Genomic DNA, 54,454 nt, shown 5'->3' on the forward strand with positions numbered 1-54,454 from the left:
CTGGCGGCTGCGCAGCGTCTGCATAGGCTCAACCTGTCCTGGGAGCGCGGCCGGGCGGCAACGCAGGAAGGCGACTTTATCGTCATCCCTTTGGAGCTGGTCCTGCTCCAGGACGAGGCGTTCCGGGAGACGGTCGTGCTTTTTGCGCTCGGCAAGGAGCGGCTCATCAGCGTGGAGCAGGGCCCGCGCCTGCATGCCCTGGACCAGGCTGGCGAGCAACTGCTCGCGTCCATGGGCGATGGCTGCGCCCTCGACCCCTGCACAGCGATGTTCTGCATGCTCGACGCACTCAACGACGCGGCCCATGCCAGCTTGCGCGATATCGCCGCGCGCCTGGACGAGCGCAGCGATGCCGTGGCCGCGGCCAGCGGCGGGTTTGACACCGCCAAGCGCCAGGCAGGGGTGGCGGATATCGCCAGCACCGCCATGGCACTGGGTGAGGCCGAGGAGCTGGTGGCCAAGGCGGTTGAGGGGCAGTTGATGCTGGCGCGTGCAGGCCGTTGGCTGCGGCGCGCGGCAGGCGATGCACACTGGGGGCAGCGCTTGCCGGTGCTGCTGTCGGACATCCACAGCCTGCGGCGCTATGCCCGGTTTCAGCATGACAAGATCCGCAACCTGCAGCAGTCACTGATGACGACCCTCGATATCAAGCAGAACCAGGTGATCAAGGTGTTCACCGTGGTCACCGCTGTTTTCACACCTCCCACCCTGGTCGCTGCGTTTTACGGGCAGAACTTTGCCTACATGCCCGAGCTGGCGCTGCCTTGGGGGGAGTGGATGGTCATGGGGCTGACAGGCCTGTTCGCGCTGGTGCCGCTGGCCTACATCAAACGCAAGGGGTGGATGCGATGACGTGGGATCAAACCTTGCCTCTATGGACGCGCCTGCATGCCGCCAGCCCCCAGGCGCTCGATGACCTGGGCAGGCGCCATGGCATCGACCTGCTGCCAACAACCGCGCAGCGCCAATGGGGTGCGGGTGCTGCGATGCGCATCCGATGCGCGCGCGTGCAAGACGGGAGGGTGCTGGTGGCCGATCTGCTGTGGCACCAGGCTGCGGATGCGCAGGCGCTCTACACGGTCGAGACAGGCTACCGCATGCTGCGCCCGGGTCAGGCGCTCGAGCGCTTCAAGGCGCAGGGCTTGCCTGCGGGCAGCGCGCATGCCGTCGCGCTGGTGCTGCTGCACCAGTTGCTGGGCCAGACCGGTCTGGTGCTGGACGGCATCGACAAGGGGCTGGCGACCTCGATGCGCTCGCTGCGGAGCTTCCAGTTGACGGTGGGCACGCCCGGCACCCGGGGTGCCCAAGACCTGACCGATGTAGACAGCCATCTGTCCATGCTCCACCGGCCGCTGTCGGTGGTTGTGCAGGCGCTCGATGACCTGGCCCAGGCAGCCATGCAGCTGCGCCGCGGTGCTTGGCAGGGATCACAGCTGCAGAGCATTCATGTGGATGCGCTGCTGGCCGAGATCGAGGGCGTACAGCGGCGGGCTCGCTGCATGCTCGATCGCCAGCGCTTCCACCGCCGTGCGGCCGAGGAAACGGTGGCAATGAGCGACCTGAATGTGACCAAGGTATTCAGTGTGCTCTGGGCGGCCTTTATTCCGGGTACGGCCCTGATCAACTGGTATGGCCAGAATTTTCGGGTGATGCCCGAGCTGTCCTGGCAGGGCTCGCTCTGGATGCAGTTGCTCGCCGTATTGGTGCTCACCGCCATCCCTGTCTGGATGGTCAAGCACTCGGGCACATTGCGATGACAGCACCAAGTCCATTGCATCGGTTGTTTTTGCGCCATTGCCTCACCCGCCGTTTGCCCTTTATCTTTCACCTGCCCCTTTTTCAGCAGCCAGGCCGCTGCGCCCGTCGCAGGATGCGACAGCGCCCTGGCCGCGCCATGACCGAGCCCGCTATGTCGCCATTGTTTTTTCCCAGGGTCGCCTTGCGCTCGGCCCCGCCCCGGCAGCCATCCGTCCGCCGGGCTTGGGCCCGTACGCTGTCCAGCGGTGCAGCCGCACTGGCCGCCGCAGCCGCAATGCCAGCCCTGGCGCAGACCAGCCTGCGCCTGTATGGCACGGTCGATGCCGCCATCGGCTGGACCCGGGTGAGCGGGGCGCCAACGCAAAAGAGCCTGCTGAGTGGCGGCCAGTCCGATTCGCTCTGGGGCCTGCAGGGCCGCGAGGCACTGGGTGGCAGCAGCTACGCCGCCTTTGCGCTGGAAGGCGGCCTGGATGCCACCCACGGCGCGCCCGATGACCCGGCAAGGCCGTTCAACTACCAGTCCTGGGTGGGGGTGGGCAATGCGAGCCTGGGCGAGCTGCGCCTGGGGCGCCAGTACACCGTGGGCCAGGCCTTTGTCAGTGCGATCGAGGTCGGGTCCTGGAAGAGCTTTGGTGTGGGCGCCTTGTTGCGGGCCTCGGACAACTACCAGGTGTCCCAGCAGATCAGCTGGCGCAGCCCGCAGTGGGGCGGTGTACAGCTGGGCGCCAGTTACAGCTTTGATGCGGGTGACGCGCCAGCCGCAGGCACGACGGGCAGCGCCACCCACAAGCTCTACAGTTTGGCACTGCGCTATGAGGACGGCCCCTGGCTGCTGGCTGCGAGCTGGGAGCAGGCCAATGCCGTCCTTTTGCACGCTGGCTTGGCGGGCCGGCACCCCAGTGCCGCGCAACTGGGTGCCAGCTACAACTTTGGCGTGGCACGCCTGGCGGCGGGCTGGAGCCGCCAGCGCAATGGCTTTGTCGGGCGCAATGGCGGCGATGGTTCGGCGGATTTGCAGGCGGCCGGGCTCAAGGGGCTGGGGCCGATCGAGTTCATCGATGGCGGCCGCCTGGACGCGCTCTATCTGGGTGTGTCCATCCCTCTGAACCACGGCGAGCTGCAAGCACAGTGGTCCCAGGCGCGGCCCAACTGGGATTGGCAGGACAGCGGTGCGCGCGCGAAAACCAGCCAGGTGATGTCGTTGGGCTATATCCACCCGCTGTCGCTGAGCACCAGTGTCTATGCCTTTGTTGCCCATGGGCGTGCCTATGCACTGGATGCGGCCGTGGATGCCAGCCAGACCACCGTGAGCCGGGTGGCTTTTGGACTGAACACCCGTTTTTGATGTGGGGGGCCTTTGGTCCCACGTTGCCGTTGACGTGGTAGCCTTTTGCGATCCCTGCAACCCAGCGCCGCTTTGTGTGCGTGTTTCTGATGACGACCCCGTTCCTGCCACCCCAACTCTGGCGCCGCCCAGGCCTGCACGTCATGGCGATGGTGCTCGCGCTGGTGCTGCTGTTTCTGATCGACACGGCGACCCGTTACGAAGTGGCGGTGTCGGTGTTCTACACCGTGGTCATTGTGGCGATGGCCCATGTGCTGGCCTTGCGGGGGCTCATGGTGCTCACCGGCAGCTGCATTGCGCTGACTTGGCTGAGCTTTTTCATCACCCGCTATGGCGACCTGCGCGCAGGCCAGATCAATATGCTGATCAGCACGGTGGCCATTCTGATCACGGGCTACCTGGCCTGCAGGGCGGAATTGGCGCGCGCGGCCGCCCATGAGGCCCAGGCCAGGCTCTTGCGCATCTCGCGCATCCACAGCCTGGAGGGCTTGACCACCTCGATTGCGCATGAGCTCAACCAGCCGTTGGCAGCGATCGTGACCAGCGGCCATGCCTGCCAGCGCTGGATGGAGCAAGACCCGCCCAACCTGGACAAGGCCCGGCAGGCGCTCTTGCGCATTCTGGGCGATGCCGACCGGGCCAGCGCCATCATTGGCCGGGTGCGCAAGCTCAGCAAGGGCGAACCCGCCAGCCCCAGGCCCTTTGTCTTCAACGCCGCCGTGCGCGAAGTGCTGGCGCTGTCCCAGGCGGAGATACAGCGACTGGACATCGCGATGCGTGCCGATCTGGCCGCTGGCCTTCCCCTGGCGCTGGCCGATCCGGTGCAGGTCCAGCAGGTCATCGCCAATCTGGTGCTCAATGCTATGGAGGCCACGGCCTTGGTGGATATAGCGCGCCGCACCATCCTGGTGGAATCGCTGCAGCTGCAGGACAAGCTGGTGTTTCGGGTATCGGATGGCGGCCCGGGCCTGCCCGCTGGTGCGCAGGAGCAGGTGTTTGAACCTTTCTGGACCACCAAGCATGAGGGCATTGGCGTGGGGCTGAGCATCAGCCGCAGCATTGTCGAGAGCAATGGTGGCCATATCTGGGCGGAGCCCCATCTACAGGGTGGGGCGGTGTTTGCATTCAGCGTGCCGGTGGCGCCGCAGGAGGGCCTGGCATGACGGAAGCTGCGATGGTCTATGTGGTCGATGACGACCACTCGGTGCGCGCCGCGCTGGAGGATCTGCTCGCCTCTGTCGGCTTGCCTGTGCGCTCCTTCGCCTCTGCGGCCGAATTTCTGGCGCATCCGCCCGCTGATGCGCCCGCCTGCCTGGTGCTCGATGTGCGCATGCCCGGGCAAAGCGGCATGGAGTTCCAGCGCCAGATGCAGAGCCTGGGCCTGCTGCTGCCCGTGGTCTTCATCACCGGACACGGCGATATTGCGATGGGCGTCAAGGCCATCAAGCAGGGCGCCATCGACTTTCTGGCCAAACCTTTTCGGGACCAGGATCTGCTCGATGCCATCCACCACGGCATTGCGCAAGACCGCGCCCGGCGCCTGCAGGATGCGGACCGGGCCGAGAGCCATGGCCGCTGGCAGGCGCTCTCCGAGGGCGAGCGCGAGGTGGTGCGGCTGGTGGTGCAGGGCCTGCTCAACAAGCAGATTGCGCACCAGCTGCAGCTGAGTGAGGTGACGGTGAAAGTGCGGCGTAGCAATGCGATGCGCAAGCTGCAGCTGAGCTCAGTGGCCGATCTGGTGCGCCTGACTGAAAAGCTGGGCGTCTAGCTGCTGGCCAGGACCCCAGTGCGGTGCGGGAGAGGAGCCGAGGCTGAAGCCAGCCTTACGCCATGATGGCGGCATGGGTGTTTCTTGGATGGCCGGTGCTATCTAATTGATAGCTTCAAAGCCATGTGCGCGATGATAAGATATGCGTTTTTGCTTGTAAATGCTGTGCCCGCGTGTAGGCGGCCTTCGGTTGCGCTGACTGCGACGGCGATTTGGTCTTAACATGCTGCACCTGCCTTTGCTGCATCGCCGCATTGTCTGCCTGCGGCTGGCCGTGGGCCGTTCGGCGCGGTTGGGCATTTATCGACAGAACTGAGAAAGATCAGCAGGCGGCGCGGCCCTTGGCATGCGCCCCCGGCTTGAGCAACACATTACATGCTGGTTCCTTTTTTGATTATGTTGCGCGAGGGCATTGAGGCCGCGCTGATCGTTGGCATCATTGCCAGTTTCCTGCGCCACACGGGCCGCGCCCGCCTGATGCCCGCCGTTTGGGCCGGGGTGTTTCTCGCGCTGGGCCTGTCGCTGTTTGTCGGCGCTGGCCTGCAGTGGATGGCGGCCGAGTTTCCGCAAAAGCAGCAGGAGCTGTTTGAAGGCCTGGTCGGTTTTATCGCCGTGGGCATGCTGACGGGCATGGTTTTCTGGATGCGCAAGGCCTCGCGCTCGATCAAGGGCGAGTTGCAGGCCTCGGTCGACAAGGCGCTCAGCACCTCGGGCAGTGCCAGCTGGGCGCTGATCGGCATGGTCTTTCTGGCCGTCGCCCGCGAAGGGGTGGAATCGGTCTTCTTCTTGCTCGCCATCTTTCAGCAAAGCTCGGGCTGGGGCGCAGCGGCTGGCGCCTTCCTCGGCGTGGCGCTGTCGGTGCTGCTGGGCATTGGACTCTACAAAGGCGGTGTGCGCATCAATCTGCGCCAGTTCTTCCGCTACACCGGCGTCTTTATCTTGGTGGTCGCGGCTGGCCTGCTGGCTGGTGCGGTGCGCCGCCTGCATGAGGCTGGTGTCTGGAACCAGCTGCAGCAAGTCGTGTTCGATAGCAGCGGTGTTTTGCCCGAGGACAGCCCGCTGGGCGTGATTCTGGGCGGCCTGCTGGGCTATATGCATGCGCCAGTCGTCGGCGAAGTGCTGGCCTGGGCGCTGTACCTGGCCGTGACCTTGGTGATGTTTTTCTGGCCGGTCAAGGTGGCGCCTGCTGTGGCCGGCGTGCCTGCCGCGCCCACCCGCGCCGCTGCACCGACCCCCGTGCCCGCTGCAGAATCTGCGCCGCGTCTGGGCCCGGTGGTGCTGGGCAGTGTGGTCGTGTTCCTGCTGGGCGCTGCTGCCTTCTGGCAGGCATCGACCGCGCCGCATGCCAGCGGCGCTGCTGCGGGTAGCGCCACCTCAGCCGATGGCGTGCCAGTGGTGACCATTGAGATCAACCAGGGCACCTGCACCCCCAATGCGGTGACGGTGCCGGCAGGCAAGGTGATCTTCCGCATCGTCAACCAATCGCAGCGCGCGCTGGAGTGGGAGATTCTGGACGGCGTGATGGTGCTCGAAGAGCGCGAGAACATTCTGCCAGGCATGACGCAGCAGCTGAGCGCTCGCCTGGTGCCAGGCAATTACGAGATGACCTGCGGCCTGCTCAACGCCGCGCGTGGCAGCCTGACGGTGACGACCTCGGACGCCTTCAAGGCCGAGGCGGCCAAGCCGCCGGTGACCGCCTTCCTGGGCGCACTGGCCGAGTACCAGGTCTATATGCTGACCGAGACGGCCAGCCTGCAAGAGATGGTCGATGCGCTGCAGCAGCGCCTGGCCCACCCGCTGGAAGCCGGCGCGATGCCGCAAGACGGCTACCCCGCCGATGCGCAGCAGCTGGCAGCGCTGGCGCGTGGCCAGTACCAAAAGCTGGCACCGCTGGCGGTGCAGTATGGTGATTTGAATGGCCGCATCGATGCGCGTGCCGCAGACTTTGCGCTGCGCGACAAGGACCCGGCCTTTGTGGGGCTGCAGCGCATTGCTGCTGGCCTGCAAGCGGGTGAGGCGGCAGACCAGCTGCTGCCGCTGGCCACCAGCTTGCAGCAGGATGTGCAACAACTGGCCCAGCGCCTGGGTGACGCGGCCTTGCAGCCCCAGTCGATTGCTGCCGCTGCGGCCAAGGCGCTGGAGCGCGCCTCGACGCTGATCCCTGGCGAGGCGACCACGCCCGAGCAGGGCCTGGCCGTGCTGCAGTTTTTCTACGGCAGCTGGGCTGCGGCCAACAAGGCCCAGCAAGTGCTGGGCCCCGTGCTGGCCAATGCCAACCCGGGCCTGAACCAGCAGCTGCAAGACAGCCTGGCCAAGCTGCGCCAGCGCATGCAAGAGCTGGGCGTGCCCGCCGATGACAGCCAGGTGGGCGACACAGCCGGCACCGCGCTGAACCCGGTGCAGTGCCAGAACCTGGCCCAGGCGCTCTACCAGGCATCGCAAAGCATGGCCAAGGTCAATGCAGCGCTGGGCTTGCAGCCCTGAACTTTCCGCCTTCTATTTCTACAAATAACACACAGAAAGCACCACATGTCTTTGTTCAAGAACAGGAACGCGTCTCAATCCGCAGCTCCGGGCAGTACCGACCCCGCCAGGCGGCGCTGGCTGGGGGAAGCCGCTGGCGTCATGGGCGCCGGCGTGCTGGCGGGCATGCCTGCACGCCAGGCGCTGGCTGCGGAAGACGCCTCGCCCGGCAATACCCAGGTGGCCGATGCGCCGCACACCAGCGTGTCGCAGCAGCGCGTGCCGTTCTACGGCAAGCACCAGGCCGGTATCGTCACGCCCCGGCCGCTGGCCGGCATGTTGGTCAGCTTTGATGTGCTGGCCAGCAACCAGGCGGAGCTCGAGCGCCTGTTCAAAACCCTGACCGAGCGCATCCACTTTCTGACCCAGGGCGGCGCGCAACCAGTGCTCGATCCCAAGCTGCCGCCGGCTGGCTCGGGCATTTTGGGCCCGGTGGTGCAGCCCGATGCACTGACGGTGACCGTCGGCGTGGGCCACAGCCTGTTTGATAGCCGCTTTGGTCTGAAGAACCAGTGCCCCAAGCGCCTGACCCCCATGCAGCAGCACCCCAATGACGCGCTGCAGGCCGCGCTCTGCCATGGCGATCTGTCGATCCAGTTCTGCGCCAACACGCCCGATACCAATATCCATGCGCTGCGCGACATCATCAAGAACCTGCCCGATCTGCTGATGGTGCGCTGGAAGCAGGAGGGCTCGGTGCCGCCGATTCCCGCCGCCGTGGGCCAGCCCGCAGAGAGCGCGCGCAACTTTCTGGGCTTCCGTGATGGCTCGGCCAACCCCCAGTCCGATGACGACGCGATGATGCGCCGCATTGTCTGGGTGCAGCCCGAGTCGGACGAACCCGCCTGGGCCGCTGGTGGCAGCTACCAGGCCGTGCGCATCATCCGCAATTTTGTCGAGCGCTGGGACCGCACGCCGCTGGGCGAGCAAGAGGCCATCATGGGCCGCGACAAGGACAGCGGTGCGCCGCTCGATGCGCGCAAGAAGACCGAGCACGACACGCCCGACTATGCGGCCGATCCCGAAGGCAAGAAGACGCCGATGGATGCGCATATCCGCCTGGCCAACCCACGCAACCATGGCAGCGAGGCCAACCTGATCCTGCGCCGCCCCTTCAACTACTCCAATGGCGTGACCAAGTCGGGCCAGCTGGAGATGGGCCTGCTGTTCATCTGCTACCAGGCCGATCTGGAAAAGGGCTTTGTCACGGTGCAAAAGCGGCTCGATGGCGAGCCGCTCGAAGAATACATCAAGCCCATTGGCGGCGGCTTTTTCTATGTGCTGCCGGGCGTGGCCGACGCCCATGACTGGCTGGGACGCGGCCTGCTGGCCGCTGCCGCCAAGGCCTGATCTCGTTTCCTAACCAGCCACTGGTGTCTGTACTGCAAGGCCTGGGCGCGTCCATCTTCATGAAGGACGCCAGCCTGGGTTGGGCATTGGGATGCTGGAAGCCAAAAATTATCAATCTAACAGTATCTAGGAGTTCTCGTATGTCCATGCGTCGCCAATTCTTGCAAGGCCTGCTGCTGGCCGGCAGTGCCAGCGTCATTCCCCTGTCCAGCTGGGCAGCAGACGGCGTGTCTGCGCTGGAGCTGGTCAAGCCGCTGGCCGAGTACAAGCTGTACGTCAACACCAACCTGCGCGAGCTGGTCAAGGGTGTGCAGGCCTTTACCGATGCGGTCAAGGCCGGCAAGGTCGAAGAAGCCAAGAAGATGTACGCCACCGTGCGTCGCCCTTATGAGCGCATCGAGCCTATCGCCGAGCTGTTTGCCGATCTGGACAAGAGCATGGACTCGCGCGCCGATGACCATGAAAAAGCCGAGAAGGACCCGGGCTTCACCGGCTTCCACCGCATCGAGTACGGCCTGTGGGTCGAGAAGAGCACCAAGGGCCTGACCCCCTTTGCCGACAAGCTGCTGGCCGACGCCAAGGAGCTGCAAAAGCGCGTGAGCGGCCTGACCTTCCCGCCTGAAAAGGTCGTGGGCGGCGCTGCGGTGCTGATGGAAGAGGTGGCTGCCACCAAGATCTCGGGTGAAGAAGAGCGCTACAGCCACACCGACCTGGACGACTTCCAGGCCAACTTCGAAGGTGCGGACAAGATTTTTGAACTGTTGCGCCCCTTGGTCGAGAAAAAGGACAAGGCCTTTGTCGAGAAGACCGCATCGAACTTCAAGACCGTGTTCGACATCCTGGCCAAGTACCGCAAGCCCGATGGCAGCTTTGAGCTGTACACCAAGCTGAATGAGGCCGACCGCAAGATCCTGGCCGGCCGCGTGAACACGCTGGCCGAAGACCTGTCCAAGCTGCGCGGCATGCTTGGCCTGAACTGATAGCGCCCTCAGCTTGCTGAACGATGGACCGCACCTGTGCAAGGGGCGGTTTTTTTAGGGCCGACGCGGTTGCTGACCAGCAGGCCCGGATTGGCCGACAATGGCGGCTGCATTTTGAACCGCTAGCGCTATGAACGACACCACCACCAGCCCCAAAGGGGGCGAGACCGACTGGGCCGCCTGGAGCCGCGAAGCCGTCGAGACCATGATGGCCCGCAATACCGAGTGGCCCCGCCAGTTTGGCCTGCACAGCGCGCCGCACTACCACTGGGATCTGCAAAGCGCCAGCCTGGTGCTGCAGGCGCCCTTGCATGAGGTGCAGGGCACCGTCTGCCTGGTGGGTACCAGCAGCGAGAGCGAAGGCAGCTTTGTGTGGAGCTGGGCCAATGCCAATATCCCCGCCCAGCATGGCCAGGCCTTGGAGGTCGTCCACGACTTTGGCCGCGAGCACCAGCTGGCCTTGCTGACCACCGCAAGCATCCCTGGCGGCCGGCCCGAGGCAACCGAGTGCCTCTGCATTGCCGCCCGGCTGCAGCGCGCCATTGGCACCTTTATCGACCAGCAAGGCGATATCACGCTGTACTTCAGCATCCTGCATCTGCAGGTGGTGCAGAACCCGGACCAGGCGCTGCAGTAAAGGTTTGCCGCCCGCAGCTTGCCGCCGGCAGCTAGCTGCCTGCCGGGCAATGCAAGCCCAGGCTGCAACCAAAGGGGTCCAGCAGCATGGCCGCTGTGGCCCCCAGGCTGGTCGTCATCGGCCCCCGGTAGAGCCGCGCGCCATGGGCCTGCAGGCGCTCGATAGCAGCGCCCAGATCAGCCACCTCCCAGTACACCGTCGTGCCGCCCACCCCGCCCGGGCATTTGCCATCGGCGGGATGAAAGCCGATCAACAGGCCCGGGCCCTGCACAAAGGCATAGTGCGCGTTCTCGTGCTGCACCTCCGTGCCCAAGAGCTGGGCATACCAGGCGGCTGCGGCATCGATATCGGCGACAAACAGCACGACGGAGTCCAGTTTTTTGAACAAGGCTATTCTTTGCTTTGAGGGGGAGGTGGTGGGCTGCGCGATTGTGGCATGGCGCAGCGGGGCGTGAGCTTCGGTGCAGTACATCCGCGGTGTTTGCTTCATACAAACACTCATTCAGCCTAAGGCAGATATTGTGTTGCATTGACCGGTTGAATTCACAACCCGTTGCAGCGGGCCGCTTCACAAAGCTGAACTACAGCAGCGCAGCGATTGCCGTCCTCGCTTTCGTCATCCGAGCCCGAATGATTCAAAATGAATCCGATCCATCAAATGCCGGGGCCAAACACCTAGGGCAGCGGTGGCGATCCAAGGTTTCATAGTAGCAACTCCGTGCGAAAAGACAGTCTCAAAAGCGTAGAGCAGTCTGAATCTGCCTTTTGTTGGAGGAGTTCGATCCATCTGCGGTCTCAATCCATTTTGACTTGTGCGGCTTTCACCGCCGCCTGCATGCGCAGCTTTTCGCTCGCCATAAAACGGGTCGCCACATCCGTCGGGGTGAGCTGGATCTCGTAGCCCTGGGCTATTAGCGCTTCGCGGGCTTCTGGGGAGGCAATGCCTTGCACAAAGCCTTGGTAGAGGCGATCTATTTCTGTCTTGGGTACACCCGCTGGGGCAATGGCGGCGATCCAGCCGTCCAGCTCGTACTGCGGCAGGCCTTGTTCGGCAATGGTGGGCACATCGGGCAGGCTGGCGCTGCGTTTGGCGCTGGTGATGCCAATGGCGCGCAGGTTCCCGGCCTTGATGTGGGCCATGGCGGGTGCGACCGCCACCACCCCCAGCTGCACCTGGCCGCTGAGCAAGTCATTCATCAGCTGGCCCATGCCCTTGTAGGGGATGTGGGGCACATCGATCTGTGCCTGCTCGACAAACATGGCAGCGCCCAAATGCAGGATGGTGCCATTGCCCGATGAGCCGTAATTGAGGGTGCCGGGATGGGCCTTGGCGTGGGCAATCAGCTCCTGCACAGTACGTGCAGGCACCTTGGGGTTGGCCACCAGCACAAAGGGCGTGGTGCCGATGATGGTGATGGGCGCGATGTCCTTGATCGAATCAAAGGGAATGTTTTTGTACAGGCTGGGGTTGACGACGTGGTTGTTGCTGACGATGCCAATGGTGTCCCCATCTTTGGACGCCCGCACAATCTGCGCCGTGCCGGTGATGCCGCCTGCGCCAGGCAGGTTCTCAATCACCAGGGTCTGGCCCAGGGCTTTGCTGATGGGCGTGCTTATGGCGCGAATGGCGCCGTCGGCCCCCGAGCCCGCCGATAGCGGCAAGATGACGCGCAGCGCTTTGTCGTGCCCTGCCGGCTTGGTTTGCGCCAGCGCGGGCAAGGCGCCACTAGTGAGGCTGGCCAGCGCCATGGCCAGTACGGTGCGGCGGGTGTATGGGCGGGTGGGGTGCATGTTTGTCTCCTGATTGCGGCTTTTCGCCTGTCTATAAAGGATTTTATGCTCTTATATTAGTAGCATCATGCAGCTGCCTGGGCGGCCTGCATGGCGCTGATCTGCGCGGCGTCGTAGCCCAGGCTGGCCAGCAACTCGGCGGTGTGCTCGCCCAGACGCGGCGGGTTTTGGCGTACGGTCAGGCGCTCGCCCGCCATGCGCAGCGGCAGCAAGGTGGTCTGTGCGGTTTGGCCGGCGCGTTCGCCGTCGGTCAGTGTTACCTCGGCCAAACCGCCGGTGGCCTGCAGGTGCGGGTCGTCCAGCAGTTGTTCTGGCTTACTGATGGGGGCGTAGGGCAGGCCGTTGTCTTCAAAGATTTTGGCGACCTGTGCGACATCCATGCGTGCCAGGCGCGCGCGCAGATCGGCGAGCAGGGCCGGGCGCTCGTGTACGCGTTCGTTGTTGGTGGTGTAGTGCGGGTTGGCCAGCAGATCGGCCCAGCCAAAGGCCTGGCACAGGGTGCGCCACTGGGCATCGCTCACGGCGGCCAAAAAGATCTGCTCGCCGTCTTGGACGGTGAACACGTCGTACACCGACCAGGCCGAGATACGGTTGGGCATGGGCTCGGCCGCCTCGCCCGTCACGGCGTACTGCATCATGTGCTGGCCGACGAGGAAGACGTTGTTCTCGAACAGCGCCGAGTCAATCTCTTGCCCCTTGCCGGTTTGGGCGCGCTGCATCAGCGCTGCCATGGCGCCGATCGCGCCAAACATGCCGCCCATGATGTCGTTCACGCTGGTGCCCGCGCGCAGCGGGTCGCCGGGGCGGCCTGTCATGTAGGCCAGGCCCCCCATCATCTGCACGACCTCGTCCAGCGCTGTGCGGTGCTCGTACGGCCCGGGCAAAAAGCCGGTGTGGTTCACATAGATCAGGCGCTCGTTCAGCTTGGACAGCGCGGCATAGTCCAGGCCGTACTTGGTCATCACGCCGGGCTTGAAGTTTTGCGCCACTACATCGGCCGTGCTGGCCAGGCGTATGGCAGCTTCCAGTCCCTGGGGCTGGCGCAGGTCCAGCGCAATGCTTTTTTTGTTGCGATTGAACATGGGGAAAAAGCCGGCGCCCGCACCCAGCAAGTAACGCGTGCGGTCACCCTCGACAGGTTCAACCTTGATGACTTCGGCCCCCAGGTCGGCTAGCACCATGCCGCAGGTGGGGCCCATGACCATGTGGGTGAATTCGACCACGCGGATACCGGCGAGTGGGAGCGATGGAGAGGGAGATGGAGTACTCATATTTTAATAGCTACTAGCGCGCATGGGGTGAGCGTCAGCGGTTGATTTGGTCTAAAACTTAAGGGCAAATGGCGGTAGAGGCCTGGGGTGCTGCAATCACCCCCGCTTGCCACAGGCTGCCGTGCAGCCGCTCGTTGGGCAGCCAGGCGTGCATGCGTTGGCGCAGCTGCAAAAGGGCGGGAACATCCAGACCCGAATCAATGCCCATGCGCTGCAGCATATAGGCTAGGTCTTCGGTGGTCACATTGCCACTGGCACCCGGTGCATGCGGGCAGCCGCCAATGCCGCCCAGGCAGGCGTCAAAGTGGGTGATGCCGGTTTGCCAGGCCGCATAGGCGTTGGCCAGACCCATGCCGCGGGTGTCGTGAAAATGGGCGGTGCGCAGCCGGTCGCCCACCAGCTTCCGGGCTTTTTCAAACAAACGGCGCACGCTGTCGGGGTCGGCATAGCCCACGGTATCGGCCAGGCTCACATGGTCGGCGCCTGCGTCCAGCAAGGCCTGCATCAGGCGCAGCACCTCGCTTTCGGCCACATCGCCTTGCAGCGTGCAGCCAAAGGCCGTACCCACGCCGCCTTCAATGTGGGCGCGGCTGCCCGCTGCGTCGCGCACTGCGCGGATGCGGGCGACTTCCGCCACGACATCGTCAGGTGTTTTGCGCAGGTTGGCCAGGCTGTGCGCATGGCTGGCCGACAACGGCACGACCATGGACTGCGCGCCCGCTGCCAAGGCGCGCTCGGCGCCTTTGAGGTTGGGTACCAGGACAGAGGCGAGCAAGCCGGGTTTGCTGCAGGCATGGGCGAGAACGGCTTCGGTATCGGCCAGCTGGGGCAGCAGGTGCGCGGGCACCATCGATCCCACCTCCATCTCCCGCATACCGGCGTCGTAGGCGGCGTCAATCCAGGCGCATTTGTCGGCTGTGCTGACGATGCTGGCCAGGCTTTGCAGGCCATCGCGCAGGCCAACTTCGCGAATGCTGGCGCGCCGTGTAGCAAGGGTTGAGGTGGCGGTCATCGTGTCTCCTGGCTTTTGTCGTTGGCTCTGATTTTAGATTTTCCAAAGCATCAGCAATAATCCAATGCGGAAGCGGTTTCGTTCCAAAAAGGAAAATCATGTATGACCTGAGTCTGCTGAACCTGCGGCTGTTTGTGCAGGTATGCGAGCAGCGCAGCATTGCCCGTGTGGCGCAGGCCGAGGCGCTGGTGGCATCTGCCATCAGCAAGCGCCTGGCGCAGCTTGAGCACCAGATGGGCGCGCCCTTGTTCATCCGCGAACGGCGCGGCCTGCGCCCCACGGCGGCGGGTGAGACTTTGCTAGAGCATGCGCGCACCATGCTGGCCGCCGCCAACCACATGCAGCAAGAAATGGCGGCCTATAGCAAGGGCGTACAGGGGCAGGTACGGGTATTGGTCACGGCGTCGGTGATGGCCGAATCCTTGGCCGACCATGTCGCAAGTTTTTTGCAGCAACCCGCGCACACCAGTATCCGTGTGACTTTGGAGGAGTGCGTGAGCCCGGATGTGGTGCGCGGCGTGCGCGAAGGGCGTGCGGCCATGGGGATTTGCTGGGACGCAGCCGATTTGAGCGGCCTGCAGACCCAGCCCTATAGCAGCGACCACCTGGCCATTGCGGCCCACAAAAGCCACCCCATCGCACGCATGGCGCAAAGCGCAGCGGTGCACTTCTCTGACGTACTGGACTACGAACATGTTAGCATGCCGGCGTTGAGCGCAGTGCAAATTTTGCTCACCCGCGCCGCCGCACAAGAAGGAAAGGCGCTGCGCCACCGCGTGCACGTCTCCAACTTTGATGCCGCGCTGCGCGTGGTCCAGGCCAATCTGGCGATCAGCGTGGTGCCGCGCGAAGTGGCACTGAGCTTTGCCGCCAACACGGATGTTCGGGTGATTCCGCTGGCGGACAGCTGGGCGAAGCGGCAGTTTGCGATCAGCTACCGGGACGCGGCCTTGCTGTCGTCGGCGGCCAAGGCTTTGTTGAACCATTTGGCGGCGCAGTAGCCGCAGGCCTTGCAGGGCAAGGCGACGGGCGAGACCTTCAATAGGGCGGGCAAGACCGATATTCTCCTGCGCGAGGGCGACCGCAACGTCTTCATCGCAGAGTGCAAGTTCTGAATGGGGCCGAAAGCCTTCGGTGAGGCCATTGACCAGCGGCTTGGCTACACCACGTGGCGCGATAGGAAAACCGCGATCCTCGTTTTCAATCGTGGCACTGAGACCTCAACCGTTCTCACCGGCATCGACACTGTTGCCAAGGCGCACGGCAACTTCAAACGCGCCGTGGCGTGACCGCACGAGAGCGGCTTCCGATACGTCTTTCATAGCAGCGGCGACAAGAACCGCGAGTTGGTCCTGACAGTGCTCGTGTTTCACGTGCCGACATTGCGAAAAACGGTGATGCCTTACGGAAAAGCGTATGGCAATGGCGATTGGCAGGTTTCGACGTCAGCGGCTGTTCGATGCCGCATTCTGACCGGCAGCAATCAGCCTGAAGTCGTCTATCGGAGCTGCCTTGCGGCTGTCCTCTACCGGCCGATAGCCGCCATCCTAGTTTCGAATGGACCAGGCGCATCAGCAGTCTCACGGGCCGGCGACAGGCTGGAAGCCGCCCCTGCACACCCTCGGGCTGAGCTCAAAACGCTCCGAGTTCAAACTTCAGTGAGAAAAATTCAAAACCCATGGAGAACCGACAAAAACTTGCAAGGTCGATAGAAATCACAACAAGCGCTTGACCTTAGCGGGGGTAATGGTTCTTTGCAGAGCTAATGGCACAGATTCATTTCATGTAACTACAATAGTTGCATGAAGCATAACAGCCAGTTTTCAGATGTTCTCCATGTGCTGCTGCACCTGGCCGAGGCGCAGACGCCGCTGACCTCCGAGGTCCTGGCGCAGACCATGGACACCAACCCAGTGGTGCTGCGGCGCTTGATGGCCGGCTTGCGCGAGGCGGGCATGGTCTCGTCCGGCAAGGGCCATGGGGGCGGCTGGCTGATTGCGCCCAGCTGGGGCGAGACGACGCTGCGCGATATCCACCAGGCGCTGGGCGCACCGGCGCTGGTGTCGCTGGGCTTTCGCGAGGACCACCCCGAGTGCCTGGTCGCACAGGTCGTGAACAGCTCGCTGCGCAGCGCGATGCAGGAGGCCGAGGCCTCGCTCCTGGCCCAGCTGGGCGGCATCACCCTGGCGCAGCTGTCTGCCCAGATCGGCGCTTCGCTGCGTGCGCACCGGCTGGCCAAAACATCCACCCCCCACCGTATAGAGGACCACCATGGACATGCACACTGATTTCGCCATCGTCGGCGGCAGCTATGCCGGTATGTCGGCTGCGTTGCAGCTGGCACGGGCGCGCCGCCAGGTCACCGTCGTCGATGCGGGCCTGCGCCGCAACCGTTTTGTGGACGAGGCCGGCAGCAGCTCGCACGGCTTTTTGTCGCGCGACGGCATGGCGCCTGCCCAGCTGTGGCAAGAGGCGCGTGCGCAATTGCTACAGTACCCAACCGTGCGCTGGATTAAAGGTGAGGCCCGGCAAGCCCGGGTGCTTCCCAGCGGCGAGCTGGCCTTGGAGGTGGGGGGCCAGTTGCTGGTGGCGCGCCGCCTGGTGCTGGCCACCGGTGTGCGCGATGAACTGCCCGCCGTGCCGGGCCTGGCCGAGCGCTGGGGCCGCAGCGTGTTCCATTGCCCGTACTGCCATGGCTATGAGGTGGGCGGCGGCGCGATTGGTGTGATTGCCGCGTCACCACTGGCCCAGCACCATGCACTGATGCTGCCCGATTGGGGCCCGACCACCTTGTTCCTCAACGGGCTCTACGAGCCGACGGAGGCGGATCTGGTCGGGTTTGCCCGGCGCGGCACCCAGATCGAGGCCACGCCGGTGCTGCGCATCGATGGCTGGGCGGATGTGGTGCTGGCCGATGGCCGGACCTTGTCTATGCAAGGCCTGTTCACGCAGCCCCGCACCACGCCCGCGAGCCCCGTGGCCCAGCAGCTCGGATGCGTGCTGGCCGATGGCCCGATGGGCCCCTATGTGCAGGTCGATGCAATGCAGCAGACCAGCGTAGCCAATGTGTTTGCCTGCGGCGATGCTGCGCGTGCAGCGGGCAGCATTGCGCTGTCGGTGGCCGATGGGGCGATGGCCGGGGTGGCGGCGCACCGCGCATCGATGCTCTGAGCCAAGGGCCGGATGCAGAAAACGCCCCTGGCGGGCGTTTCTTCCTGGGCGGCTTGCAGCTGCTCGGCGATCAGCTGGGCTTCCAGCTCTTGGGCACGCGGGGCCGCTCGATCTTGGCCAGCTCGCAGACCACATCGGCCATGCCGGAAAAATCGATACCGCCAAACGCGCTGGCACGCGCCAGGCTAAAGGACTCATGCACGGCAGCGGCCACGGGCATAGGCACACGGGCCGCGTGCGCGGCGCTGATGACCAGTGACAAATCCTTGTGCGCCAGATCGATGGTAAAGCCCGGCGAAGTATCGCCAGCCAGCACCTTGTTGGGAAAGTTCATGCGCAGCTGGCCATTGTTGGCCGAGGTACCCAAGAGCACCTGCAGGGTTTTGCTGATGTCGAGCCCAAAGCGCTGCGACAGGGCCAGCGCCTCGGCATTGACCTGGCACAAGGTGATGGCCACATAGTTGTTGACCAGCTTGGTGCGCCCGCCTGTGCCCACCGGGCCGCAGTGGTAGGTAGTGGTGCCCATCGCATCGAGCAGCGGTTTGACCTTGGCGAAATCGGCCTCGCTCGCGCCCACCATGAACAGGCTCTCGCCCCGGTCGGCATGCTCGGCCAGGCGCCCCACTGGGGCGTCGACCACGGTTATCTGGCGGCCGGCGGCCGCTTTGCTGAGCCGGTCGGTGGCGAGCGGGTCAATGGTGCTCATGTCCAGCAAGATGGTGCCGGGCAGCGCGTTGGCAAAGATGCCATCAGCGCCCTGGGCGATCTGCTCGACCTCGACCGAGGACGGCAGCATGGTGATGACCACCGAGCAGCGGCGTGCAATGTCGGGCACGCTCGCGGCCTCGGCGCCCAGCGCGACCAGTGCCTCCACGGCCTGGGGGTTGAGGTCGGCCACCAACAGGCTGAAGCCTTTTTTCTGCAGATTGGCGGCCATCGAGCGGCCCATGCGCCCCAGGCCGATAAAACCGATGCTGTCTGTCATGGTGAGGGTCTCCTGCGAAAAGTTCTAAGTGGTATGGGAATGGAAAGAGGGCTCAGTACGCGATGTAGGCCGTCTTGATGCTGGTGTAGAAATCGACTGCATAGCGCCCTTGCTCGCGCGGGCCGTAGCTGGAGGCGCGGGTGCCGCCAAAGGGCACGTGGTAGTCGAGCCCGGCGGTGGGCAGGTTGACCATGGCCAGCCCGCTGCGCACATGCAGGCGGAAGTGGTTGGCAGCGCGCAACGAGGTGGTACAGATGCCGGCCGACAGGCCGTAGCGCGTGTCGTTGGCGGTGGCCAGTGCCTCGTCGTAGTCGGCGACCTTGATGACGCTGGCGACCGGGCCAAAAATCTCTTCCTGGTTGATGCGCATGGCGTTGTGGGTTGCGGTGAGCAGGGCAGGCCGCACAAAGTAGCCCGGGGTCGCCGCCTGCACTGGCGTGCCGCCTTCGACCAGCTCGGCGCCTTCGCGCCTGCCCAGGTCCAGGTAGTGCTGGATCTTGTCGAACTGCGACTGGTTGATGACCGGCCCGATCTGCGTGGTCTTGTCCAGGCTGTTGCCGACGACCATGGCACGCATGCGCGCCGTCAGCGCCTCGACAAAGCGGTCATGCACCCGCTCGGTGACGATGAGGCGGCTCGACGCCGTGCAGCGCTGGCCGGCCGAGTAGAAGGCGCCGTTGAGTGCGCATTCCACGGCCACATCCAGGTCGGCGTCATCGAGCACCACCAGCGGGTTCTTGCCACCCATCTCCAGCTGCAGCCGGATCATCTCGCCGATGGCGGTCTGCGCAATGCTCTGGCCCACATGCACGCTGCCGGTAAACGACACCGCATCGACGCCGCTCAGCAGCCCCTGCGCCGCATGCTTGCCGCTGCCGTTGACCAGGTTGGCCACGCCCGGCAGCAGGCCTTGCTCATCGAGAATGCGAAAGAGCGCATGGGCCACGCCGGGCGTGTATTCCGAGGGCTTGAGCACCACGGTGTTGCCAAAGGCCAGCGCCGGGGCAATCTTCCAGGCGGGGATGGCGATCGGAAAGTTCCAGGGCGTAATCAGGCTCACGACGCCCAGCGCATGGCGGCTGATCTGCACGCCGATGTCCGGCCGCACCGAAGGCAGGCTCTCGCCGCCATAGCGCAGGCATTCGCCAGCAAAGAACTGGAAGATCTGCGCGGCGCGCACCACCTCTCCCAGGCCTTCGGCCAAGGTTTTGCCCGCTTCGCGCGAGACCAGCAGGCCCAGGCTTTCCTTTTGCGCCATCATCTGGTTGGCCACGCGCTGCAAAAAGTCCGAGCGCATCTGCGTGGTGGTGTGCTGCCAGCGTCCAAAGGCGGCGCGCGCTGCGGCCACGGCCTGCTGCATCTGCTGGGCATCGGCGGCCGCATACTCGCCCACCAGTTCGCGGGTGTCAGAGGGGTTCCAGCTTTGGATCGTGCTGGCGCCGGCCAGCCACTGGCCATTGATCAGGTTCTCGTTCATGTCTCACTCTCAAGGCAATAGGTGGCGCTGCGCGCATGGTGGGCGCGCAGCGCAGTCAGTCGGAAAGCGCGAGCCGGGCTTCAGGCCGCAGGCTTGAGTAGCGGGCAGGCACCTTCCTTGGACGGTGCATAGGCCTTGTCGCCCGGGATGGTGCTGACCACCTTGTAGTAGTCCCAGGGCTTGGTCGATTCGGCCGGCTTTTTCACCTGCATCAGGTACATGTCATGCACCATGGCGCCATCGGCTCGGATGTAGCCCTTGGCAAACATGTCATCGATGGGCAGCGACTTGAGCGCGGCCATCACCTGGTCGGGCTCGGTGCTGCCTGCCTTTTGCACTGCCTTCAGGTAAGTGGTGGTGGCCGAGTAGTCACCCGCCTGGAAGGTGGTGGGCATCTTCTTGTTCTTGTCGTAGAAGCGCTGGGAGAATGCGCGCGAGGCATCGCTCATGTCCCAGTACCAGCCCTCGGTCAGGTACATGCCGCCGGTGGTGCCTAGGCCCAGGCTGTGGATATCGGTGATGAAGGCCATCAGCGCGGCCACGTTCATCTTCTTGTCAATGCCAAACTCTTTGGCGGTTTTGATGGCGTTGATTGTGTCGCCGCCGCCATTGGCCAGGCCCATCACCTTGGCGCCCGAGCTTTGCGCCTTCATCACATAGGACGAGAAATCGGAGGTGCTGAGCGGATGGCGGATCGCGCCCACCACATTGCCGCCGGTTTGCTTGACCACATTGATCGCGGCCTGCTCCATCGAGTGGCCAAAGGCGTAGTCCGACGTGAGGAAGTACCAGTCCTTGTAGCCCTGGCCCACCAGCGCGGCGGCAGTGCCGCGTGCCTGCGCTGAGGTGGAGTAGGTGTAGCGCACCATATAGGGCTGGCAGGCCTCTTCGGTCAGCGAATCGGCACCGGCGCCGGCGCTGATGAACACCTTTTTCTTGTCCTTGGACAGGTTGCTGATTGCCAGCGACACGGCCGAGTTCGACCCTCCGATGATCAGGTCGACATTGTCGTTATCCCACCATTGGCGCGCCTTCGATGCGGCGATGTCGGCCTTGTTCTGGTGGTCGGCCGAGATGATCTCGATCTTGCGCCCCAGCACCTCGCCGCCAAAATCGGCCACGGCCATGCGGATCGCGTCCAGGCCACCGGGCCCATCAAAGTCCGAGTACAGGCCCGACATGTCGGTGATGAAGGCGATCTTGACCTTGTCGGGCGCGGCCTGCGCGCCGGTGGCGAGCAGGGCGGCCGTAGCCAGTGCCGCGGCAGTCAGGGGGCCGTGTGCTTTTCTCATGGTTTGTCTCCTGGAGTTTTTAAACGAAAGGCCTGCGGTGCTCTGTGTCACCTGCTAGGCGCGGGAACTAACGCAGTACAAAGGGGTTGCTCGTGGTCGCTCCGCTATTGATCCAGACCGACTTGGTCTGCAGGTATTCGTAGATCGCGCTCTGGCCGTTTTCGCGGCCCAGGCCCGAGTCCTTGTAGCCGCCAAAGGGCGCCATAAAGCTGACGGCGCGGTAGGTGTTGATCCAGACGGTGCCCGCCTGCAGGCGCTCGGACATGCGCAGCGCGCGCCCGATATCGCTAGTCCAGACGGCAGCGGCCAGGCCAAAGCGCACATCGTTGGCAATGCGCAGCGCATCGGCCTCGTCGTCAAAGGGGATCACCGACAGCACCGGGCCAAACACCTCTTCCTGCGCAATGCGCATGCCGTTGTGCACGCCGGTGAGGATGGTAGGCTCAATGAACCAGCCCTTGCCGCATTCGGCGCGGCTGGCTTTCGCACCTCCCAACACCACCCGGGCACCCTCGGCCTTGGCGATGTCGATATAGGACAGCACTTTCTCGTACTGGGGCGGGGTGGTGACCGGGCCGACCTGGGTCTCCAGGCTCATCGGGTCGCCCATGCGGGCGGTGGCGGCAAAAGCCACCAGGCGCTCGACAAAGGCATCGTGGATGCTGCGCTGTACCAAAAGCCGCGATCCGGCGATACAGGTTTGCCCCGTGGCGGCAAAGATGCCCGAGATAGCACCATACATGGCCTGCTCCAGATCGGCATCGGCAAACACGATGTTGGGCGATTTGCCGCCCAGCTCCATGGAGGCATGCTTGAGCTGGCCGGCGGCCGCCTGGTTGATCGCGCGGCCGGTCACATCGGAGCCGGTGAAGCTGACCTTGGCGACCAGCGGGTGCGCCACCAGGGCGCTGCCCACCTGCGCGCCATAGCCGGTGACCACGTTGAACACGCCGGGCGGAAAGCCAGCTTCATTGAACAGCTCGGCAAACTCCAGGGTCGAGGCCGAGGTGAACTCGGACGGCTTGACCACCACCGTGCAGCCGGCTGCCAGCGCCGGCGCAATCTTCCAGGCCAGCAGAAACAGCGGGGAGTTCCAGGGCGTGATGGCAGCCACTACGCCCAGCGGCTCATGGCGGGTAAAGGCGAAATAGCCTTTCTTGTCCAGCGGCAAGGTGGCCCCTTGCACCTTGTCGGCCAGGCCGGCGTAGTAGTGGAACCACTGCGGGATGTACTGAAGCTGGCCGCGCATCTCGGCGAACAGCTTGCCGTTGTCCATCACTTCGGTGCGGGCGAGCTTCTCGGCATCGCGCTCGATCAAGGTGGCGAGCTTGCGCAGCAATGCGCCGCGTTCGGTCGCGCTCAGCTGCGGCCAGGCGCCGCTGCTAAAGGCTTGGTGCGCCGCCTGCACGGCCGCATCGACATCGGCGGCGCTGCCATCGGGTATTTCAGCCCAGGCCTCGCCCGTGTAGGGGTTGAGGCTGGCAATCCATTGGCCGCTGGCGGGGGGCTGGGCCAGGCCGGCAATCTGAAGGGAGTAGCGTTTCATGGCAAAGGGCATTCGATGGCTGAGGGCAGCTCTGGGTGGTGCTGGCTAGTGCTGAAGAGAGCTGGATAGAGCTGAGAAGGGATGCCGGGCGGCATCCCTGCTATGGCTAGAACGGCTGCAGGCCCAGCGCGCTGCGAAAGCGGTTCTTGATGAAGGGGCCATCGCGCGGCGGCAGCGCGCGGGGCGGCTCATCGGCATGGATCAACGCCTGCACAAAGGTGGTGGCCTTGCGGGCGTTGATATGCGCGGCCAGCGCATCGGCTTCGTCCAAGGTGCGCAGCTGCTGCACCTGGGCAATGCCAAAGCCGCGCGCCACGGCCACCAGGTCGGTGCCCAGGCTGCTATGGCTCTTTTGCATGCCAGTCTCGCCGTAGTGGCCGTTGTCCAGCACGACGATGCTGAGGTTGGCGGGCGACTTGGCGGCAATCGTGGCCAGGCTGCCAATGCCCATCATCTGCTCGCCGTCGCCGGTGATGACCACTACCGGGCGCGTGGGCTGGGCCAGCGCAATGCCCAGGGCCACCGACGAGGCGCCGCCCATCGCACCCCAGAGGTAGTAGTTGTGGTCACGGTCGCCGGCGGCAAACACATCGTAGGAGGCCGAGCCCAGGCCGGTGACGACCAGCGCCTCGGGGGTTTTGGCCAGCAGGCGCGCGACAAACAGGCGGCGGTCCATGGCGGCGGAATTCTCGCGGGTCTGCATTACTTTCTCTCCCATTTCTTGCGGCCGATCACGTCCTGGCCAATCAGCACGGCGATGCGGGCGCCGGCCATGAAGGCGCCATCGAGCGCTGCGCTGACGACCTCCTGCGCATCTTCGGGGCGGCGCACGCGCATCACATGGATGCCCATCAGCTCCATCGCCGCCTGCGTGGCCCGGCCCATCGGCGCTTGCCAGGGGTTGAACTCGGCGTACTCACCGCGCATTGTGACGATGGTGACAAAAGGGATGTCGGCGGCGCTGAGCAGCGAGAACATGTTGATGCAGTTGCCGACACCGCTGCTTTGCATCAGCAGCACCGCGCGCTGGCCGCCCAGCCAGGCGCCAGCGGCCACGGCCACGCCTTCTTCTTCGGTGGTCAGCGCCACATCGGTGATCTCGGGATCGGCGATCGCGCTTTTGATGACATAGGCGTGGCCGGCATCGGGCACATAGGCCACTTGCTGCACGCCGGCATCCTTGATGGCCTGAAAAATGTCTTTTTGCCAGGGAGGTGGGTTGGGATTGGCGTTCATCTGCTTTCCGTTTTGTGAACCAGTGAAGGCATCATAAAATGTGATGATGTGATTTGAATAATCACCATTTTTGATATAACTATCACGCAATCTGATCGAGGCTGCAGCATGGATTTCAAGCAACTCAAGGCCTTTTTGACCGTCGCCGACACCGGCAGCGTGACCCGCGCATCGGAGCTGCTGCATGTGGTGCAGCCGGCGGTGTCGCGCCAGCTGAAGCTGCTGGAGGAAGACCTGGGCTGCGCGCTGTTTGAGCGCGAGCGCCATGGCATGGTGCTGACCGAGCAGGGCCAGGAGCTGGCGAGCTACGCACGCCGCGCGTTTGGCGAGCTGGAAAAAGCGCGGCTGCAACTGGCGGGCACGCAAGACGAGGTGACGGGTCTCGTCACCATTGGCCTCTTGCCCAGCACCTGCGATGTGGTCTCCAGCGCGCTGGTCGCCGCGCTGGCCAGCCGCTACCCGGGCATCAAGCTGCGCCTGACGGTCGCCTACGCCGGCACGCTCAGGCCCTGGCTGGTGAGCGGCCAGGTCGATGTGGCCTTGCTGTATGCAGCTGAGAAACACCCCGATCTGGTGCTGGAGCCGCTCATCGAAGAGGAGTTGTGGGGCCTGGGCCCCAAGGGCTGCGGCATGGCTGGTGCCACGGCCGTGCGCATGGCCGATATGGCGGGCCGGGCGCTGGTGCTGCCCAGCAACCCGCATGGCATCCGGCTGCTGGTCGAGCATGCCTGCGCGCTGGAGAACCTGCAGCTCAACATCTGCGTGGAGACCGATGCGCTGCCGGTGCAGCGCAGCGTGGTGATCGATGGCCTGGGCTACACCATCTTGCCCCCGATTGCGGTGGTCAGCGACCTGGCAGCCGGCAGGTTGGAGGGCGCGCCGTTGACCGAGCCCGAGCTCAAGCGGGTGATTGCGCTGGCCTATGCCGCCAACCGCAGCATGACCAAGCCGGTACGCGCCACCTTGGCCGTGCTGCGCGAGATTCTGGCGGCGGCCGTTGCCTCGGGCGGCTGGCCCAGCGGCAAATGGCTGGCCGCAGCAGCAGCCAAGGCCAGCCCGCCATAAAAATGCCCGCCCATCCCTGCGGCAGGGATGGGCGGGCGGCTTTTTATGGCGGCGGCTTACTTCAGGTCAAAGCGGTCCAGCTCCATCACCTTGGTCCAGGCGGCGACAAAATCCTTGACCATTTTTTCCTTGGCACCGGTCTGGGCATAGACTTCGGCCACGGCGCGCAGGATCGCATTGGAGCCAAAGACCAGATCGACGCGGCTGGCCGTCCAGCGCTGGGCACCGCTCTTGCGGTCCACGCCGACAAAGCTGCCGTCGTCCTGGGCCTTCCATTGCGTGCCCATGTCCAGCAGGTGCACAAAGAAGTCATTGCTCAAGGTGCCGGGCTTGGCCGTCAGCACGCCTTGCGGGTTGCCAGCGGTGTTGATGTTGATGGCGCGCAGGCCGCCGACCAGTACGGTCAGCTCCGGCGCGGTCAAGGTCAGCAGCTGGGCCTTGTCGATCAGCAGTGCCTCGGCCGGCGCGGCAAAGCGGCCCTGCAGGTGGTTGCGAAAACCATCGGCCTTGGGCTCGAGGTACTGGAAGGATGCGGCATCGGTCTGCTCGGCCGTTGCATCGCTGCGGCCGGGGTGGAAGGGCACGGTGGTGGGCACACCGGCATCGGCAGCGGCCTTCTCCACACCGGCATTGCCGGCCAGCACGATCAGGTCGGCCAGCGAGATACGCTTGTCACCATCAGCGGCCTTGTTGAAGCTGCGCTGAATGCCTTCGAGCACGCCCAGTACCTTGGCCAGTTGCTCGGGTTGGTTCACTTCCCAGTCCTTTTGCGGAGCCAGGCGGATGCGGGCGCCATTGGCGCCGCCGCGCATGTCCGAGCCGCGGTAGGTCGAGGCCGAAGCCCACGCAGTGCCCACCAGCTCCTGCACGCTCAAGCCCGATGCCAGGACCTGCGCCTTGAGGCTGGCCACATCATCGGTATTGACCAGCGGATGGCTGACGGCCGGGATCGGGTCTTGCCAGACCAGCTCTTCGCGGGGCACTTCGGGGCCCAGGTAGCGGCTGCGCGGGCCCATGTCGCGGTGGGTGAGTTTGAACCAGGCGCGGGCAAAAGCTTCGGCAAAGGCCTGGGGATTTTCCAGAAAGCGGCGCGAGATCTTTTCGTAAGCCGGGTCCTGGCGCAGCGACAGATCGGTGGTCAGCATGGTGGGCTTTTTGTGGGGGCCGCCATGCGCGTCGGGGATGACGTCGGGGGCATCCTTGGCCACCCATTGGATCGCACCGGCGGGGCTTTTCTCTTGCACCCATTCGTACTTGAACAGGTTCTCGAAGAAGAAATTGCTCCACTGCGCGGGGGTCTGCGTCCAGGTCACTTCAAGGCCGGAGGTGATCGCATCGCGCCCCGAGCCCGAGCCAAAGCTGCTGGTCCAGCCCAGGCCCTGGGCTTCGATGCCATCGGCCTCGGGCTCGGCGCCCACATGGCTCGCCTCCGCAGCGCCATGGGTCTTGCCAAAGGTGTGGCCGCCAGCGATCAGCGCGACAGTCTCTTCGTCGTCCATGGCCATGCGGGCAAAGGTCTCGCGGATGTCGCGCGCCGCCGAGATCGGGTCGCCATTGCCATCGGGGCCTTCGGGGTTCACATAGATCAGGCCCATCTGCACGGCAGCGAGGGGGTTTTCCAGGTCACGCTCACCGCTGTAACGGCTGTTGGCCTTGTCGCTGGTGGCCAGCCATTCCTTCTCGGCGCCCCAGTACACATCCTGGTCAGGCATCCAGGTGTCGACGCGGCCACCGGCAAAACCAAAGGTGCGAAAGCCCATGGTCTCCAGCGCGACGTTGCCGCACAGGATCATCAGATCGCCCCAGGACAACTGGTTGCCGTATTTTTGCTTGATGGGCCACAGCAGGCGGCGCGACTTGTCGATATTGACGTTGTCCGGCCAGCTGTTGAGCGGCGCAAAGCGCTGCTGCGCACGGCCTGCGCCGCCCCGGCCATCCTGCACGCGGTAGGTGCCAGCGGCATGCCAGGCCATGCGGATGAACTGCGGGCCATAGTGGCCAAAGTCGGCCGGCCACCAGTCTTGCGAGTCGGTCATCAGCGCGCGCAGGTCGCGCTTGACGGCCTCGTAATCGAGCTTCTTGAATTCGTCGGCGTAGTTAAAGTCTGCGCCCAAAGGGTTGTTGGCCGGGTGGTGCTGGCTGAGCAGGTCCACACGCAGCTGGTTGGGCCACCAGCTTTGGCTGGTCGTCCCATTGCCTTGGGCTGCCGTTTCGCTGTTGCGTGCAGTGGCGCTGTGGAAGGGGCACTTGGATTCTGTGGTCATGGGGGGTTCTCCGGTTCAAGCTGACGGGACGCCAGATACCGCGGGGGTATCCGATGAAAGGAAATTCCGATGAATATACCGGATTCCATGTTTTTTGATTATGAACGCCTTGGTGCTGCCCCACACGCTTGCGCTGATTGAATATCCGCAACGCGGTGATTGAGAAAAATCACAGGCGCCGCGAGCGGGCGGACGGCACCCGCGCAAGACCAGGGCAGACACGCGCCATTACAGCACCGCTGCATGAATCGGTGCTGTCAGACAATGACTACAAGAATGCTTCTCTGAAGCGCAGTGTGCAGGAGCGCGCTGGCCCCTGCTGTGATCAGCTGCGCATATCCTTGACCAGGGTGCTTTTGCCAAACAGGCTTTGCACCAGGTCCACCACCAGCTCGGCGGTCTGGTTGCGCAGGTCGAGCGCCGGGTTGAGCTCGACGATGTCGATCGAGCCGAGCAGGCCGGTGTCGGCAATCATCTCCATGCACAGCTGCGCTTCGCGGTAGTTGGGGCCGCCGCGCACGGTGGTTCCTGTGCCCGGGGCAATCTCGGGGTCGAGAAAATCCACATCAAAGCTCAGGTGCAGATGGGTCTGGCTTGGGTCACAGCCGGCCAACGGCGCCAGTGCGCGCAGCATGGTCTCGCGCATGCCCAGCTCGTCGATGGCGCGCATGTCAAACACATCGATGTTGTGGGTCTTGATCAAGTGCTTTTCCTGCGCATCGACACTGCGCAGCCCGATCTGGCACAGCGACTGCGGGCCCAGCGCCGGTGCAAAACCGGCCAGGTGTGTGAGTTCGCGCGGGCCCAGGCCTGCGAGGCAGGCCACCGGAATGCCGTGGATATTGCCCGAGGGAGAAGTCTCGGGCGTGTTGAAGTCCGCATGGGCATCGAGCCAGAGCACAAACAGGCGCTTGCCGGTGTCGCGGCAGTGGCGGGCCACGGCGCTGATCGAGCCGACCGCCAGGCTGTGGTCGCCGCCCAGCATCAAGGGCATGCGGCCTGCTGCCAGCTGCCCGTGCACGGCGTCATGCACCGCCCGGTTCCAGGCGACGGCTTCGCCAAAGTTGCGCAGATTGCCATGCTCGGCATCGCGCGGCTTGCGCTGGTTGGCCGGGCCCGCCAGGTTGCCCAGGTCGCGCACCTCGCAGCCCAGCTCTGCCAAGGCGGGCCCCAGTTGCGCTACGCGCAAGGCATCCGGCCCCATCGCGGCGCCCAGGCGCCCGGCACCGATGTCGGTGGGCACGCCGATCAGACTGAGGGCGGTGGAGGGCGAGCGAAGGAGGTCAGGCTGGGATGGCATGGCAGTGGGCTTGTTCGTGGTCGTGATGGGGGACGTCGGGCGGCAGCAGCAGCGCGAACAGGTTTTTGGGATTGCGCAATTGTGGCAGCAGGGCCAGCGGTTGCAACAGCTGGTGCTCCCGGGCCAGCGCATGCATATAGCGCAAGGCGGTGTAGTCTTCCAGCGCGAAGCCGACCGAGTCGAATACTGTTATTTCGTCCTCGTGCTGGCGGCCCGCTTGCTCGCCGCGCAGCACCTGCCACAGCTCGGTGACGGCAAAGTCCTCGGGCATATGCTGGATCTCGCCTTCGATACGGCTTTGCGGCGCAAATTCGACGAAGACCTTGGCGTCCAGCAGAATCGCCGCGTCCAGCTCGGTTTTGCCCGGGCAGTCGCCGCCCACGGCGTTCAGGTGCATGCCCGGCTCGACCATCGCGCGGCTGACGATGGTGGCATTGGTCTTGTCGGCAGTAACCGTGGTGACGATATCGGCGCCTTGCACAGCCTCGGCCGCGTTCTTGCAGCGCTGCAGTTGCAGTCCGGGCAACTGGGTTTGCAGGTGGTGGATGAGCTTGTCGGTGGCGGCAGGGTCGATATCAAACAGGCGCAGCGACTGAATGCCCAGCAGGCGGACAAAGGCCAGGGCCTGGAATTCGCTCTGTGAGCCGTTCCCAATCAGCGCCATGCTGCGGCTGCTGCGCCGTGCCAGCAGCTTGGCGGCCATCACCGAAGTGGCCGCAGTGCGCAAGGCGGTGGTCAAGGTCAACTCGCTCAGCAAAATGGGCGCGCCGGTGTCGCTGCGCATCAAGGCACCAAAGGCCATGATGGACGGAATGCCCTGCTGTGGATTTTTGGGGTGGCCATTGACATATTTGAAAGCAAAGTGGCTGGCATCGCCCACTGGCATCAATTCCATCACGCCATCGGGCGTGTGGTGGGCCAGGCGCGCGGTCTTGTCAAAGTCTTGCCAGCGCGAGAAGTCCTGCTCCAGCGCGCTGACCAGGCCGCGCAGCAGCTCGGTCAGGCCGACACGTTGCACCAGCGTGGCGGCGGCATCGGTGCTGAGAAAGTCAACTTGGCCTGGATGGGTTGTCATGATGATGGCTCCTGGTTTTGCGTTATGGCATGCCCGCTGCGCGCACCAAAAGGCGCAGCTGCAGCGGCTGTAACCAGTGTCTGTCCACGCGGCCATAAAGCAAAGTGCAAAAAATGGTAGAAAATGACAGGATCCAGAGCAATTAGTCAGGCCGTGTTGTGCATATCGATAATATTGACCAAGCCTTGATCAGCCTGCTGCGCCAGAATGCGCGCGAGAGCGTGGCCACCTTGGCGGGCAAGCTGGGCGTGTCGCGCGGCACCGTTACCAACCGCATGGACCGCCTGGAGCGCGAGGGCCTGATCGTGGGTTACAGCGTGCGCCTGCGCCCGGATGTGCAGCCCGATGTGCTGCGCGCCTGGATGAGCATCGAGATCACCGGCAATGACACGCGGCGCGTGATGGCATCCCTGCTGGGCGAGCCCGGGGTGGCGGCGCTGCACAGCACCAACGGCCGTTGGGATCTGCTCGCCGAGCTGCAGGTGGCCAGCCTGGAGGCGCTGTCGCAGGTGCTCGAGCGCATCCGGCTGATCAAGGGCATCAGCAACAGCGAGACCAGCATCCACCTGGAGAGTTTTCGGGTGTCCTGAGTGATCTTCTGTTCAGGGCTTGTCGCTCAGCAAAAACGCCAGCGCCTGATTCAGTTGCTGCTGAGCGTCTTCAGTGATGAGCGCATCATGGGCCAGCACCAGACGCTGCACCGGCCAGGCGCAGATGCGCGCTGCCGCGGCGCTGGCCGCTGTCCGGTCCCGAATCGCAAAGCGCAGCGCGCGCGGCATCGCCAGGCGGCTGCGCGTGCCATTGAGGCTGTTGAACAGGCGCGCCGACAGCGACAAATCCTGCGGGTAGTACTGCAGCACATCGGTCACGACCAGGCTGGCGCTGGGCTGGTGCAGCCAGACGCATTCATTCAGGATGGGCAGGCCTGCAAAGGGCTGCATCTGCAGGCTGTTTTGCCAGGCTGCCGGCAATGCCTGGTCCAGGCTGTGCAGCTGGGGCAGGTCCGGGCGCTTGGCCGCCAGGCCCGGTGCCCCCCATAGCGCTGCCAGCGGGTAATGCGCCTGCCATGCACCGGCAAACAGGTGGTGCATGCGGTTGGGGGCGACGATCCAGCGCACGTCGCCCAGTGCATCCAAGGCTGCGCGCAGCGTGGGCGCGGGCGCAATGGGCGAATGCAGCCACAGTGCGCCGCCGGGCAAGCGCACCACGGTCATGCGGGTGCGCACGGGCAGGCCGTGCACGCTGATCTGTTGGGTGGCGCTCCAGAGGTTGTCAGCGATCTGTTCAAGCATGGTGGGCCTTGCTGCGATGGTGGGGAATGCCTTGGATTTTCATTGTGAATCCAGGCGCTCAGGTGCAGAAAATCTGGCAATGGTCAACAATGGCAGCCATCTTTTGAGGAATCGTACATGCACTATGACGTGGTGATTGTGGGCGGCGGTGCAGGTGGACTGGAACTGGCCGCACAACTGGGGCGCAAACTGGGCGCGCGCGAAGGGCGCGAGCGGGTCTTGCTGGTGGACAAAATGCCTTTCCACATCTGGAAGCCCACCTTGCACGAAGTGGCAGCGGGCACGCTCGATGCGCACCAGGAAGGCCTGTCCTATACCGTGCTGGCACGCCGCAACCATTTCAGCTTTGCGATGGGCGAATGCATGGGGCTCGATGCCGCCAAGCAAAGCATTGTGCTGGCGCCGGTCATCAACGATGCGGGCAAGCAGGTGGTGCCTGAGCGCGTCATCAGCTACCAGCATTTGGTGCTGGCGATGGGCAGTGGCTCCAATTCTTTTGGCACCCCAGGTATCGAGCATGCCTATCTGCTCGAGAGCGTGCGCGATGCGCAGCGCTTCCATGCCGACTGGCTTGGCGCCTGTGCCCATGCCTCGTATGCCGAGCCGCGCTCGCTGGCGGTCGCCATTGTGGGCGCCGGTGCCACGGGTGTGGAGCTGTCGGCCGAGCTGATCGAGGCGCACCAGATGCTGCTCGAGAGCCTGTCGGACAGCCAGCGCTTCCGGCTCGATATCAGCCTGATCGAAGGCGGCGAGCGGATTCTGGGCGGGCTGCCGCCCCGTATCTCGGAGCAGGCCCGTGTGGCGCTGGAGCGCAAGGGCGTGCGGGTGATGACCGGCACGCGTGTGCAGTCGCTGGCGCAGGGCCAGGTGATCACGTCCAACGGCGAGGTGCCGGCCGATCTGATCGTCTGGGCCGCAGGCATCAAGGCCGCCGACAGCAATGCGCGCCTGGGGCTGGAAGTCAACCGTATCAACCAGTTTGTCGTCGATGACCACCTGCGCACCAGTGCCAGCCGCATCTATGCGATGGGTGACTGCGCCGCTGCCACCTGGACCGAAGGCAAGACCGTGCCGGCCCGCGCCCAGGCCGCGCACCAGCAGGGCAGCTATTTGTGCAAGCTGCTGTTTGCCGCGCTCAAGCAGCGCTCGTTCAACGAAGTGTTTGTCTACCAGGACTTTGGCTCGCTGGTCTCGCTGGGCGACAACAAGGGCGTGGGCAATCTGATGGGAGGGCTCTCGGGCAAGAACTTTTTTGTGCAGGGCCTCATTGCCAAGTGGATGTATATGTCCTTGCACCTGATGCACCACCGCGCCATTTTGGGCACCGGCAAGACGGCGGTGCTGGCGCTGGCCCGTTTGCTGCAGCAGCGCGTATCGGGCCGCATGAAGCTGCACTGAAAGAACCTTGCTCGGCAGCGCCGAGCAAGTTCTTGTGCCGGGTTCAGATATCGTCCGGTCCCAGCACGATGTCGAGCGAGCTGCCGCCAGCCAGCAGCTTTTGCACCAGCTCGGCCGATGAATCTGCGCCATATTTGCGCATCAGCCGGGTGCGGTAGATCTCGACCGTGCGGTGGCTGATGCCCAGGCCCCGGCCAATTTCCTTGCTGGTCATGCCTTCGAGCAGATGGGCGGCCACTTCGCGCTCGCGGGCCGTGAGCTCGGCGCGCACCGGGCGCAGCGCGCTCAGGTCCTCAAAGCTCCAGACGCCGCCTTCATGCGGGTCCTCGCGGTTGAAGGCGCGGCCCATCACGTGGCACCAGAACATCTCGCCATTGGCGCGCTTCATGATGCGGTTGTCCGAGTACAGGCCATGCGTGCCCATGATGGGGGCGATGCGGCGGCCCAGGCGCTCGAACTCGTCGGCGCTGGGGTAGAGGATCTGAAAGGACTGGCCCATCATCAGCTCGCGCGAGGTGCGGAACATGTCGCAGACCTGCTCATTGCAGTCGATCATGACCCGCCGGTGGGACACCACCAGGCCCACAGGCGCCATTTCGAAGGCTTGTCGGTAGTCGAGTGGTGTCACTGCCATGGCAAAAATTGTCCCCTTTACGAAATACTACGTATCCTAATACGTAGTATGCTTGATTGGCGATACAAGCCCTTCTTATCAGGAGACAAGTGTGAACAAGATCTACCCCAGTGCTGCGGACGCGCTCAAAGGCGTGGTGGCAGACAAGCAGTTAATGGCCGTGGGCGGCTTTGGCCTTTGCGGGATTCCCGAGGCCTTGATCGAAGCGCTGCGCGACAGCGGTGTCAAGGACCTGACGGTGGCATCGAACAATGCCGGTGTCGATGGTTTTGGCCTGGGCAAGCTGCTGGAGACGCGCCAGATCAAGAAGATGATTGCGTCCTATGTGGGCGAAAACAAGGAGTTCGAGCGCCAGTACCTGGCCGGCGAGCTGGAGCTGGAATTCACCCCGCAAGGCACCCTGGCCGAGAAGATGCGTGCTGGCGGCGCCGGCATCCCCGCCTTCTTCACCAAGACCGGTGTGGGCACGCAAGTGGCCGAAGGCAAGGAGCTGCGCGAGTTTGACGGCGAAACCTATGTGATGGAGCGCTCCATCGTCGCTGACGTGTCGCTGGTCAAGGCCTGGCGCGCGGACAAGAGCGGCAACCTGCAGTTCCGCCTGACGGCACGCAACTTCAACCCGGCAGCAGCGACCTGCGGCAAGGTTTGCATCGTCGAGGTCGAGGAGATTGTCGAAGTGGGCGCCTTGAAGCCCGACGAGATCCATCTGCCGGGCATCTATGTGCACCGCCTGGTGCTCAACGCCACCCCCGAGAAGCGCATCGAAAAGCGCACCATCACCGAAAAGCACTAAGGAGCCAGTCATGCCTTGGACCCAAGACCAAATGGCCGCACGTGCGGCGCAAGAGCTGGAAGACGGCTTCTATGTGAACCTCGGTATCGGCATTCCTACCTTGGTGGCCAACCACACCGGTGACAAGGAAGTGTGGCTGCAATCGGAAAACGGCATGCTGGGCATCGGCCCCTTCCCAACGGAAGAAGCCATCGACGCCGACCTGATCAATGCCGGCAAGCAGACGGTGACCACAATTGCCGGCTCGTCCATCTTCAGCTCGGACCAGTCCTTTGCGATGATCCGTGGCGGCAAGATCAACCTGTCCATCCTGGGCGCCATGCAGGTGTCCGAAAAGGGTGATCTGGCCAACTGGATGATTCCAGGCAAGATGGTCAAGGGCATGGGCGGCGCGATGGACCTGGTCGCCGGCGTCAAGCGCGTCATCGTGCTGATGGAGCATGTGGCCAAGAAGAAGGACGGCACCACCGACCTGAAGATCTTGAAGGACTGCACCCTGCCATTGACTGGCGTGGGCGTGGTGGACCGCATCATTACCGACCTGGGTGTGTTTGATGTGGTGCCCGAAGGCCTGAAGGTGGTTGAGCTGGCCCCCGAAGTGAGCTTTGACGATGTGCAGTCCAAGACCGGCGTCAACCTGATCCAATAAGCGCAGCTACCCAGCCCTTGCGCGCTGGTGCTGCACAAGCGAGCCCGCCCATCGATCGATGGCGGGCTTTTTTGCGTGCGGGTGGTTGCTGTCGCTTTCCCCATTGCCGGGCCAGTGCTCAGACGACATACTGCGCAGATTCCATTCGATTCCCCCCGTCCCATGAACGCTCCCTTTGCGCCTGCCGATCTTTCCCACCCCCTGTTTATCCGCCCCGATGTGCTGCGCATGCGCGAGGACATGGCGCTGGCCTTGCGTGCTGCTGCACACTTTGGCCTGGGTGAGGGCGTGTGCAACCATTTCAGCATGGCGCTGCCCGATGGCCAGCATTTCTTGCTGAACCCGCGCGGCCTGATGTGGGGCGAGATCCAGGCGGACGATGTGGTGATGGTGGACGCGCAGGGGGCCGTGGTGGCGGGCGGCCATGTGGTCGAGCCCACGGCGATGTTCATCCATGCTGCCGTGCACCGCATTGCGCGCAAGACCTGCGTACTGCACACCCACATGCCTTATGCCACGGCCTTGACCTTGACGGCGCAGCGCGCGCTGGACACCACCTTGAGCCAGAACGCCATGCGCTTCCATGGCCGCCTGGCAGTTGACGCCCAGTACAACGGTTTTGCGCTCGACGACCGCGAAGGCGAGCGCATTGCGCAGGCCATGCAGGGCGCGGACATCAGCTTTTTGGGCAACCACGGCATCATCGTCTGCGGTGAGCGCATGGACTATGCGTTTGACGATCTGTACTACCTGGAGCGCGCCTGCCAGGCCCAGGTGCTGGCGCAATCGACCGGCGTGCCGCTGGCGCCCTGCGATCCGGCGCTGGCCGCGCGTGTGGCCGAGCAGGCCAATGGTGAGCGCCTGCAGTCCACCTTGTTCTTCGAGGCGTTGCGCCGCCAAATTCCTTAGAACCTGTTCAAAGTCTCTACGCAGCCGCGTTGGAGTGCAATCGGGATGAGTTCGAAGGGATGGAACGCAGCTTGCACCGAGGTGCAAGCAAGGGCCAGCGCGCAGAAATCGCCCGATTTCACTCCAACCCTTCGGGACAGTGGCTTTGCGGGCGCCCGGCGAGGGCCGCCCGGGCAGGGGCGGTCTGCGTCGTTGCAAATCCTCGCAATAGCGCGGCTGGGCGCCCCCCTAGCATCCCATCCCGCAAAGACACTGTCGCGGCGCGAGGAGACATTGAACAGGTTCTTAAAGCGCCAGCAGCATGTCTCTCACCCAGTGCGCCACTTGCAAGGTGGCAATACCCGCGTATCGCTTAAAAATCCAATATACAGGAATTAATTTCTGATAAAGTGGGTGTATGACGGTTGACGAGTTGCTCTCTGCCAAGGTGCGCACCCTGCGCAAACAGCGTGGCCACACCTTGGAGGTGCTGGCGCAGCGCAGCGGTGTCAGCCGCTCGATGATTTCACTGATTGAGCGTGGGCAGACCAGCGCCACCGCCGCCGTGCTGGGCAAGCTGGCCCAGGCCTTGCAGGTGCCGCTGGCAGCGCTGTTTGCCGATGAGCGCCAGGCGCAAGCGCCCCAGCCCCTGGCGCGCGCAGCTGTCCAGCCGCGCTGGCGTGATCCTGCCACCGGCTATGAACGCCGGCAACTGAGCCCGGTGGGGTTTCCTGCGCCGTTCGAGATGGTGGAGGTGGTGTTTCCGCCCGGCCAGCGCGTGGCCTTTGACAACGGCCTGCGCAGCCAGCCGCTGCACCAGCAGCTGTGGCTGCTGCAAGGCGAGCTGCAGCTGAGCCTGGGCACGCAAAGCTGGCATTTGCAGGCGGGAGACTGCCTGGCGATGGTGCTCAACCAAACCCTGGTATTTAGCAACCCCGGCACCGAGTCCGCCCGCTATTTGCTGGCGCTAGCGGCGCTGGGCGCCTCCCTGCCGGCCTTGCCTGTAGTTTTTCCTGGAGAGATCGATGACTGAGAGACACTGGGTGCGCTGTACCCATGACCGGCATGCGCCAGCAATTTTGGCGATTCTGAACGACGCCATTGTCAACAGCACGGCGCTGTATGACTACCAGCCGCGCAATGCGGGCCATATGCGTACCTGGTTTGATACCAAGCTGCAAGGCGGCTACCCGGTGATCGGCATCGAGGATGCCGCCGGCGAGTTGCTGGGCTTTTCCAGCTATGGTGCCTTCCGCGCCTACCCGGCCTACAAGTACACGATGGAGCATTCGGTCTATGTGCGCGCCGATCAGCGCGGCCAGGGCCTGGGTCTGCAGCTGATGGAGGCCATCATTGACGAGGCGCGCAAGCACGATGTGCATGCGCTGGTCGGCGCCATCGATGCGGCAAATGCCGGCTCGATCGCCTTGCATGAACGGCTGGGTTTCAAGTCGGTCGGCCTGATGCCCCAGGTGGGCTTTAAATTTGGGAGATGGCTGGACCTGGCCTTGTACCAATTGCTTTTGCAAACGCCGGCGAATCCGGTAGAAGGCTGAGGCCGCTGGCCGCGCGCCACTCGCCGTGCACCACTAGCCGTGCACCACCCACAACAGCCCACGCTGCCATGGGATAATCACTTTTTTCGCGCAGCGCAGGCCCGGCGCTGGTCAACCGACCGCACCGGCTTGCGATGGCTGTATCGAGGCTCGATCACTCTGCGCAGTGGCCGCACAACCTCTGGGTTGTCTGCGGCACTTGCCCTGATCCTTGGACTGGCACTTCGCTGCCAGCATCTGCCTTATGTCCCATCGCCAGCCTGTTCGCATCAGCGACATCCACAAGTTTGACACCATCGTCGACGCCCGCTCCCCTGCCGAGTTCGTACTCGACCATATCCCCGGGGCGATCAACTGCCCGGTGCTCAGCAACGAAGAACGCGCCCAGATCGGCACCATCTACAAGCAAGTCAGCCCCTTTGAGGCCAAGCGCCTGGGCGCTGCCTATGTGAGCGCCAATCTGGCGCGCCACCTGCACGATACCTTCCATGACCGGCCCGCGAACTGGAAGCCGCTGGTCTATTGCTGGCGCGGTGGCCTGCGCAGCGGCTCGATGGTGACCTGGTTGCGCCTGGTGGGCTGGGATGCGCAGCAGCTGGCAGGCGGCTACAAGGGCTTTCGCGGCCATGTGATCGAGCGGCTGGAGTCACTGGTACCGCGCCTGCGCTTGCAGGTGCTGTGTGGCGCCACCGGCAGCGCCAAAACGCGGGTGCTGCATGCGCTGGCCGAGCAGGGCGCGCAGGTGATTGACCTGGAAGGCTATGCCAGCCACAAGGGCTCGCTGCTGGGCCAGCTGCCTGGTGTAGAGCAGCCGAGCCAGAAGCACTTCGAGACCTTGCTGGCCACGCAGATCGGCCAGTTCGATCTGGAGCGCCCGGTGTTTATCGAAGGCGAAAGCGCCAAGATCGGCCGCATCTCCGTGCCGATGGCGCTGGTCGAGCATATGCGCCAGGCACCCGTCATCGAAGTGCGGGCCTCAGCGCAGGCGCGCCTGGACTATCTGCTGCGCGACTATGCCTACCTGGGTGCCGATGCCGGTGTGCTGGCCACCAAGCTGGGCTATCTCAAGGATCTGCAGGGCAAGGAGGTGGTCGGCCGCTGGCAAGGCTGGGCAGCGCAAGGCGAGCTCGCGCCGCTGTTTGCCGAGTTGATGGACCTGCACTACGACCCGCATTACGAGCGCAGCCAGGCGCGCAACTTTGCCCACTGGGATTCGCGCCAAAGCCTGCAGACGGATGACCTGTCGGACGCGCGCATTGGCGAGTTGGCCGCGCAGATCAGGCAGCTGGCTGTTTAGGCCTGATTGGGCATCAGAACGTCGGCAGCCCGAATCGCTGGCCCAGCGGCGAAAGCAGCAGGCACAGCGCCACCAGGTTGAGCAACACCGTCAGCCAGAACACCTGCAGAAAATCCCGCTTGCTGGATTTGTGGCGCAGCCAGCGCTGGGCCAGCAAGGCCCCCGGCCATCCGCCCAGCAAACCCAGCAGCCACAAATGCTTTTCAGGGGTGCGCCAATGCCCCTGCTGCGCGGCAGCCTTGTCCCAGGCATACCAGGCAAAGGTGACGAGCGAGGCCAACACATACCAGCCTGCAGCGCGCCAGGTGGAGCCAAAGCACAGGCCCAATCCCAGCAGCAGAATCGCCAATGTGGGGATCAGCAGCAGGGCTGCCCCGCCGGATGGGCCTGATCTGGCGGCACTGGTAGCCTGGCGCTGAGTGCGCGCAGCTGCGGCCCGTGGGCGTGCGGTATGCGAAGCGGGCGATGCCGCTGCGCCTGGTGCGCCCGCGCCCAGCACGCGGGCGCGGCTGGCCCGGGGTTTGTCGCCTGCGGGCTTGTCCAGCACATAGCTCAGCCGCTGGCGGGCTTGGGGCCGGGCGGCAGGGTTTTGGAAGGCGGAGATATGCACAAACACCTGGGGGCCGCCGCCATCGGGGGCGATAAAGCCAAAGCCGCGCTCGTCGTTCCAGGATTGTAAGGTGCCTTCAAGCAGCATAGGCCTCCAGGTGCGCTGCGGCTTCGTCCCATTGGTTCTCGCTGAAGACAGCGACGCCGGCCTGGCGCAGCAGGCTGCAGGCCAGGCCTTCGCCGGGCACGGTGCGGCCGGCAAACTGCCCGTCATAGACCTGGCTGGAGCCGCATGTAGGGCTGAACTCCTTGAGTACCGCGACGCGGATGCCATGGCGCTGCACCAGTTGCAGTGCCAATTGGGCGCCGTGCAAAAAGGCGGCAGTCACATCGTTGCCCGCGCTGTCGCGCACCTGGGCCGCATGGCGCAGCACCGCGATGCTGGTGCCACCAACGATTTCGGCTGGCAATCGGGGCGTTGGCAGGCCTGCGGCCATCTCGGGGCAGAGGCTGACCACCTGCTGCTGCGCGAGCCAGCGATCGAGCACTGTGTGTTGCGCCCTTTTGTGGCTGCCGTCATAGCGCACGGGCTGGCCCAGCAGGCAGCCACTGACCAAGACCTTGGGCGCTGCGGGCTTCAGCATGCCAGCAGCTCCACCTGCAGGGCCTGCGCGCTGGCTTCGCAGCGCAGGCTATTGCCGCCCAGCTGCAATTGCAGCCCATTGGCAAACTGCAGCTGCAGGCAGAGCGTCTCTGCCTGAAAATCGCTGGGCACTGGCAGCGTGCTGAGCCGTTGCTCGCCCAGCTGCAGCCAGCCGCTGGCCAGCAAGCCAAAGGCTTGCGCTTCATGCGCGAGCGCGGGCGGGCAGGGGTTCAGCACCAGGCGCAGACCATTGCTGTAGCGGCGCTGGGTCTCGATCCCCTGGCGCTCGCTGATCAGCGCGGCTGAGAATTCGATGTTGCAGCCTTCGGAAGTGCGGTGGATGCGGCTGATTTCGGAGTCGGCAAATTCAAACTGGCGAGGCATTCCGTGATTGTCGCAGACCCAGGGTGCGGCCTGCAGCAACTCTGCAGGGCTCATGCCGCCCCGGATGGCGCCACGCAGTCAGCCAGCCAGGGCATCGCTGATGCACTCCAGATCTGCCGCTGTGGCGGCAGCTGCGCGCGCTCTTCCACGCAGCCCAGGCGGATCACCACGAACTCCGGGTTCTGCGCGGCGCAGCCATACAGTGGCGTTGCGCAGACGGGGCAGAAGACCTGGTCGCGGCGCTGGCCGCTTTGCGCGGTCTTGGTATAGGTATGGATCGTGCCTTGCAGCGAGAAATCGGCGATCGCGGCGCTGACAATCGCCCGCATCGGCGCGCCCGACAGCACCTGGCAGTCGCTGCAATGGCATACGCTGACCTGGGCAGGATCGATCAAGGCGGTAAAGCGAACCGCTTGGCAGTGGCATGCGCCGTGGATGAGCATTGCAGGACCTGAGGAAAGTGGGCAGGGATTGCTGCTTTGTACTGCATCGTGCCCACCCTTGCATAGGCCTACTCGCTACCCATGAGGCGATGCAGCTAGAGGCCTTGATGGCATGACTCTTGCATAACTGTCAACAAGCGAAAGCCGGAGCTGCGCCGCAGGCCTGTAGGAATATCTTTACAGTCTCTGGCGTAGTAACTATGGTTGCATATAGAAACAACCAAGGGTTCTGTGTGAAAGCTTGATGAATTGCAGAAAATCAATAAAAACAATTAGTTATGGAGTACTTGAGCCTGAGCTCATGCATAATTTCGCAAAATTCCACGGGAAAACCCCGGTAATTTGGGGAATAACTGGTTTGGATTTTGTTACATATTTATGAATTGTCTTCAAAATAAACCGTGCTAAAGTCGCCCGCTATGTCACCGAAATGGATTTGCACCCTCATCGTCGCCGCGTCTGTCAGCGCACATGCCGCCCCCGAGAGCGAACACAAGCCATCCGATCTGGATTTGCTGCTGGGCATTGGCCAAAGCAGTCTGTCCAAGCTCGATTCGGTGCATCACCAGGTCAAGGACCAGGCCAATGTGCTGATCAGCAATGCGCTGAGCCTCATTGGCGTGCCTTACCGCCGTGGCGGTAACAGCGCAGAGACGGGTTTTGATTGCAGTGGTCTGGTACGCGCCGTGTATGCGGAGAGCTGGGGCAAGATCCTGCCGCGCCGCGCAGAAGAGCAGGCGGCTGCGACCGACAAGATTGATAAAGCGGAGCTCAAGCCCGGTGATCTGGTGTTCTTCAACACCATGCGCCGGGCTTTCAGCCATGTGGGGATCTATATGGGCGATGGCAAGTTCATCCACTCGCCCCGCACTGGCAAGACCGTTCGGGTCGAGAGCATGGATATTGCCTACTGGGAAAAGCGCTTTGACGGCGCCCGCCGGGTAGAGCTGAGCGATGAGGCGCGTACCAAGCTGATGCAGCAGGTCAACCTCGATGGTGCGGAAGCGCAGGACCTGATCGGCCGCGTGATGTCCAAGGCCAATATGCGTGTGAACTGAGCGCCTTGCCCTGTGCGTCAGGCGCTGCAAGCGAACCAAGCTTCCTTCGGGAGGCTTTTTTGTTGCCTGCGCGGTGCTGGTTGTCTGGTTTGCGCCGTGGGGTAGGGTCTCAGTCATGCGCCCCCCCGCTATATATATATAAAAGCGGCGCGGGGTACTGGCGTTAAAAAGGCTGCCTCCTGGCAGCCTGGGTGGGCGACTTGCTGGGCAGGCTCCAGCAAGGTCTTACTTGACCATCTGCAAGATATCGCGGAAGTCTTCGTGCTCGCAACTGCGCAGCCATTCGAAGATGACCATTTCGGTGGTGACCAACTCGGCGCCGGCGCCGGCCAGGCGGTCAAAGGCGGCATCGCGGTTGCGCTCGGTGCGGCTGCTGCAGGCGTCGGTGACCACGCAGACATCAAACTCGTCTTCGAGCAGCTCCAGCGCAGTTTGCAGCAGGCAGACATGGGCCTCGCAGCCGGCAATGATGATGCTGTTGCGCTCAGGCGCGGCTTGCTGGGGCTTTTGCAGGTGCTTGGGCAGGCTGCGGGCATTGCCGCCCTGGGGTTTGGCGGGAGGGCGCAGCCATTCGTTCAGGCCTTCCGGCACTGCACTGAAAAACATCTTGGCCAAGGTCTTGTTGCACAGGCCACGCAGCTGCGCCGGATTGGGGCCGAGCTTGCTGGGGTTTTGCTCGGTACCAAACACGGGCACCTGCAGCTGCTGGGCTACCTGGGCCAGGAGCGTGGCGTTTTTCAACACCTGCGCGCCATCAAAAATGGCGGGCATCAGTTTTTCCTGGTAGTCAACCAGCACCAGCTGGGATTCTTCAAAATCTATAAGCATGCGGCATTTTACCCGTGGCAGCGTGCAGCTGCTGGAGCGGCATGGCGCAGGCGTTGGAGGGGAGGGAGAAATGCACTGGCGCGCGGCGCAGCGCCGAGCCAGTCTGGCGCAGATTTAGTGCTTGTCCTGGTCCAGCGCAGGCGCATACACCACCGGCAGCACAATCCCCGCTTCATGCGCCACGCGCACGCAGTCGCGCAGGTGCTGCTCGCCCAGGTAGCGCAAGGTGGCGTAGCCCAGGGCAGCCGACACCGCCTGGCCGGCAATCGGCACATATTTGCTGGCCTGCTGCACCGTCAGGCGCATGCCCAGCGCCTTGGCGCCGCGCAGGATCACATCCTTGGTGATCAGCTTGCCCACCAGCACACCGCCGAGCATGTTGACGGTGTTTTGCACCTTGGCGCGTTTGGCAGGGGTCAGGCGCGCAATCTGCTCGTCGCTCAGACCAAAGTAATTGCTGATTTGCGGAATCAGCCGCGACAGCAGGGCTGCATCGACCGCCATGTCGAGCCCGGGCACCGGCGTGGCGCTGGCCAGGGCGGCCATCAAGGCTTTGCGGTGCAGCAGCTTCTGGGACTGCTCAACCGCCTCCAGCAGCGCAGGGTTGCCCGTCTGGGCGGCCAGTTGCAGTGCGGAGAGGGGGCGGGGCTTGCGTCCAAGTTTCATGGGTGTTCGGGAGTGAGGTCAAAAGCGGAAAAAACCTGCGGCAGCGGGTGGTCCCGGCTGGCGCAGGCTGCCGGGTGCTTAGCGCTTGCGCACCAGGCCGTAGATCACCAGCAAGATGATGGCGCCGACGACGGAGGCAATCCAGCCAGCGGCCTGGCCTTCCTGGTACCAGCCCATCGCCACGCCGGCGTAAGTGGCCAGCAGCGAGCCGGCAATGCCCAGGAGGATGGTCATGATCCAGCCCATCTTGTCGTCCCCAGGCTTGATGGCGCGTGCAATGAGGCCAACAATCAGGCCGATGAAAATGGTTCCAATGATGGACATGCGTAGTTCTCCGTTGAGCTGTGAACGCCAGCGCCTCGGGTTGAGGCGGCCCTGGCCAATACGCCCTGAAGCGTACCAAGGCACTTTAAGGCCGTTTGTAGGAGAAGGCTTCAAATCCCGCGGCTTTACGTCATAAACAACGGTGAACTGGCGCTGTCATGCGCATGAAAAAAGCAGCCGGCGCCGCTAAGAACTTGTTCAAAGTCTCTACGCAACCGCGTTGGAGTGCAATCGGGATGAGTTCGAAGGGCTGGTCCGCAGCTTGCACCGGGGTGCAAGCAAGGGCCAGCGCGAAGAAATCGCCCGATTTCACTCCAACCCTTAGGGACAGTGGCTTTGCGGGCGCCCGGCTAGGGCCGCCCGGGCAGGGGCGGTCTGCGTCGTTGCAAATCCTCGCAATAGCTGGGCTATTGCTGCGGTATTGCGCGGCTGGGCGCCCCCCTCGCATCCCATCTCGCAAAGACACTGTCGCGGCGCGAGGAGACATTGAACAGGTTCTAAGGGCGCGGGCTGCTTTTCGCTGGCCTGGGCCTCAACGGGCTCAGGCTGCAGAGCGGTTATGCGCTCAGGCGACGACCTTGGCGATCGATGCGCAGACGTGCTCGATGTTCTTGCTGTTGAGCGCAGCCACGCACATGCGGCCCGTGTCCGTGCCGTAGACGCCGAACTCGGAGCGCAGGCGTACCATCTGGTCCTTGCTCAGGCCCGAGTACGAGAACATGCCGATCTGGGTGGTGATGAAGCCCATATCCTGCTTCACGCCAGCGGCCTTGAGGCCGTCGACCAGCTTCTGGCGCATTTCCTTGATACGCACGCGCATCTCGCCCAGTTCCTTTTCCCACAGCGCGCGCAGCTCGGGGTTGTTCAGCACCGCGGCCACCACGGCGCCACCGTGGGTTGGTGGGTTGGAGTAGTTGGTGCGGATGACGACCTTGAGCTGGCTCAGCACGCGGCTGGCTTCTTCCTTGTCGGTGGCAACCACGGACAGCGCGCCCACGCGCTCACCGTAGAGCGAGAAGCTCTTGGAGAACGAGGTCGACACAAAAATGTTCAGGCCTGCTGCGATGAACTTGCCGATCACGGCGCCGTCTTCGGCGATGCCGTGGCCAAAGCCCTGGTAGGCCATGTCCAGGAAGGCGACCAAGTTTTTGGCCTTGACGACTTCGATGACCTTGTCCCACTGGGCGGCGCTGATGTCGTAGCCGGTGGGGTTATGGCAGCAGGCGTGCAGCACCACCACGGTGCCAGCGGCGGCCGCGTTCAGGTCGGCGATCATGCCGTCGAAATCAATGGCGCGGTTGGCTGCGTCGTAGTAGCGGTAGCTGGCCACTTCAAAACCGGCGTTCTGGAAGATCGCGCGGTGGTTTTCCCAGCTCGGGTCGGAGATCAGCACCTTGGCTTGGGGGTTGAGGCGCTTGAGGAAGTCCGCACCGATCTTCAGGCCGCCGGTGCCGCCCACGGCTTGCACCGTGGCCACGCGGCCGGAAGCGACAACCTCGGAGTCAGCGCCGAACACCAGGGCCTTGACGGCGTTGTCATAGGCAGCGATACCGTCGATAGGCAGGTAGCCACGGGGCGTGGGCTTGTCCATCATGGCTTTCTCTGCGGCCTGCACGCACTGCAGCAGCGGCAGCTTGCCGTTGTCGTCGAAATACACGCCCACGCCCAGGTTCACTTTTTGCGGGTTGGTGTCGGCGGCATACTGCTCATTGAGACCCAGGATCGGGTCGCGTGGGGCCATTTCGACGGAAGAGAAAAGAGACATGTGTAGTCCTTGGTAGGTAGAAATCTGGCTTTGTACCCCCAAATGCCAAACAAGAGGCCATCGCCTCCACCGCAATTTTGCAGTACGCTTTGGGGTTAACCCCGTATTCTAGCGACGCCCGCTCGCGCGTGGCATACCCGACCTATGCACGAAGTCACTCCAGAGGCACCCCGCGAGGGGGAATTCATCCAATATCCGGGCTCGCCCTTCACCTTGTTCCAGCCGTATCCGCCTGCGGGCGACCAGCCGGCGGCCATCGATGCGCTGGTGGAAGGCATTGATGACGGTGAGGCCTTTCAGACCTTGCTGGGTGTCACGGGCTCGGGCAAGACCTTCACGATGGCCAATGTGATCGCGCGCACCGGGCGCCCGGCCATCGTGTTTGCGCCCAACAAGACGCTGGCCGCGCAGCTGTACAGCGAGTTCCGCGAGTTCTTTCCGAAGAACGCGGTGGAGTACTTCGTCAGCTACTACGACTACTACCAGCCCGAGGCCTATGTGCCCCAGCGCGACCTGTTCATCGAAAAGGACAGCGCCATCAACGAGCACATCGAGCAGATGCGGCTGTCGGCCACCAAGAGTGTGCTCGAGCGCCGCGACACCATCGTGGTGGCCACCGTCTCGGCCATCTACGGTATCGGCTCGCCCGAGTCCTATACCAAGATGCGCTTCATCCTGCGCGTGGGCGACGAGCTGAGCCAGCGCGATGCGATTGGCCAGCTGGTGCGCATGCAGTACAAGCGCAATGATGCGGATTTCTCGCGCGGTACCTTCCGCGTGCGGGGCGACACCATCGATGTGTTTCCGTCCGAGCACAGCGAGATGGCGGTGCGCATCGAGCTGTTTGACGACGAGGTCGAAAGCCTGCAGCTGTTTGACCCGCTCACCGGCCGCGTGCGCCAGAAGGTGCCGCGTTTCACCATCTACCCCAGCAGCCACTATGTGACGCCGCGCGACCAGGTGCTGGTGGCCGTCGAGACCATCAAGGAAGAGCTGGCGCTGCGCCTCAAGCAGCTGGTGGGTGAGGGCAAGCTGGTCGAAGCCCAACGCCTGGAGCAGCGCACCCGGTTTGACCTGGAGATGCTGACCGAGGTGGGGCACTGCAAGGGCATTGAGAACTACAGCCGCCACCTCTCGGGCGCGGCGCCGGGCGACCCGCCGCCGACGATGACCGACTACATGCCCAAGGACGCGCTGATGTTTCTCGATGAGAGCCACCAGATGATCGGCCAGCTCAACGCCATGTACAACGGTGACAAGGCGCGCAAGACCACCTTGGTGGAGTATGGCTTTCGCCTGCCCAGCGCGCTGGACAACCGCCCGCTCAAGTTTGGTGAGTTCGAGCAGCGCATGCGCCAGGTGGTGTTTGTCTCGGCCACGCCGGCTGAATACGAGAAAACCCATGCGGGCAAGATCGTCGAGCAGGTGGTGCGGCCCACCGGCCTAGTCGACCCCGAAGTGGAAGTGCGGCCCGCCACCCACCAAGTGGACGATGTGCTGCAGGAAATCCATGCACGGGTGAAGGTCCATGAGCGGGTGCTGATCACCACCCTGACCAAGCGCATGGCCGAGCAACTGACCGAGTACCTGACCGACAACGGCGTGAAGGTACGCTACCTGCACTCCGATGTGGAGACGGTGGAGCGCGTCGAGATCATCCGCGATCTGCGCCTGGGCACTTTTGATGTGCTGGTGGGGATCAACCTGCTGCGCGAAGGCCTGGATATCCCCGAGGTCTCGCTGGTGGCGATTCTGGATGCGGACAAGGAAGGCTTTCTGCGCGCCGAGCGCAGCCTGATCCAGACGATTGGCCGTGCGGCGCGCAACATGAACGGCAAGGCCATCCTCTATGCCGACCGCATTACCGACTCGATGCGCAAGGCGATGGACGAGACCAGCCGCCGCCGCGAGAAGCAGATGGCCTTCAATGCGGAGCATGGCATCGTGCCGCGCAGCATTGTCAAGCAAGTGCGTGATTTGATCGATGGCGTCTACAGCACCAAGGCCAGTGACGACATGGACCGCGCCCAGCAGGTGGCGATGAGCCGCGCCCAGGTCGAGGACATGTCCGAGAAAGAGATTGCCAAGGAAATCAAGCGCCTGGAAAAGCAGATGCTGGAGGCAGCGCGCAACCTCGAATTCGAGGCCGCAGCCCAGGCCCGCGACCAATTAACCATATTGAAACAAAGGGCTTTTGGTGGGGCCTCTCCAGAGGCAGGGAATACCCGCAGCCTCTAGTGATGTCAGTTTCTGTAAGTAATCTTTGCTTACCCGAGCGAATTCAGGGGGCATTGTGCTATACTGACACAAATTACTCAACAACAAGAAAAAAGCCTATCGATGAATGGGACCTACCCTGCATGCAGGGTGGAGCGACAGGCTACGACGATGTCATTGCGGGTGGCTTGCTTGCATTGGGCGTCTATGGTTATCAAGCCTGACCTCTAAGGAACGATTATGCGTCTCACCACCAAAGGCCGATTTGCAGTGACTGCAATGATTGATCTGGCTTTGCGCCAGAACAATGGCCCGGTAACTTTGGCTGCGATCAGCCAGCGTCAGCAGATCTCGCTGTCGTATCTGGAGCAGCTGTTTGGCAAGCTGCGCCGCCACGAACTGGTGGAGTCCACCCGTGGCCCTGGTGGCGGCTACACGTTGGCCCGCAAGGCCGCTGAGATCACAGTTGCCGACATCATTGTGTCGGTAGATGAACCTATTGACGCCACGCAGTGTGGTGGCAAGGAAAACTGCATGGGTGAGGCCGGTCGCTGCATGACGCACGAGCTGTGGGCATCGCTGAACCAGCGCATGGTGGAGTTTCTCGATTCGGTCACCTTGCAAAAGCTGGTCGATGACCAACTGGCCAAGGGCATCCAGATCGAAGACAAGCCCATCGTGCGCCGCGCTATCTCGACCACGCCGGTTGTCAAGCCCATCCGTGTCACCGCACCGAACTCGGTGTTTGCACTGGGCAATGTATTTGCCAAATCCTGATTCTTGATGCGGCGCTGGTCGCCGCATCCCCCGGTGTCTTCCAGGGCGCCGGGAGGTCTTGTTACGCCCTGAACGGGGTGCGGCAAGTTCATTCGATGATTGCGTTTTGAGTTTTTGCGGGTGCCCACCAGCACGCGCCAGTAGAGCCAGATATGGACACGACCCCACATTTCCCCATTTACCTTGATTACGGCGCCACCACGCCCGTGGACCCCCGCGTGGTTGAAGCGATGATTCCCTGGTTGTCCGAGAACTACGGCAACCCTGCGTCGCGCAGCCATGCTTGGGGCTGGACGGCGGAAGAGGCGGTTGAAAAGGCCCGTGCGCAGGTCGCCGCGCTGATCAATGCCGATCCGCGTGAAATCGTCTGGACCAGTGGCGCGACCGAGTCGGACAACTTGGCGCTCAAGGGTGCTGCGCAGTTCTACAAGGGCAAGGGCAAGCACCTGATCACCGTCAAGACCGAGCACAAGGCCGTGCTGGACACGATGCGTGCGCTCGAGCGTGAAGGCTTTGAGGTCACCTACCTGGATGTCAAGGAAGACGGTCTGCTGGATCTGGATGTGTTCAAGGCCGCGATTCGCCCCGACACCATCGTGGTCAGCGTCATGTTCGTGAACAACGAAACCGGCGTGATCCAGGACATCGACACCATCGGGAACATCTGCCGCGAAAAGGGCATCATTTTCCACGTTGACGCTGCCCAGGCCACCGGCAAGGTCGAGATCGATGTGACCGCGCTGAAGGTCGACCTGATGAGCCTGGCCTCGCACAAGACCTACGGTCCCAAGGGTATTGGCGCGCTGTATGTGCGCCGCAAACCCCGTGTGCGCATCGAGGCGCAAATGCACGGCGGTGGCCATGAACGCGGCATGCGCTCGGGCACCTTGGCTACGCACCAGATCGTCGGTATGGGCGAGGCTTTCCGCATCGCCAAGGAAGACATGGCCAAGGACTACGCCCACGCTAAGGCGCTGCAGCAGCGCATGTTGGACGGCCTGATGGACATCGAGCAGGTGTTTATCAACGGTGATCTGAACCACCGCGTGCCGCACAACCTGAACATCAGCTTCAACTTCGTTGAAGGCGAATCGCTGATCATGGGCATCAAGGGTCTGGCCGTGTCCTCGGGTTCGGCCTGCACCTCGGCCAGTCTGGAGCCCAGCTATGTGCTGCGCGCGCTGGGCCGCAGCGATGAGCTGGCCCACAGCAGCCTGCGCATGACGTTTGGCCGCTTCACGACGAATGAAGACATTGACTACGCCGTGGCATCGATCCGTGAGAACGTGACCAAGCTGCGCGAGTTGAGCCCCCTGTGGGAAATGTACAAAGACGGTGTGGATCTGAGCACCATCCAGTGGGCTGCCCACTAATCCGGCGCAGCCGCTAACTGTAAAGAGGTACCAAGATGGCATATTCTGACAAAGTGATTGATCATTACGAGAACCCCCGCAACGTGGGCTCTTTTGACAAGGGTGATGAATCGGTGGGCACCGGCATGGTCGGCGCTCCTGCCTGCGGCGACGTGATGAAGCTGCAGATCAAGGTCAATGCGGACACCGGCGTGATCGAAGACGCACGCTTCAAGACCTATGGCTGCGGCTCGGCGATTGCCTCGTCGTCGCTCGTGACCGAATGGGTCAAAGGCAAGACGCTCGACGAAGCCGCTGCGCTCAAGAACGCACAGATCGCCGAAGAGCTGGCCCTGCCACCGGTGAAGATCCACTGCTCGATCCTGGCCGAAGACGCGATCAAGGCGGCGGTCAACGACTACAAGGCCAAGCACACTGCCAAGGCGGAGGCTTAAAACGCCATGGCTGTCACGCTTTCTGAGTCGGCTGCGCGCCACATCAACCGCTACCTGTCGCGTCGCGGCCATGGGGTGGGTGTGCGCCTGGGCGTGAAGACCACCGGCTGCTCGGGTCTGGCCTACAAGCTGGAGTACGTGGACGAGGCAGCGCCCGAGGACGTGGTGTTCGAAGACCATGGCGTCAAGGTGCTGGTCGATCCCAAAAGCATGGCCTACATCGACGGCACCGAGCTGGACTTTGTGCGCGAGGGCCTCAACGAGGGCTTCAAGTTCCACAACCCCAACGAGCGTGATCGCTGCGGTTGTGGCGAGAGCTTCAGAATCTGAGGCCTCAGGTTCAGGCGCCCGGTTTGTCGTCACTGACAGGCTTGGCCTTGTTTGTCGGCATCGCTGATGCCAAAACTGCAAACCGCCTGTGCTTTTGCCAGGCGGTTTTTTCATGATGAATCTGCAATCCAACGATTTTGAACTGTTCGCCGTGCCGGTGCAGTTTGCGCAAGATGCCCAGCAATTGGCCGAGCGCTGGAAGGCCTTGCAAAAGCAAGCCCACCCGGACCGCTTTGCATCGCAAGGCGCTGCTGCTCAGCGCGTTGCCATGCAGTGGTCGGTGCGCATCAATGAGGCCTACCAGCGCTTGAAGGACCCGCTCAAGCGCGCCGCCTACCTGTGCGAGATGCATGACGCGCCCATCCGCGCCGAAGACAACACCGCCATGCCCACCGCTTTTCTGATGGAGCAGATGGAGTGGCGCGAGGCGTTGGAAGAGGCGCAGAGCCAGGCCGATGTCGATGCGCTAGATGACCAGGTCGCCAGCGCGCGCCGTGCAATGCTGCAGCGCTGCCAGCAGCTGTTGGATGTGGAGCGCGACTACGCGCAGGCGGCCCAGCAGGTGAGAGCCCTCATGTTTGTTGCGCGATTTAGTGGCGACATCGACCGCCGTCGCGAGCAACTGGGACAATAGGCTGGTGACCAAAGCAGGGCGGCCCATGAGGCCGCACAGCATGCTTTGGCGAACCCTCCGTTGAGACCGCTTCCCCCGCGCCCCGTGCGGGCCGCAGGCAAGAGAACACAAGATAGATCGCATCCATGGCATTGCTCCAAATTTCAGAACCTGGCCAATCTCCCGATCCGCACCAGCGCCGTATTGCGGTGGGCATTGATCTGGGCACCACGCACTCGCTGGTCGCTGCCGTGCGCAACGGCGTGGCCGAATGCCTGCCGGATGACGAAGGCCGGGTGCTGCTGCCATCGGTGGTGCATTACCGGGCCAATGGCAAGCGCGATATCGGCTATGCGGCGCTTGCCCATCCCGGCGTCGATGCCGCCAACACCATTGCCTCGGCCAAGCGCCTGATGGGCCGCAACCTGGCCGATATCCATGCGCCCGAGCAACTGGCCTATGCGCTTGTGCAGCCCGACGATAGCGGCATGGTGGCCATCGAGACGGTGGCCGGCCTCAAGACCCCGGTGGAGATCAGCGCCGAGATTCTGGCCACCTTGCGCTACCGCGCCGAAGACACCTTTGACAATGACCTGTACGGCGCCGTGATCACCGTGCCAGCCTACTTTGACGACGCGCAGCGCCAGGCCACCAAGGATGCGGCCCAGCTGGCCGGCATCAAGCTGCTGCGCCTGATCAACGAGCCCACGGCAGCGGCGATTGCCTATGGCCTGGACAATGCCTCCGAAGGCATCTATGCCGTCTATGACCTGGGCGGCGGCACCTTTGATATTTCCGTGCTGCGCCTGACGCGCGGCGTGTTCGAAGTCATCGCCACCGGCGGTGACTCGGCGCTGGGCGGTGACGACTATGACGCCGCACTGGGCCAGTGGGTGCTGGAGAAAACCGGCGGCGCGGTGCAGAGCGCGCAGGACAAGGCGGTATTGCGCCTGGCTGCCAAGACCGCCAAAGAGGCGCTGACCGATGCCGACCAGGTGACCTTCTCCGCGCAGCTGTCCAGCCAGAACATTGCGCTGCCGCTGAGCCGGGCCGATTTTGATGCGGCCACGCAAGCCTTGACGGCCCGCACCCTGACGGCCGTGCGCCGCGCGCTGGCCGATGCCCAGCTGGCCAAGGACGAGGTGCAAGGCGTGGTGATGGTGGGGGGCTCGACGCGCATGCCCCAGGTGCAGACGGCGGTCGGCAACTTCTTTGGCAAGCCACCGTTGACCAACCTGAACCCCGACGAGGTAGTGGCCCTGGGCGCCGCGATCCAGGCCAACCAGCTCGCCGGCAACGACAACAATGGCGACCTGCTGCTGCTCGATGTGATCCCGCTGTCGCTGGGCATCGAGACCATGGGCGGCCTGGTCGAGCGCATCGTCAGCCGCAACGAAACCATTCCGACCGCACGCGGCCAGGACTTCACGACCTACAAGGATGGCCAGACGGCCTTGGCGATCCATGTGGTGCAGGGCGAGCGCGATCTGGTGGCTGATTGCCGCAGCCTGGCGCGCTTTGAGCTGCGCGGCATCCCGCCGATGGCGGCGGGCGCTGCACGCATCCGTGTGTCCTTCACCATCGATGCCGATGGCCTGCTGAGCGTGGGCGCGCAAGAGCTGGTGAGCGGGGTGGAGGCGCATATCGATGTGAAGCCCTCGTACGGTCTCTCGGACGACCAGATTGCAAACATGCTGCGCGACAGCTTCAGCACCGCCCAGGCCGATATGCAGGCGCGTGCGCTGGTCGAAGCGCGCGTTGATGGCGACCGCCTGCTGATTGCTACCCAAAGTGCGCTCGATGCCGATGGCGACCTGCTGGCAGACGCCGAGCGCAGCCAGGTCGATGCGCTGATGGACCAGCTGCGCCGCGCCCTGTCCAGCAGCGAGAGCGCCGCTGAGATCGAGGCCAGCACCGATGCACTGGCCAAGGGCACCGAGGCCTTTGCCGCCGAGCGCATGAACCGTGGCATTCGCCAGGCCCTGGCCGGCAAGAACGTGCAATCCATTTAACCGACTACAGCAAGAAGAATCTCATTCCCATGCCTATCATCAAAATCCTGCCCCATGCCGAATACTGTCCCCAAGGCGCCGAGATCAAGGCGCCGACCGGAACGTCGATCTGCGAGGCGCTGCTGGACAATGGCATCAACATCGAACACGCCTGCGACATGAGCCGGGCCTGCACCACCTGCCACGTTATCGTGCGCCAGGGTTTCGACTCCATGAACCCTTCCGAAGAGGAAGAAGACGATCTGCTCGACCGCGCCTGGGGCCTGGAGCCGCAGTCGCGCCTGTCCTGCCAGGCCATTTTGGCGCGCGAGGATGTGACCGTGGAGATCCCCAAGTACTCGATCAACCACGCCAAGGAAAACCACTGAGCGTGGGCCGGGCCGGGCGCGCGGGTGCGAGCGGCTTTTACAATCGATGTTTTGAGTCGAGGAAGCTGTAGATGTCGCGCCAAATTGTTCTGGATACGGAAACCACGGGTCTGTCAGTCGTCGATGGTGACCGTGTCATTGAGCTCGGCTGCGTCGAGCTGCTCAACCGCAAGCTCACCGGCAATAACCTGCATCTGTACTTCAATGCCGACCGGGAAAGCCATGAAGACGCGCTGCGCGTGCACGGCATCACCAGCGAGTTTCTGGCCGACAAGCCGCGTTTCCACGAGAAAGCCGAAGAGATCCGGGCTTACCTCGAAGGCGCCGAGCTGATCATCCACAATGCGCCATTCGACATGGGCTTCCTGAACAAGGAGTTCGAACGGGTGGGCATGCCGCCCCTGGTCAGCATGGTGAGCGGTGTGCTGGATTCGCTCCTGATGGCGCGCGACATGTTCCCGGGCAAGCGCAACTCGCTCGACGCGCTATGCGACCGCCTGGAAGTGGACAATTCCGGCCGCGACCTGCACGGCGCTTTGCTCGACGCTGAGCTGCTCGCTGACGTCTACATCAACATGACGCGCGGGCAGGAACAGCTGCTCTCGTCTGAGAGCATGGCATCGAACAACAAGTCCAACGCGGCCATGGTGGTCAAGAAGGTGGATTTTGCACAGTTCGATCTGCCCGTGATCCTGCCGTCGGAGGCGGAGCTGGCCGCCCACGACGAGGTGCTGACGCAGCTGGACAAATCCAGTGGCGGCAAAACTATTTGGAGAAAATTGGCCTAATTTTCACAGCCAGCAAATATTTGCTGTCATAATAGAGGGCTTGACGGCGAGAGATTTTGGGTGATTAGCTCAGCGGTAGAGCACTGCCTTCACACGGCAGGGGTCACATGTTCGATCCATGTATCACCCACCAATCCATCGTCGTTGCGGTATGTCCCTTGGGGCATGCTTGGGGTGATTAGCTCAGCGGTAGAGCACTGCCTTCACACGGCAGGGGTCACATGTTCGATCCATGTATCACCCACCACAATTTAGTTTCGGTAGGCCTCTTTGGGGCGTGCCTGGGGTGATTAGCTCAGCGGTAGAGCACTGCCTTCACACGGCAGGGGTCACATGTTCGATCCATGTATCACCCACCAACCAACAAACCTCTTGAATGTTCTGTTCAAGAGGTTTTTTGTTTTTTGCGCGCTTGTGCACACGCTGCGCAGGCTACAGCGCACCGCCGTCCACCACGCCGTTCATGTATCGGGCCTGTCGCTGCCAGGTAAATCCCGCCCCGGTGCTGCACAACTCGGCCACCAAGGCC

General features: G+C 63.5%; 55 protein-coding genes and 3 tRNA genes (1 of these 58 only partly in view). 35 read left to right on the top strand and 23 right to left on the bottom strand.

Translation table 11 applies throughout. The features are described 5' to 3' along the window. The 9 genes from ACPEE1_RS11240 to ACPEE1_RS11280 all read left to right on the top strand — a co-directional run. On the top strand, positions 1–852 hold the 3' portion of the coding sequence (locus ACPEE1_RS11240) for a CorA family divalent cation transporter (RefSeq protein ID WP_423932642.1). The gene continues 102 nt to the left of window position 1, outside the view; only the last 852 of its 954 coding nucleotides appear in the window; the start codon falls outside the window, past its left edge; its stop codon occupies positions 850–852. Next, the gene (locus ACPEE1_RS11245) at positions 849–1,757 is read left to right on the top strand and encodes a CorA family divalent cation transporter (protein ID WP_182341722.1); all 909 of its coding nucleotides are present in this window, start codon (positions 849–851) and stop codon (positions 1,755–1,757) included. The genes ACPEE1_RS11240 and ACPEE1_RS11245 overlap by 4 nt, the downstream gene beginning before the upstream one ends. Before the next feature lie 152 nt (positions 1,758–1,909). Then, the gene (locus ACPEE1_RS11250) at positions 1,910–3,103 is read left to right on the top strand and encodes a porin (RefSeq protein ID WP_182341720.1); all 1,194 of its coding nucleotides are present in this window, start codon (positions 1,910–1,912) and stop codon (positions 3,101–3,103) included. Positions 3,104–3,192: 89 nt separating this feature from the next. After that, entirely contained in the window at positions 3,193–4,266 is a 1,074-nt protein-coding gene (locus tag ACPEE1_RS11255; RefSeq protein WP_182341718.1) for a sensor histidine kinase, read from the top strand. Beyond that, positions 4,263–4,871, top strand: coding sequence for a response regulator transcription factor (locus ACPEE1_RS11260; protein WP_182341716.1), 609 nt, complete (start codon positions 4,263–4,265; stop codon positions 4,869–4,871). The genes ACPEE1_RS11255 and ACPEE1_RS11260 overlap by 4 nt, the downstream gene beginning before the upstream one ends. Before the next feature lie 375 nt (positions 4,872–5,246). Next, positions 5,247–7,355, top strand: a complete 2,109-nt coding sequence (gene efeU, locus ACPEE1_RS11265) for an iron uptake transporter permease EfeU (RefSeq protein ID WP_182341714.1) — start codon at positions 5,247–5,249, stop codon at positions 7,353–7,355. A gap of 45 nt (positions 7,356–7,400) precedes the next feature. Next, complete coding sequence (efeB, locus tag ACPEE1_RS11270) at positions 7,401–8,744, top strand: iron uptake transporter deferrochelatase/peroxidase subunit (RefSeq protein WP_423932646.1); 1,344 nt, start codon at positions 7,401–7,403, stop codon at positions 8,742–8,744. Positions 8,745–8,884: 140 nt separating this feature from the next. After that, positions 8,885–9,724, top strand: a complete 840-nt coding sequence (efeO, locus tag ACPEE1_RS11275) for an iron uptake system protein EfeO (protein WP_198424321.1) — start codon at positions 8,885–8,887, stop codon at positions 9,722–9,724. A 130-nt stretch (positions 9,725–9,854) separates the two neighbouring features. Further along, positions 9,855–10,361 carry a DUF6882 domain-containing protein gene (locus tag ACPEE1_RS11280; RefSeq protein ID WP_116924014.1) on the top strand — a complete coding sequence of 169 codons (507 nt, stop codon included), beginning with the start codon at positions 9,855–9,857 and terminating at the stop codon, positions 10,359–10,361. A gap of 31 nt (positions 10,362–10,392) precedes the next feature. Here the strand turns inward: ACPEE1_RS11280 and ACPEE1_RS11285 are convergent, their stop codons facing one another. The 4 genes from ACPEE1_RS11285 to ACPEE1_RS11300 all read right to left on the bottom strand — a co-directional run bounded on the left by ACPEE1_RS11285 (position 10,393) and on the right by ACPEE1_RS11300 (position 14,435). Further along, positions 10,393–10,749, bottom strand: coding sequence for a VOC family protein (locus ACPEE1_RS11285; RefSeq protein ID WP_232539357.1), 357 nt, complete (start codon positions 10,747–10,749; stop codon positions 10,393–10,395). Positions 10,750–11,156: 407 nt separating this feature from the next. Then, positions 11,157–12,152, bottom strand: coding sequence for a Bug family tripartite tricarboxylate transporter substrate binding protein (locus ACPEE1_RS11290; RefSeq protein WP_182341709.1), 996 nt, complete (start codon positions 12,150–12,152; stop codon positions 11,157–11,159). A 65-nt stretch (positions 12,153–12,217) separates the two neighbouring features. Then, on the bottom strand, positions 12,218–13,423 hold the full coding sequence (locus ACPEE1_RS11295; RefSeq protein WP_423932652.1) for a CaiB/BaiF CoA transferase family protein: 1,206 nt from the start codon (positions 13,421–13,423) through the stop codon (positions 12,218–12,220). Between the two features lie 58 nt (positions 13,424–13,481). After that, the gene (locus tag ACPEE1_RS11300; RefSeq protein WP_182341703.1) at positions 13,482–14,435 is read right to left on the bottom strand and encodes a hydroxymethylglutaryl-CoA lyase; all 954 of its coding nucleotides are present in this window, start codon (positions 14,433–14,435) and stop codon (positions 13,482–13,484) included. Between the two features lie 98 nt (positions 14,436–14,533). Between ACPEE1_RS11300 and ACPEE1_RS11305 the strand changes: the two genes are divergently transcribed. The 4 genes from ACPEE1_RS11305 (at position 14,534) to ACPEE1_RS11320 (ending at position 17,606) form a co-directional block, all read left to right on the top strand. Continuing rightward, on the top strand, positions 14,534–15,436 hold the full coding sequence (locus ACPEE1_RS11305) for a LysR family transcriptional regulator (RefSeq protein WP_021025885.1): 903 nt from the start codon (positions 14,534–14,536) through the stop codon (positions 15,434–15,436). A gap of 114 nt (positions 15,437–15,550) precedes the next feature. Further along, the gene (locus ACPEE1_RS11310) at positions 15,551–15,724 is read left to right on the top strand and encodes a hypothetical protein (protein WP_182341697.1); all 174 of its coding nucleotides are present in this window, start codon (positions 15,551–15,553) and stop codon (positions 15,722–15,724) included. Positions 15,725–16,237: 513 nt separating this feature from the next. After that, positions 16,238–16,723, top strand: a complete 486-nt coding sequence (locus ACPEE1_RS11315) for an Rrf2 family transcriptional regulator (RefSeq protein WP_116924009.1) — start codon at positions 16,238–16,240, stop codon at positions 16,721–16,723. Beyond that, entirely contained in the window at positions 16,713–17,606 is an 894-nt protein-coding gene (locus ACPEE1_RS11320; protein WP_423936432.1) for an NAD(P)/FAD-dependent oxidoreductase, read from the top strand. The genes ACPEE1_RS11315 and ACPEE1_RS11320 overlap by 11 nt, the downstream gene beginning before the upstream one ends. Positions 17,607–17,676: 70 nt before the next feature. Here the strand turns inward: ACPEE1_RS11320 and ACPEE1_RS11325 are convergent, their stop codons facing one another. From ACPEE1_RS11325 to ACPEE1_RS11350, 6 genes are all read right to left on the bottom strand, one after another. Beyond that, positions 17,677–18,591, bottom strand: a complete 915-nt coding sequence (locus ACPEE1_RS11325; protein WP_423932656.1) for an NAD(P)-dependent oxidoreductase — start codon at positions 18,589–18,591, stop codon at positions 17,677–17,679. Between the two features lie 52 nt (positions 18,592–18,643). Continuing rightward, positions 18,644–20,068: an aldehyde dehydrogenase family protein gene (locus ACPEE1_RS11330; RefSeq protein ID WP_423932658.1), complete on the bottom strand. Its 1,425-nt coding sequence runs from the start codon at positions 20,066–20,068 to the stop codon at positions 18,644–18,646. An 80-nt stretch (positions 20,069–20,148) separates the two neighbouring features. After that, positions 20,149–21,360 (bottom strand): ABC transporter substrate-binding protein, encoded by a 1,212-nt coding sequence (locus ACPEE1_RS11335; protein WP_116924005.1) that lies wholly within the window; start codon positions 21,358–21,360, stop codon positions 20,149–20,151. A gap of 67 nt (positions 21,361–21,427) precedes the next feature. Continuing rightward, positions 21,428–22,906, bottom strand: a complete 1,479-nt coding sequence (locus tag ACPEE1_RS11340) for an aldehyde dehydrogenase (protein WP_423932661.1) — start codon at positions 22,904–22,906, stop codon at positions 21,428–21,430. Between the two features lie 106 nt (positions 22,907–23,012). After that, the gene (locus ACPEE1_RS11345) at positions 23,013–23,609 is read right to left on the bottom strand and encodes a thiamine pyrophosphate-dependent enzyme (RefSeq protein WP_423932664.1); all 597 of its coding nucleotides are present in this window, start codon (positions 23,607–23,609) and stop codon (positions 23,013–23,015) included. Next, positions 23,609–24,142 (bottom strand): thiamine pyrophosphate-binding protein, encoded by a 534-nt coding sequence (locus ACPEE1_RS11350; RefSeq protein ID WP_116924003.1) that lies wholly within the window; start codon positions 24,140–24,142, stop codon positions 23,609–23,611. The genes ACPEE1_RS11345 and ACPEE1_RS11350 overlap by 1 nt, the downstream gene beginning before the upstream one ends. Before the next feature lie 108 nt (positions 24,143–24,250). Here ACPEE1_RS11350 and ACPEE1_RS11355 point away from each other — a divergent pair, with 108 nt between their 5' ends. Then, complete coding sequence (locus tag ACPEE1_RS11355; protein ID WP_116924002.1) at positions 24,251–25,207, top strand: LysR family transcriptional regulator; 957 nt, start codon at positions 24,251–24,253, stop codon at positions 25,205–25,207. Positions 25,208–25,263: 56 nt separating this feature from the next. Here ACPEE1_RS11355 and katG read toward each other — a convergent pair whose 3' ends face one another. The 3 genes from katG to ACPEE1_RS11370 form a co-directional block, all read right to left on the bottom strand. Continuing rightward, positions 25,264–27,471: a catalase/peroxidase HPI gene (katG, locus tag ACPEE1_RS11360; protein ID WP_116924001.1), complete on the bottom strand. Its 2,208-nt coding sequence runs from the start codon at positions 27,469–27,471 to the stop codon at positions 25,264–25,266. A gap of 325 nt (positions 27,472–27,796) precedes the next feature. Then, positions 27,797–28,771: an arginase gene (rocF, locus tag ACPEE1_RS11365; protein WP_116924000.1), complete on the bottom strand. Its 975-nt coding sequence runs from the start codon at positions 28,769–28,771 to the stop codon at positions 27,797–27,799. Next, complete coding sequence (locus tag ACPEE1_RS11370) at positions 28,755–29,846, bottom strand: ornithine cyclodeaminase (protein ID WP_423932670.1); 1,092 nt, start codon at positions 29,844–29,846, stop codon at positions 28,755–28,757. Before ACPEE1_RS11370 ends, rocF begins: the two co-directional genes overlap by 17 nt. Before the next feature lie 164 nt (positions 29,847–30,010). On the opposite strand from ACPEE1_RS11370, the gene ACPEE1_RS11375 reads away from it, so the two are divergent. After that, the gene (locus tag ACPEE1_RS11375; protein ID WP_116924455.1) at positions 30,011–30,436 is read left to right on the top strand and encodes an Lrp/AsnC family transcriptional regulator; all 426 of its coding nucleotides are present in this window, start codon (positions 30,011–30,013) and stop codon (positions 30,434–30,436) included. A 12-nt stretch (positions 30,437–30,448) separates the two neighbouring features. On the opposite strand, the gene ACPEE1_RS11380 is transcribed toward ACPEE1_RS11375, so the two are convergent. Further along, the gene (locus ACPEE1_RS11380) at positions 30,449–31,138 is read right to left on the bottom strand and encodes a DUF4336 domain-containing protein (protein WP_423932672.1); all 690 of its coding nucleotides are present in this window, start codon (positions 31,136–31,138) and stop codon (positions 30,449–30,451) included. A gap of 117 nt (positions 31,139–31,255) precedes the next feature. Between ACPEE1_RS11380 and ACPEE1_RS11385 the strand changes: the two genes are divergently transcribed. Then, the gene (locus ACPEE1_RS11385) at positions 31,256–32,536 is read left to right on the top strand and encodes an NAD(P)/FAD-dependent oxidoreductase (RefSeq protein WP_116923997.1); all 1,281 of its coding nucleotides are present in this window, start codon (positions 31,256–31,258) and stop codon (positions 32,534–32,536) included. A gap of 43 nt (positions 32,537–32,579) precedes the next feature. Here ACPEE1_RS11385 and ACPEE1_RS11390 read toward each other — a convergent pair whose 3' ends face one another. After that, positions 32,580–33,170, bottom strand: a complete 591-nt coding sequence (locus ACPEE1_RS11390) for a PAS and helix-turn-helix domain-containing protein (RefSeq protein ID WP_116923996.1) — start codon at positions 33,168–33,170, stop codon at positions 32,580–32,582. 91 nt (positions 33,171–33,261) lie between these two features. Between ACPEE1_RS11390 and ACPEE1_RS11395 the strand changes: the two genes are divergently transcribed. The 6 genes from ACPEE1_RS11395 to mnmH all read left to right on the top strand — a co-directional run bounded on the left by ACPEE1_RS11395 (position 33,262) and on the right by mnmH (position 38,353). Beyond that, positions 33,262–33,963 (top strand): CoA transferase subunit A, encoded by a 702-nt coding sequence (locus ACPEE1_RS11395; protein WP_021025867.1) that lies wholly within the window; start codon positions 33,262–33,264, stop codon positions 33,961–33,963. Positions 33,964–33,973: 10 nt separating this feature from the next. Then, a complete protein-coding gene (locus tag ACPEE1_RS11400; protein ID WP_116923995.1) occupies positions 33,974–34,612 on the top strand; it encodes a 3-oxoacid CoA-transferase subunit B in 639 nt (212 codons plus the stop codon). A gap of 228 nt (positions 34,613–34,840) precedes the next feature. Further along, positions 34,841–35,521: an aldolase gene (locus ACPEE1_RS11405; protein WP_232539680.1), complete on the top strand. Its 681-nt coding sequence runs from the start codon at positions 34,841–34,843 to the stop codon at positions 35,519–35,521. Positions 35,522–35,918: 397 nt separating this feature from the next. Further along, complete coding sequence (locus tag ACPEE1_RS11410) at positions 35,919–36,533, top strand: helix-turn-helix domain-containing protein (RefSeq protein ID WP_423932675.1); 615 nt, start codon at positions 35,919–35,921, stop codon at positions 36,531–36,533. Then, complete coding sequence (locus ACPEE1_RS11415; protein WP_182341667.1) at positions 36,526–37,056, top strand: GNAT family N-acetyltransferase; 531 nt, start codon at positions 36,526–36,528, stop codon at positions 37,054–37,056. The genes ACPEE1_RS11410 and ACPEE1_RS11415 overlap by 8 nt, the downstream gene beginning before the upstream one ends. A gap of 244 nt (positions 37,057–37,300) precedes the next feature. Then, entirely contained in the window at positions 37,301–38,353 is a 1,053-nt protein-coding gene (gene mnmH, locus ACPEE1_RS11420; RefSeq protein WP_423932677.1) for a tRNA 2-selenouridine(34) synthase MnmH, read from the top strand. A gap of 13 nt (positions 38,354–38,366) precedes the next feature. Here mnmH and ACPEE1_RS11425 read toward each other — a convergent pair whose 3' ends face one another. From ACPEE1_RS11425 to ACPEE1_RS11440, 4 genes are read right to left on the bottom strand one after another with little or no spacing between them, the layout of a single operon-like run. Beyond that, a complete protein-coding gene (locus tag ACPEE1_RS11425; RefSeq protein WP_423932680.1) occupies positions 38,367–39,050 on the bottom strand; it encodes a DUF1294 domain-containing protein in 684 nt (227 codons plus the stop codon). Next, complete coding sequence (locus ACPEE1_RS11430; RefSeq protein WP_116923989.1) at positions 39,040–39,546, bottom strand: DUF523 domain-containing protein; 507 nt, start codon at positions 39,544–39,546, stop codon at positions 39,040–39,042. The genes ACPEE1_RS11425 and ACPEE1_RS11430 overlap by 11 nt, the downstream gene beginning before the upstream one ends. Beyond that, positions 39,540–39,929, bottom strand: a complete 390-nt coding sequence (locus ACPEE1_RS11435; RefSeq protein ID WP_260719639.1) for a hypothetical protein — start codon at positions 39,927–39,929, stop codon at positions 39,540–39,542. Before ACPEE1_RS11435 ends, ACPEE1_RS11430 begins: the two co-directional genes overlap by 7 nt. A gap of 50 nt (positions 39,930–39,979) precedes the next feature. Continuing rightward, entirely contained in the window at positions 39,980–40,372 is a 393-nt protein-coding gene (locus tag ACPEE1_RS11440) for a GFA family protein (protein WP_423932683.1), read from the bottom strand. Positions 40,373–40,791: 419 nt separating this feature from the next. Between ACPEE1_RS11440 and ACPEE1_RS11445 the strand changes: the two genes are divergently transcribed. Continuing rightward, the gene (locus tag ACPEE1_RS11445) at positions 40,792–41,430 is read left to right on the top strand and encodes a C40 family peptidase (RefSeq protein ID WP_116923986.1); all 639 of its coding nucleotides are present in this window, start codon (positions 40,792–40,794) and stop codon (positions 41,428–41,430) included. Between the two features lie 225 nt (positions 41,431–41,655). Here ACPEE1_RS11445 and ACPEE1_RS11450 read toward each other — a convergent pair whose 3' ends face one another. The 4 genes from ACPEE1_RS11450 to ACPEE1_RS11465 form a co-directional block, all read right to left on the bottom strand. Next, positions 41,656–42,258 carry an isochorismatase family protein gene (locus tag ACPEE1_RS11450; protein WP_423932686.1) on the bottom strand — a complete coding sequence of 201 codons (603 nt, stop codon included), beginning with the start codon at positions 42,256–42,258 and terminating at the stop codon, positions 41,656–41,658. 114 nt (positions 42,259–42,372) lie between these two features. Further along, a complete protein-coding gene (locus tag ACPEE1_RS11455; RefSeq protein WP_116923984.1) occupies positions 42,373–42,924 on the bottom strand; it encodes a hypothetical protein in 552 nt (183 codons plus the stop codon). A gap of 78 nt (positions 42,925–43,002) precedes the next feature. Beyond that, positions 43,003–43,248, bottom strand: coding sequence for a GlsB/YeaQ/YmgE family stress response membrane protein (locus ACPEE1_RS11460; RefSeq protein ID WP_116923983.1), 246 nt, complete (start codon positions 43,246–43,248; stop codon positions 43,003–43,005). A 565-nt stretch (positions 43,249–43,813) separates the two neighbouring features. Next, positions 43,814–45,013: an amino acid aminotransferase gene (locus ACPEE1_RS11465; RefSeq protein ID WP_021025853.1), complete on the bottom strand. Its 1,200-nt coding sequence runs from the start codon at positions 45,011–45,013 to the stop codon at positions 43,814–43,816. A 144-nt stretch (positions 45,014–45,157) separates the two neighbouring features. Between ACPEE1_RS11465 and uvrB the strand changes: the two genes are divergently transcribed. The 12 genes from uvrB to ACPEE1_RS11525 all read left to right on the top strand — a co-directional run bounded on the left by uvrB (position 45,158) and on the right by ACPEE1_RS11525 (position 54,284). After that, complete coding sequence (uvrB, locus tag ACPEE1_RS11470) at positions 45,158–47,251, top strand: excinuclease ABC subunit UvrB (protein ID WP_423932689.1); 2,094 nt, start codon at positions 45,158–45,160, stop codon at positions 47,249–47,251. A 219-nt stretch (positions 47,252–47,470) separates the two neighbouring features. Then, positions 47,471–48,007: a Fe-S cluster assembly transcriptional regulator IscR gene (gene iscR, locus ACPEE1_RS11475; RefSeq protein ID WP_021025851.1), complete on the top strand. Its 537-nt coding sequence runs from the start codon at positions 47,471–47,473 to the stop codon at positions 48,005–48,007. A 152-nt stretch (positions 48,008–48,159) separates the two neighbouring features. Further along, positions 48,160–49,380: an IscS subfamily cysteine desulfurase gene (locus ACPEE1_RS11480; RefSeq protein WP_116923981.1), complete on the top strand. Its 1,221-nt coding sequence runs from the start codon at positions 48,160–48,162 to the stop codon at positions 49,378–49,380. 35 nt (positions 49,381–49,415) lie between these two features. Further along, positions 49,416–49,814, top strand: coding sequence for a Fe-S cluster assembly scaffold IscU (iscU, locus tag ACPEE1_RS11485; protein ID WP_021025849.1), 399 nt, complete (start codon positions 49,416–49,418; stop codon positions 49,812–49,814). A 6-nt stretch (positions 49,815–49,820) separates the two neighbouring features. Then, on the top strand, positions 49,821–50,144 hold the full coding sequence (gene iscA / locus ACPEE1_RS11490; protein WP_021025848.1) for an iron-sulfur cluster assembly protein IscA: 324 nt from the start codon (positions 49,821–49,823) through the stop codon (positions 50,142–50,144). Between the two features lie 115 nt (positions 50,145–50,259). Beyond that, positions 50,260–50,778 carry a Fe-S protein assembly co-chaperone HscB gene (gene hscB / locus ACPEE1_RS11495; protein WP_116924454.1) on the top strand — a complete coding sequence of 173 codons (519 nt, stop codon included), beginning with the start codon at positions 50,260–50,262 and terminating at the stop codon, positions 50,776–50,778. A 125-nt stretch (positions 50,779–50,903) separates the two neighbouring features. Beyond that, positions 50,904–52,769, top strand: a complete 1,866-nt coding sequence (gene hscA / locus ACPEE1_RS11500; RefSeq protein WP_423932694.1) for a Fe-S protein assembly chaperone HscA — start codon at positions 50,904–50,906, stop codon at positions 52,767–52,769. A gap of 29 nt (positions 52,770–52,798) precedes the next feature. Further along, positions 52,799–53,137, top strand: coding sequence for an ISC system 2Fe-2S type ferredoxin (gene fdx, locus ACPEE1_RS11505; RefSeq protein WP_423932697.1), 339 nt, complete (start codon positions 52,799–52,801; stop codon positions 53,135–53,137). A 71-nt stretch (positions 53,138–53,208) separates the two neighbouring features. Continuing rightward, on the top strand, positions 53,209–53,925 hold the full coding sequence (gene dnaQ, locus ACPEE1_RS11510; protein WP_021025844.1) for a DNA polymerase III subunit epsilon: 717 nt from the start codon (positions 53,209–53,211) through the stop codon (positions 53,923–53,925). Positions 53,926–53,983: 58 nt separating this feature from the next. Next, positions 53,984–54,058: transfer RNA gene (locus ACPEE1_RS11515), tRNA-Val, on the top strand. A gap of 39 nt (positions 54,059–54,097) precedes the next feature. Next, positions 54,098–54,172, top strand: a tRNA-Val gene (locus ACPEE1_RS11520). A 37-nt stretch (positions 54,173–54,209) separates the two neighbouring features. Beyond that, positions 54,210–54,284: transfer RNA gene (locus tag ACPEE1_RS11525), tRNA-Val, on the top strand. The last annotated feature ends 170 nt before the right edge of the window (positions 54,285–54,454 follow it).

Source organism: Comamonas sp. 23 (genome assembly GCF_049601575.1).
Classification (GTDB): Bacteria; Pseudomonadota; Gammaproteobacteria; order Burkholderiales; family Burkholderiaceae_C; genus Comamonas; species Comamonas squillarum.

Excerpts from the sequence above, each read along its gene's own strand:
- ACPEE1_RS11245 (WP_182341722.1), top strand. The coding sequence starts at position 849 with ATGACGTGGGATCAAACCTTGCCTCTATGGACGCGCCTGCATGCCGCC.
- ACPEE1_RS11250 (WP_182341720.1), top strand. The coding sequence starts at position 1,910 with ATGTCGCCATTGTTTTTTCCCAGGGTCGCCTTGCGCTCGGCCCCGCCC.
- ACPEE1_RS11255 (WP_182341718.1), top strand. The coding sequence starts at position 3,193 with ATGACGACCCCGTTCCTGCCACCCCAACTCTGGCGCCGCCCAGGCCTG.
- ACPEE1_RS11260 (WP_182341716.1), top strand. The coding sequence starts at position 4,263 with ATGACGGAAGCTGCGATGGTCTATGTGGTCGATGACGACCACTCGGTG.
- efeU (WP_182341714.1), top strand. The coding sequence starts at position 5,247 with ATGCTGGTTCCTTTTTTGATTATGTTGCGCGAGGGCATTGAGGCCGCG.
- efeB (WP_423932646.1), top strand. The coding sequence starts at position 7,401 with ATGTCTTTGTTCAAGAACAGGAACGCGTCTCAATCCGCAGCTCCGGGC.
- efeO (WP_198424321.1), top strand. The coding sequence starts at position 8,885 with ATGTCCATGCGTCGCCAATTCTTGCAAGGCCTGCTGCTGGCCGGCAGT.
- ACPEE1_RS11280 (WP_116924014.1), top strand. The coding sequence starts at position 9,855 with ATGAACGACACCACCACCAGCCCCAAAGGGGGCGAGACCGACTGGGCC.
- ACPEE1_RS11290 (WP_182341709.1), bottom strand. The coding sequence starts at position 12,152 with ATGCACCCCACCCGCCCATACACCCGCCGCACCGTACTGGCCATGGCG.
- ACPEE1_RS11295 (WP_423932652.1), bottom strand. The coding sequence starts at position 13,423 with ATGAGTACTCCATCTCCCTCTCCATCGCTCCCACTCGCCGGTATCCGC.
- ACPEE1_RS11300 (WP_182341703.1), bottom strand. The coding sequence starts at position 14,435 with ATGACCGCCACCTCAACCCTTGCTACACGGCGCGCCAGCATTCGCGAA.
- ACPEE1_RS11305 (WP_021025885.1), top strand. The coding sequence starts at position 14,534 with ATGTATGACCTGAGTCTGCTGAACCTGCGGCTGTTTGTGCAGGTATGC.
- ACPEE1_RS11310 (WP_182341697.1), top strand. The coding sequence starts at position 15,551 with ATGGGGCCGAAAGCCTTCGGTGAGGCCATTGACCAGCGGCTTGGCTAC.
- ACPEE1_RS11315 (WP_116924009.1), top strand. The coding sequence starts at position 16,238 with ATGAAGCATAACAGCCAGTTTTCAGATGTTCTCCATGTGCTGCTGCAC.
- ACPEE1_RS11320 (WP_423936432.1), top strand. The coding sequence starts at position 16,713 with ATGCACACTGATTTCGCCATCGTCGGCGGCAGCTATGCCGGTATGTCG.
- ACPEE1_RS11325 (WP_423932656.1), bottom strand. The coding sequence starts at position 18,591 with ATGACAGACAGCATCGGTTTTATCGGCCTGGGGCGCATGGGCCGCTCG.
- ACPEE1_RS11330 (WP_423932658.1), bottom strand. The coding sequence starts at position 20,068 with ATGAACGAGAACCTGATCAATGGCCAGTGGCTGGCCGGCGCCAGCACG.
- ACPEE1_RS11335 (WP_116924005.1), bottom strand. The coding sequence starts at position 21,360 with ATGAGAAAAGCACACGGCCCCCTGACTGCCGCGGCACTGGCTACGGCC.
- ACPEE1_RS11340 (WP_423932661.1), bottom strand. The coding sequence starts at position 22,906 with ATGAAACGCTACTCCCTTCAGATTGCCGGCCTGGCCCAGCCCCCCGCC.
- ACPEE1_RS11345 (WP_423932664.1), bottom strand. The coding sequence starts at position 23,609 with ATGCAGACCCGCGAGAATTCCGCCGCCATGGACCGCCGCCTGTTTGTC.
- ACPEE1_RS11350 (WP_116924003.1), bottom strand. The coding sequence starts at position 24,142 with ATGAACGCCAATCCCAACCCACCTCCCTGGCAAAAAGACATTTTTCAG.
- ACPEE1_RS11355 (WP_116924002.1), top strand. The coding sequence starts at position 24,251 with ATGGATTTCAAGCAACTCAAGGCCTTTTTGACCGTCGCCGACACCGGC.
- katG (WP_116924001.1), bottom strand. The coding sequence starts at position 27,471 with ATGACCACAGAATCCAAGTGCCCCTTCCACAGCGCCACTGCACGCAAC.
- rocF (WP_116924000.1), bottom strand. The coding sequence starts at position 28,771 with ATGCCATCCCAGCCTGACCTCCTTCGCTCGCCCTCCACCGCCCTCAGT.
- ACPEE1_RS11370 (WP_423932670.1), bottom strand. The coding sequence starts at position 29,846 with ATGACAACCCATCCAGGCCAAGTTGACTTTCTCAGCACCGATGCCGCC.
- ACPEE1_RS11380 (WP_423932672.1), bottom strand. The coding sequence starts at position 31,138 with ATGCTTGAACAGATCGCTGACAACCTCTGGAGCGCCACCCAACAGATC.
- ACPEE1_RS11385 (WP_116923997.1), top strand. The coding sequence starts at position 31,256 with ATGCACTATGACGTGGTGATTGTGGGCGGCGGTGCAGGTGGACTGGAA.
- ACPEE1_RS11390 (WP_116923996.1), bottom strand. The coding sequence starts at position 33,170 with ATGGCAGTGACACCACTCGACTACCGACAAGCCTTCGAAATGGCGCCT.
- ACPEE1_RS11400 (WP_116923995.1), top strand. The coding sequence starts at position 33,974 with ATGCCTTGGACCCAAGACCAAATGGCCGCACGTGCGGCGCAAGAGCTG.
- ACPEE1_RS11405 (WP_232539680.1), top strand. The coding sequence starts at position 34,841 with ATGCGCGAGGACATGGCGCTGGCCTTGCGTGCTGCTGCACACTTTGGC.
- ACPEE1_RS11410 (WP_423932675.1), top strand. The coding sequence starts at position 35,919 with ATGACGGTTGACGAGTTGCTCTCTGCCAAGGTGCGCACCCTGCGCAAA.
- ACPEE1_RS11415 (WP_182341667.1), top strand. The coding sequence starts at position 36,526 with ATGACTGAGAGACACTGGGTGCGCTGTACCCATGACCGGCATGCGCCA.
- mnmH (WP_423932677.1), top strand. The coding sequence starts at position 37,301 with ATGTCCCATCGCCAGCCTGTTCGCATCAGCGACATCCACAAGTTTGAC.
- ACPEE1_RS11425 (WP_423932680.1), bottom strand. The coding sequence starts at position 39,050 with ATGCTGCTTGAAGGCACCTTACAATCCTGGAACGACGAGCGCGGCTTT.
- ACPEE1_RS11430 (WP_116923989.1), bottom strand. The coding sequence starts at position 39,546 with ATGCTGAAGCCCGCAGCGCCCAAGGTCTTGGTCAGTGGCTGCCTGCTG.
- ACPEE1_RS11435 (WP_260719639.1), bottom strand. The coding sequence starts at position 39,929 with ATGCCTCGCCAGTTTGAATTTGCCGACTCCGAAATCAGCCGCATCCAC.
- ACPEE1_RS11440 (WP_423932683.1), bottom strand. The coding sequence starts at position 40,372 with ATGCTCATCCACGGCGCATGCCACTGCCAAGCGGTTCGCTTTACCGCC.
- ACPEE1_RS11445 (WP_116923986.1), top strand. The coding sequence starts at position 40,792 with ATGTCACCGAAATGGATTTGCACCCTCATCGTCGCCGCGTCTGTCAGC.
- ACPEE1_RS11450 (WP_423932686.1), bottom strand. The coding sequence starts at position 42,258 with ATGCTTATAGATTTTGAAGAATCCCAGCTGGTGCTGGTTGACTACCAG.
- ACPEE1_RS11455 (WP_116923984.1), bottom strand. The coding sequence starts at position 42,924 with ATGAAACTTGGACGCAAGCCCCGCCCCCTCTCCGCACTGCAACTGGCC.
- ACPEE1_RS11460 (WP_116923983.1), bottom strand. The coding sequence starts at position 43,248 with ATGTCCATCATTGGAACCATTTTCATCGGCCTGATTGTTGGCCTCATT.
- ACPEE1_RS11465 (WP_021025853.1), bottom strand. The coding sequence starts at position 45,013 with ATGTCTCTTTTCTCTTCCGTCGAAATGGCCCCACGCGACCCGATCCTG.
- uvrB (WP_423932689.1), top strand. The coding sequence starts at position 45,158 with ATGCACGAAGTCACTCCAGAGGCACCCCGCGAGGGGGAATTCATCCAA.
- iscR (WP_021025851.1), top strand. The coding sequence starts at position 47,471 with ATGCGTCTCACCACCAAAGGCCGATTTGCAGTGACTGCAATGATTGAT.
- ACPEE1_RS11480 (WP_116923981.1), top strand. The coding sequence starts at position 48,160 with ATGGACACGACCCCACATTTCCCCATTTACCTTGATTACGGCGCCACC.
- iscU (WP_021025849.1), top strand. The coding sequence starts at position 49,416 with ATGGCATATTCTGACAAAGTGATTGATCATTACGAGAACCCCCGCAAC.
- iscA (WP_021025848.1), top strand. The coding sequence starts at position 49,821 with ATGGCTGTCACGCTTTCTGAGTCGGCTGCGCGCCACATCAACCGCTAC.
- hscB (WP_116924454.1), top strand. The coding sequence starts at position 50,260 with ATGAATCTGCAATCCAACGATTTTGAACTGTTCGCCGTGCCGGTGCAG.
- hscA (WP_423932694.1), top strand. The coding sequence starts at position 50,904 with ATGGCATTGCTCCAAATTTCAGAACCTGGCCAATCTCCCGATCCGCAC.
- fdx (WP_423932697.1), top strand. The coding sequence starts at position 52,799 with ATGCCTATCATCAAAATCCTGCCCCATGCCGAATACTGTCCCCAAGGC.
- dnaQ (WP_021025844.1), top strand. The coding sequence starts at position 53,209 with ATGTCGCGCCAAATTGTTCTGGATACGGAAACCACGGGTCTGTCAGTC.